Below are 57,671 nucleotides of genomic sequence, written 5' to 3' on the forward strand. Positions count from 1 at the left end.
TGGCGCATCATGTCCATCGGCATGCGCGGCTGGGCTAAGGAGTTCTGACTAATGGGACTTGGTATAATCCCCGGTCCCATCTATCGCGAAGCCGAGCTCGTGGATTCCGTCCGACGCCCGCACCAGCCGTATCGCCTTCTCGCCGTGCTGGGCGATATGGTGGACCAGCGACTTGGACGTCCCGTGCGGCAGATAGGGCTGACCATCCGCCATGAACCTGCCGGCGGATACAAAATCCGCCATCGTCGGGGTCGGGTCGTCAAAATGTTCGGGCGGAAGTTGGGTCGCGAGGGTGCTGGCCAAGTCGAGCATGCGCCCGCATCGTTCAATCAGCTCGGCGGGCGGCGGCAGCGGCGGGCGCTCCGCCTCCGCCGCGAGACCGAGCGCCGTGTTGATGTCAGCCTCCTCGGTCGGAACCCAACGCTCTCCGACGCGGAGCGCCGGCAGCGCGCGAAGCCCCGCACCAGCGATCGCTTCCAGGGCTGCGGGCTCGGCCTGGACGTTGACGGCGCGATACGCGACGCCCCTTCTGGTGAGATATCCCTTGAGTCGGGTGCAGTTGGCGCATCCGGGTACCCAGTAGAAGACAATTTCTGGATCAACGTCCGGCATGGTCACCTCGAACTGTCGTACTGCGGCGAGGGTCCGCAGCCGATCCGGCCTGCGAACCGCAATGCTTCCGTCAATCCAGCCGGGGAAACTCGACCAGATAGACCTCGAGGCCATCTTCGCCGCCGATCTGCCCTTCCTCGCCGCGTGGGCTGTAGACCATCGCCGCGCTCGGGCAGACGCGGTCGCCAGCCTTCAGCCCTTTGCCCAGGGTCCAGGCAATCTGCGGTCGGTCAGCGCTCAGATCCAGAGTACCGCCCTTGAAGCAGGCGATCGCGATGCTGACATCGCCGTTCGGGCCGGGCTGATCGAAGAAGCGTCCAAGTTGCTTCAGCTCCACGCCAGGTGCCGCTTGGTAATAATGCGCATTGCCTGGGTGAAGGATGACCGGCGCATCGTAGACCGGCTCCGGGATCTTGAGCGAGGCGCCCTGATTCACCATCTGATAGCGTTCGTCATACAGCGCATCGACCGCATCGCGCGTCCTGGTCTCGCCGCTGACGGGATCCTGTTCGATGAAAAGGCCGTGTTCAATCCGGCCCCGCGCCTTGAGCCGCGCGAGCGCTTCAGCTCTCCGCGAGGTCCAGTACTCGCCACGCTGGTGCTCGCCATTGAACCCGTATTGACAGGTGATCGTGGTAAGCCCCCTCTCCCGCCGCTGCGGCCCATAATAGGCCCCCTTCGGGAAGTAGCCCAAATCGCCCTCGTGGATATAGAGATCCGGGGTGACGTCGAGTTCCCCCCTTTCGACGAATTTGATCTGCTGGAACGTGTGCCTGTGGCGCGGGCTCACAAAGGCATCATCGCCTTCGTCGTTATGAACCGTCCGCCCGATCCAGAAGTTGAAACCGTCAGGCTCATCCTCCTCAAACATCACGCGAAAATCGCGATTGGCGCCGCCGTCCCGGACCTGCATGCCGTTATTCGCGTCTTTCGACTTGATTTCATCAACGATGGCGATCTGCATCCGAGCCTCCTGTGGATTTTATGTCTCAGCATGGAACTCAACAGGTAGCCTGTCAAGATCGGAGATGGGCATTCGATGCCGAATTGCCCGGGCAATATGCCATCCCGACACGTCGTGCGGCCGGACAACACCGATAAGCTGGTTTCAAGCAGCGGTTCGGCACACCCTTCCGTCGATCGAAAACCAGAGGATAATCAGCGTATCAGGCGTGGTGGCCGGCCGCCTTCGAATCTGGAGAAGGCAGGCCCGGCGATCCGAACAATCGCCCGGGATTGTCCACCAGGATCGCCTGCAACAGAGCGCGATCAGGGATCAGCTCTGCCATGGCATCGAGCTGCGCACCGGTCTCCGGGACCTTGTCAGGGTCGAAGAGCGCAACATTCGGCCAATCGGATCCCCAGATGACGCGATCAGGGGCAGCTGAACAACAAGCCTGCACGAGCGGGATCATGTCGCGATAGGGAGAAGACTCCGCACTCAGGCGATAGAGGCCTGACAGCTTTATCCAGCAATTCTCATTGCGCGCGAGCGCGATCACCGCCGCATTGTCGGGATGCGCTATACCGCCGCCTGGCAAGCACGTGCCCAGATGGTCGAGCACGAATGGCAAATCGAGGCGGCGCAGATCGTCCGCGGTGGCACGCAAACGGCCTGCCGTCAGACCAAGGTCGAGGTGCCAACCGAGACGGCGGCAAATTTCTGCGATCGGCGAAAGGCTTTCAGCGGAAACGCCGCCCGCAAAATGCTCGTTCAGACGAATGCCGCGGACACCGAGGGCGTGAAGTTCCTCGAGTTCCTCTTCCGGTTCGTCACCTGCGATCGAAGCGACGCCGCGCAGGCGGTCGGGATAGCGACGCAAAGCCGCCTTCAAAATGCGATTGTCCGAGCCGTGGACGCTGATCTGTACGACGACGCCGTAATCCACCCCGACAGTATCCAGCATGGCGATGAACGCGTCCACGGTCGCGACCGGTGGGGTATAGCTGCGGTTCTCCAGGAACGGCGCGTCAATCCCACCGCCGATGAGATGCACGTGCGTGTCCCATGCGTGCCTCGGGACGCGAAACCGCGTCGGCGGACAGGGCTTACGCGGCGGCAGACACACCGGCGCCAACGAAGCGGCGCCGCCGCTCAAATCACTTCCCGCAACGGGAGGCTGGCAAATGGGGATCGCAGCCCGGATGAGCGCAGCCAGCGCAATTCAAGTCCAGCCGCCAGGCGCTGCAAAACTTCCGCACAAATTTGGTACGGTCGCTTCCGGTCCGTTGTCATCCTTCGCCCTTTCAGTATCAAGCCTGCGGAGCGACGAACGCGTTCAGAATTTGGATGATCTCGGAATCCGGCCCGGCCCGGTGGGCCGCGGCGATGCTGCGGAAAAGCGCCCCCGCACCGGACAGCATTTCCGCGGCACCCTCTTCCGGTTCCAGGAAGCGCGAGATCTCCAACATCTCGTCGTCCCAGCGATATGCCTTCGCATACATGGAGGGCAGCATTTTGGCGAGGAAGTCATAGAGCGATGGCAACGTCTCGCGGACCTCGGTCAGGAAGAGAGTCGCCGCACCGCCGCGCGCGGCGCCGATCGCCATCGCGGCGCCGAGGGCCTGGAAGCCTTTGGTGATTCCCGCGAAAGCCATCTTCAGCGCCGATGCGTCTCCGAGATCAGAGGAGACCAGGCGAGCATCCAGTCCAAGACCCTTCAACGTCTCAGCGGTGCCGGCGCCGTCGCCCGAGAGGTAGAGCTTGGGGCTGTAGCCGGGCCTTGGCGGGATCCCGATGATCGAGCCGTCCAGAATAGGAAGCTTGTGCGGCACGAACGCCCCGGCAATCTCTTTCAAGGTTTGCGGCGCGATCGCATTGCAGTCGACATAGACGGGTGGCCGCTCGAGCGGCGCGATCAGAGCCGCAAAGCGGGTGGCAGTCGCAACCGCCGCGGCGGGAGGCACGATTGATAGAATAATCTCGGCTTGCTGAACGAGCTCGGCGTCGTTGACCATCTCGACCCCGGCTTCGTGCGCGCGCTCGGCGCTGGCGCCGCTACGCCCGTCCAGCGACGTGACGACTCGCGCGCCCTGCTCGACCAGCCGTTTGGCCACTCCGGAACCCATTTCGCCCATGGCGATGACAGCGATGGTGACCAACTCGGCAGCTCCCCTGTTCGCTCCCTGCGGGAGGCAATGTTCCATATATATAAACTATTCATTCACATCTACGCAAGCATGCTCGATCGTTGCAAAGCCCTGATCTGGTTTCATGGATCGACAACCTTGCCTGGAGCCTCGCTTCAGATAAGCAAGGCGCCGCCATCGACCGGCACAGTCAACCCCGTCAGATATGAGCCGGCGTCCGAGGCAAGGAACGCCACAACTTCACCGATGTCGTCCGCGCTCGCTATGCGGCGGAGCGGGAGCTTCTGCATGAAGGCGGCCCTTGCGTCCGCCCGCGCTTGGGGCGCGTGATGCGAACCGCCGAACGGAGTATCGACCGCGCCGGGGCAGATCACGTTGACGCGGATTCCGGACGGCCCAAGGTCTCGTGCCATAGTCTGTGCCATCATGACGAGCGCTGACTTCGTGATCGCGTAGAGCGGCGAGCGGCCTGCATAACGCAGCCCGCCGGCCGATGACATCAGGCTTACAGAGGCCCTCGGCGCGCGTGACCGTAACAGGGGCAAGGCTTCAACAACCGTGAAGTAATGCACCTTGACGTTCAGATCGAATGCCTCGTCGTAGGACGCCTCGTCGACCTCGAGTCCGTCAGGTCCATGGGATCCAAGGGTATTGAACAGGACGTTGAGACCGCCAAAGGTGGATTCGACGAACTGGAACAGGGCGGCGCGTTCGGTTGCGGAGCGTGCATCCAGCCCGCGCGCGATGACGCAAAGGCCTTGCTCGACCAGTGTCCGTGCTTCGCGCTGGGCCGCGGCTTCATCCCGATCAGCGATGATCACTTGAGCGCCGCGCCCGGCAAGGATGCGGGCCGCCGCATGGCCCATTCCGGACGCTCCGCCGATCACGAGCGCCACCTGTCCCTCGAAGTCCATCCTCATACCCTCTATTGTTTGTCGACCTGATCGGATGTCTGGGATCAAGGGACGCCCGCCGGGGACGCGACGCGGCTTGCACCGTCGAGCGCGTTGATTTCCGCCGGTGCCAGTGAGAGCTCAACGGCGCCAACCAGTTCGTCGAGCTGCTGGGTTGTGTCGACCGCCGCAATGGCGGCGGTCACGCCCGGCTGTGCGACCACCCAGGCGATCGCGACGGCCGCGACGGTCGTGCGATGCACGTCAGCGACCATCTCCAGGGCACGCACGATCCCGTGCCCGCGCTCATTCATGTTGGGCCGCAGGAAATCGGCATAGACTTTCCCGTCGATATCGGCCTGGGACCGATATTTGCCGGTCAGAAATCCCTTGGCCAGAACGCCATAGCAGAGCACGCCGATCTGCTCGCGCACGCACAGCGTCTGCAGGTCGCCCTCGAACTCGCTTCGCGCCACCAGGCTGTAGCGTGGCTGCATGGTATCGAACCGAACCAGAGAGCGTTCGCGGCTGACCTCGTGAGCGTTTGCCAGGCGATCGGGGGTGAAATGCGAGGCCCCGACAGCGCGCACCTTGCCCGTGCGGATCAGCCGATCGAGCGCCTCCAGGGTTTCGTCGAGCGGCGTGTTCGTGTCGTCGCCGTGCGCCTGGTAAAGATCGATATAATCCGTCCGCAGCCGCGCGAGCGACCCCTCGACCGAGCGGACGATGTGATCTGCAGAGAGAAGCCAAGGTCCATTGGCCGGCGTCGGCGCGCTGCCGACCTTGGTCGCGATCACCACCCGGTCCCGGCCGCCGCGCTGACTGAGCCATTCGCCAATGACGGTTTCCGATTCCCCGCCGACATTGCCGGGCGCCCAGGATGAGTAGACATCGGCGGTGTCGATGGCGTTGAGGCCGGCATCTACGAACCGATCGAGCACGGCGAATGACGCCTCACGATCGGCCGTCCAGCCGAATACATTGCCGCCCAGCATCAACGGCGCGATCGCAATGTCCGATCGTCCCAAGGGTCGGCGGATCATCTTCGGTCCTTCCTCTCAAATGCACGCACCCTTGGATCTCCTCTGCGTTGCGACAATGGCTAGCGCGCGACTGTCGGCCGCGCCCGCGACCTCCCGCCATGCGCACCGTCGTCATGAGCGTTTGCTGGCGCCGCACGCCCCCAGGAAGCACCCCCGCGTCGCAAGGAGTTCTCGCATGACTGGAGCAAGGGCCACTGCTGAGAGGATGGAGACAACATGAAGCTTCATAAATAATGACAGGCCACCTGACAAGCTTGTCTGCCGTTTCATCGACAAATATCCCGGAAGCGCCGAAGCGGGACAGGCTGCCGCCTTCATCTGCGCCTCGTGCGATACCGGATAGCGACTGCCGTCGCGGCGAATCCGGCAGCGGCGCCGACGCCCAGCGCCCAGCGCGGACCGAATGTGTCGGCAACCCAGCCTGCGATCGGGGCGCCGATCGGCGTCCCGCCAACACCGATCGCCAGACGCAGCGCCATGACCCGCCCCCGCATGACCGGAGGGGTCGACAATTGCATCAGGCTGCTCGTGGCATTGGAGAAAGTGAGCGACGAAATGCCGATGAGGACGAGCGCCGCGCCGAACAACCAGGCGTTTGGCGTGATCGCCGCGAGCACGAAACCGATCCCGAACGTTGCCGCCGCCAAGGGAATAAGTCGGAAATTCGGCTTTTTCCGGCGCGCGGCGATGAGCGCGCCGCCGATCGTTCCGAGCGCCATTACCGAGTAGAGGAGGCCGTACAGAGACGCGCCGCCATGAAAGATTCTGGTCGCCATGGTCGAGATGAAAATCGGAAAATTGAGGCCGAATGTGCCGATGAGCGCGATCATCCACAGGATGGCGCCGATATCCGGGCGAGACCGGACGTAGCGCAGCCCTTCCACTAGACTACCCCGGGCGCGACCGGCCCGGACGCTCGGATGAAGTTCGCTCTTGCGCAAGAAGAATAGCGAACCAAGCACGGCAATGAACGATGCCCCGTTGATCAGGATCGCCCACCCTGAACCAACTGCGGCGATAACGATGCCTGCCACGGACGGGCCAACCAAAAGCGCGGAGTTCATGGACGTCGAATTCAGCGCCACAGCGTTGGCGAGATGTTCTTCCCCGACCAGATCGGAGACGAAGGTCTGGCGCGCAGGCCCGTCGATCGCGGTGACGCACCCCGACAGGAAGGCAAGGATGTAGACCTGCCAGAGATGGACAAGCCCGGTGACGACGAGCAAGCCCAGCGCGAGCGAGAGCATGCCCATCGCTGCCTGCGTCACCATGAGGAGCCGACGCCGGTCGAATCGGTCAGCCGCGTAGCCGGCCCAGGGCAGCAACAGCAATTGGGGGCCAAATTGCAGGCCCATCACGACGCCGACGGCCGTCGCGCTATGGTGGGTGAGCTGGGTCAGGACCAGCCAGTCCTGGGCCGTGCGCTGCATCCACGTGCCTATGTTTGAGATCAGCCCGCCGCCGAACCAAAGGCGGTAATTATATTTTCTCAAGGAGCGGAACGTGCCGGAGCCTGGGCTGTCTGGAACCGACCGGCGGATTTCTGCCGTGACCGGTTCGGGAGACAGAGATTGGCCAGGGCTCGTGTTCATGCACCTGCTTTATATATAATCAGGTAAACTGGCCAGTTATTCTTGTGATATCGATGGGGATCATAAACCCGGCGAGGGTGCCGGACGAGATCGGCGCGACCTCGCTCGATCCGGCAGCGCGGCGTCCCGCCGACGGCGAGCCTGCTAAAGGCTCAGTTCTCCGGTGCTATTGTCACTGCGAGTCCATCGATCGTACGGTCGAACGGAAGCTGGCAGGAAAGGCGGGACCTGTTGGTGCGATGATCCGAACCATCCAGCAGATCATTCTCATCCTCGCTCATCGGCGGGAGCCTGTCGACGAAAGACGGATCGACATAGACATGGCACGTGGCGCAAGAACAGCAGCCACCGCAAAGGGCCAGCAGCTGATCGAAGCCCGCGGCGCGGATTACCTCCATCACGCTCAGCCCGTCTTCGCCATCGACGCTCGTCACATGTCCTTCGCACGTCTCGACGATCAATTTCGGCATTCGTTCCTCCGGATGATGGGTGCGACCAGCGAACCGGTGCGCGGCGCGGCCACGTCAGACTGACGCTGCCGTGCGGTGGCGTGGGTCCATGGATCGGGTCGGGCTGAGAGCATCACAGGCGTGACGGTATCACCACCTGCATGTTGTCGAATCCATGCACGAAGGAGGAGTGGGTACGCACCGGGTCGCCGATCAGTTTGATCTCCGGGAAGCGCTTGAAGATCTCTTCCCAGATGATGGTCAGCTGCATCTCCGCGACGCGATTGCCGACGCAGTGATGCACGCCGGTGCCGAACGCCAGATGGTTGCGTGCCCGCTTGCGGTCGATGATGAAGTCGTTCGGATTCTCGATGACCGCGTCGTCACGGTTGGCCGAGATGTACCACATGACCACCCGTTCGCCCTGCCGGATGGTCTTGCCGCCGAGCTCGATATCACGAGTTGTCACGCGACTCATGTAGGAGATGGGCGTGTGCCAGCGAAGTGTCTCGGAGACCATCGATAGGATGAGGTCCGGATTGGCCCGCAGCTTGGCATATTGGTCCGGATGCCGGTTGAGCGCGTAGATGCTTCCGGAGATTGTGTTGCGGGTGGTGTCATTGCCGCCGATAAGCAGCAGGCCCACGGTGCTGCGATATTGCTGGCGCGACATTTCGCGCGTCGCGGGATTGTGGGCAAGCATCGAGATGAGATCGCCGGCGGGCTCGCTGTCGATCCGCTCGTCCCAGAGCTTCTGGAAAGCAGTCACGCACTCTACCAGCGCCTGGTCCCGTTGTTCCCAGCTCTTCACCGGACCATAGCCGGGTTGGTTGATGATCATGTCCGTCCAGTACGGAAGCTTGCGGCGTTCCTCGAACGGGAAGTCGAAGAGCGTCGCGAGCGTCATCGTCGTCAGCTCCTTTGAGACCAGATCGACCCAGTCGAAGGGTTCGCCGATCGGCAGAGAGTCGAGAATGGCACTGGCACGCTCTCGCACCAGCGATGCCATCTTGGCGATGTTGGGCGGCGCCATTGCCGGGCTGACCGCCTTGCGGTGCACGCGGTGCTCGGGTTCGTCCATGCCGATGAAGCTGTTATCGGTCGCGGCCTCGCCACGCGCGACGGGTCGGCCAGCGGCTTGCGCCATTTTCATCTGCTCTTGCTCGGCGGCCAAATTGGGAAGGCCAATTCCCCGGGCCGAAGAGAAGACCTTGTTGTTGGTATCGACTGCCGTGACATCGGCCCAGCGAGTGACCGACCAATAGGGTCCGAACTCGCTCTCGGGCGTAAAATGAACCGGATCTTCTCGACGCAGCCGTTCAAAAACCGGCCAGATGGTGTCCGCGGTAAAGCGGTCGACGCGCCCCGGATTGAGCTCGACAAGCGGGATCGCCTGGACGTCTTCGATTTCGACGGTCGAATTGGCCATGACGCTCTCGCCCATCACATTCTCCTTGGTTTCATCGTGCCCGCATGCGCGAGCGCAGTCCGTTTGGTGCGACCGGGGACAGCAGCTTGAAATCAGCCTCTAGCCGGGAGCGACCTGATGGTCGGCGAGCCGCTCGAGCGCCTGGACCATCGCCGAGTGATCGCAGTCTCCGAGACCGATCGCCTGACAGGCGTTGAAGAGCGCCTGCGCGGTTGCGGTATTCGGCAGCGCCAGGCCCAGCTCGCGTGCGCCCGAAAGGGCGAGGTCCAAATCCTTCTGGTGCAGGGCGACGCGGAATCCCGGATCGAACTTGCGCTCGATCATGCGGGCGCCGTGGACCTCGAGCACCCGGGAAGCCGCAAAACCGTTGAGCAAGGCTTCGCGGACCAGGGCGGGGTCTGCACCCGCCTTGGAGGCGAACAATAGACCCTCCGCCACGGCTTCGATCGTCAGCGCGACGATGATCTGATTTGCGACCTTCGCCGTCTGGCCCGCACCCGCATCGCCGATGCGCGTGATGCTGCGGCCCATCAGCGAGAGAAGCGGCGTTACCTTCGCAAAAGCGGTTTCATCGCCGCCGACCATGATTGTAAGCGAAGCGGCCCTCGCGCCGACCTCCCCACCTGAAACCGGCGCATCCAGATAGTCACAGCCCAATGCGGCGATCTTCGCGGCAAAGCACTTGGTCGACAGCGGACTGATGGAGCTCATATCGATGACGGTCTTGCCCGGGGAGAGACCGGCAGCGACCCCGTCCGGACCAAAGAGCACTGCCTCGACGTCAGGTGTATCCGGAAGCATGAGAATGATGACGTCGGCATTGCGCGCCACCACGCTCGCGGTTTCCAGAACCGTCGCGCCGGTCGAGACAAGCTCTGCCGGAGGCGGCGACGATCGCTGGATGATCAGAAGGTCATGCCCGCCTGCCTGAAGATGACCTGCCATGGGGCGCCCCATGACGCCAAGACCGATGAAGCCGATTTTCATATACACATGTCCTCGGACCCCGAAGATCCTGGTTCGATCAGTTCATCACATCGCACGGCGCGGTATCCACCGCTCTGCGGTCAGCGCGCGCACACCTGGCCGCCACAGCGACGGTAGGCGCGCCCCGCCCGTGACGATCCCGCATGTCGACGATTCCCGGACCAACCGCGCTTCGGCGCTGGCCCAGGAGAAAGTCGCGTCCGTGAAACCATCCGCCTGCCGCTGCCCGGTGGCAGGCAGCGATGAAACCGCCGCCCGCGCCGGCCGAGGTGGCCTGGCTGGCAACCTCGATCAGGCGCCACTTGCCAGGAGCGCGAGCACGTCATCCGTGGTCCCCGTCTCGGCGATGCGTGGAAACACCTTCGTGATGCTCGCCATATGAGTTTCCGGGTTTCCGTCGGTCATCGCATCGGTCGGAAGGGTGACGTTGTAGCCGAGCTCATAAGCCTGACGCGCTGTGGAATCGACGCCACTGCTCGTGGCGACACCGGTGATGACAACCTGCGTGACACCGAGGTCATCAAGTTGATGCTTCAGCCCGGTGTTGGCGAAGGCCCCAGGGGTCTTCTTCACGATCAGGATGTCAGTCGCTTCGTGGCTGAGTTCCGGCATCAGATCGGTAAATCCTGCCGGCAGTTGAGCCAGTCCGCGAGGGGGCGCATCGGTCCGCCCTGGCGCTGTTCCCGCGACTGTGACCAGAACCACCGGAAGACCCTTTTCACGAAAAGCCACAGCCAGCCGATTGGTGTTCTCGATCACCGGCGTCAACGCCTGGGAGCCGGGGAACATGCCCGCGATACCCTTCTGCAAATCGATGACGATCAGGGCCGATTTTGGATCGATTGCGGTAACAGGCAAGGTGAAACTCCTTCACGTAGAATCAAGCGATGTATGCCGTGGTGCGCCTTGCATCCGAAGATCCCGGCACGGCACAACCCGACAGGTAACCTTATAATTATCGACAGATCACCTGACAAGGCTTTCTGTCTTCCTAACCATGATCATTCCCGACCTTCCAAGGCGGCGAGCTTCACGAGTCACCCAGAGGCTTTCGCAACGACGGTTTCCAGGCGCTTGATGGATGCCGCATGCCAATTCCCGGTTGACGCTTGAGCGCGGCAAGCGGCCCCTATTGACCAGTATGAGCCGTCACGCGAGATGCCGGCGTTGCTGACGAGAATGTCGATAGGGCCGAGTGCTGCCTCGACCTGCGCAGCGCCCGCGACGCAGCCGTCATAATCCGTGACCGACCAGCGGAAGGTTGGAATGCCGGTCTCGGCAGCGAAGCTGGCGCTGCGCGCACCCTCCGCCGGATAGGTCGCGGCGACGGCGATCCGTCGGCCTTGAGCGCGCGACAGGTCGCCGCGCCGATGCCAGTGGTGCCGCCGGTGACGAGCGCGACGCGGCGCGCGAGCCGGGTGGCCATGATCGGTTTTCTGGGGTGTCAGGCCATGGTGTTGATGGACTTGCGGAACTGGGCGAGCGCGATGGCGTAGAACACCGCGCCGATGGCGATGATCGCGAGCAGCTGGGGCCAGACCACGCCGAGGTCGGCGCCGCGATAGAGGATGCCCTGCGCGAGCTTGACGAAATGCGTCGTCGGCGCGGCCAGCATCACGTCCTGCACGATCACTGGCATGCTCTCGCGCGGCGTGCTGCCGCCCGAAAGCAACTGGAGCGGAACGATCGTCAGGATCACGAGCAGGCCGAACTGCGGCATCGACCGCGCGAAGGTGCCGAGGAAGATGCCCATCGACGTCGTTGCGAACAGATGCGCGGCGGTACCAACGAGGAACAGCGCGATCGAGCCCTGGATCGGTACCCGCATCGCCCCCTCGACGACGAAAATGAGCGACAGCCAGGTCGCAACCAGCACCACCGACCCCATCGACCAGACCTTGGCCGCCATGATTTCGAACGGCGTCACGGGCATCACCAGCAGATGCTCGACAGTGCCGTGCTCGCGCTCGCGGATCAGCGCGGCGCCGGTCAGGATGATCGAGAGCAGGGTGACGTGGTTGATGATCTGCATCACCGCACCGAACCACAACGCGGTCAGGTTCGGATTGAAGCGGGAACGCACCACGAGGTCGATCGGCAGCGCAGCGCCCGGCTGGTCGCGGCCGACGAAGCGGCTCACTTCGCTGCTGACGATCCGCTGGATATAGCCATTACCCGAAAAGGCCTGCGCCATGCGCGTCGCATCGACGTCGAGCTGGATCGCCGGGTTGCGGCCGGCGAGCAGATCGCGCTGGAAATTGGGCGGGATGTCCAGGACGAAGGTGAAGGTCCCCTGATCCATTGCCGAGTCGATCTGCTTCTGCGAGATCAACGCGGGCGGCATGAAATAGGGCGGGTAGAAGGCGCTGGTGATCCGCTGTGAAAGCGATGACTGATCCTCGTCGACGATCGCGATCGGCGCCTTGTTGAGCGTTTCCGGAACGCCGCTGGCGGCGACATAGACCGAAGCGGTGAAGGCCCAGAGGATCAGCACCACCATCATCCGGTCGCGCCACAGGCTCCGCAGTTCCTTGATGCCAAGCCGGAAGATGTTGGCGACGCGCATCGCTCAATGCTCCTGCTTGCGCACCAGCGCGATCGCCGCGGCGGTGAGCACCGGTGCCGCGATCGCGAGCGCGAGGAAGGCCTGGGGCAGGTCCGCGAAACCCAGCCCCTTGGAGAAAACGCCGCGGCAGATCGTGACGAAATGGCTTGCCGGAAAGATCTCGCCGATCAGCTTGCTCGTCCCTTCCAGCGACGAGACCGGTGTCAGCATGCCCGAGAACTGGATCGCGGGGATCATCGTGCCGATCGCGGTGCCGAAGATCGCGGCGATCTGGCTGCGCGTAAAGCTCGAGAAGATGAGCCCGATCGCCGTCGCGCTCATGACGTAGAGCAGCGCCGCGGCGGAGAGCGCGAGCAAGCTGCCCTTGACCGGCACGCCGAAGATGGTGACGGCCATCCCCAGCAGCAGCGCGAAATTGAACATACCGATCGCGATATAGGGGAGCTGCTTGCCGACCAGGAATTCGGACCGCGTGACCGGCGTGACGTAAAGGTTGACGATCGAGCCCAGCTCCTTCTCGCGAACCACGCTCAAGGCTGTCAGCATTGCCGGAATGAACAGCAGCAGCATCGGGATCACGGCGGGAACGATCGCCACGAGGCTCGCGACATCGGGGTTGTAGCGATAACGGGTCTCGATGTTGACCGGGCCAAGCGCCGGCCGCACGCCCAATTGCTCCATCGAGAATTGCGAGAGCCATGTGACATGCATCGCCTGGACATAGGAGAGCACCGTCTCCGCCCGGCTCGGCATCGCGCCGTCGACCCACATCCCGATCGCGACCGGCGTGCCGCGGCGGATGTCGCGCGCGAAATGCGGCGGAATCTCGATGACGACGCTCAGCTCGCCGTCGCGCATGCGCCGATCGAGCTCGGCATAGCTGTGCACCGGCGCCCGCTCGACGAAGTAGCGCGAGCCGGCGAGATTGAGCTCATAATTGCGGCTGGTGCTGCTACCATCGCGGTCGAGCACGGCGAAGGGCAGATTCTGGACGTCGAGGCTGATGCCATAGCCGATGATCAGCATCAGCAGGATGCTGCCGACGAGCGCGAGCGTGGCCCGTACCGGATCGCGGCGCAGCTCCAGTGCTTCGCGCCGCGTGTAGCTCAGCAGGCGTTGCACGCTGAAGCGGCTCGGCACCCCGGGCGGCGGATCGGGCGGGATCGGGCCCGGTTCGGCCGCGTCGGCCAGCTTCGTCGGCTCGACCTTGCGGCCCCCCTCGGCGAGCGCCAGACGCAGATCGCCCCGCGGCGCTTCGTCGCCTTCGAGCTTGCGGAGCAAGCGGATAAACGCGTCTTCCAGGTTCGCCGCACCGGCGTCCGCCACTACCTTCCCCGGCGTATCCATCGCCAGCACCTTGCCGGCATGCATCAGCGCGATGCGATCGCAGCGCTCGGCCTCGTTCATGAAATGGGTCGAGATGAAGATGGTGACGCCATCGTTGCGTGCGAGGTCGACCATCATCTGCCAGAAGGTGTCGCGCGCGATCGGGTCGACGCCCGAGGTCGGCTCGTCGAGGATCAATATCTCGGGCGCGTGGATGATCGACACGGCGAGACTGAGCCGCTGGCGCTGGCCCAGTGGCAGGCTCTCGGGATAGGCGTCCATCAGCCCGGCGAGATCGAACCGATCCGCCATCCCGGCAACACGCGCGGCAAGCTGGTCCGCTGGCACCTGGAAGAGCTCAGCGTGCAGCTCGAGATTCTGCCGCACTGTCAGCTCGGTGTAGAGCGAGAAGCTCTGCGACATATATCCGACGCGCTTGCGGGTCGCGATGTCGTTGGAGTCGACCGGGCGGCCGAGCAGCAGCGCCTCGCCTTCGCTGGCGGGGAGCAGCCCCGTCAGCATCTTCATCGTCGTCGTCTTGCCGCAGCCGTTCGAGCCGATGAAGCCGAAGATCTCGCCGCGCTCGATGCGGAAATCGACATGGTCGACCGCAGTGAAGGCGCCGAAACGCTTGGTCAGACCGCGCGCCTCGATCACCGGCGTGCCGTCGGTCGTGGCCACCCGCGGCGGGACGGTGACCATGTGGTGCTCCAGTCGCCGCGCTTCGGGCAGTAGCGCGATGAATGCCTCTTCGAGTGTCGCGGCACCGGCGCGCGCGCGCAACTCCTGCGCTGTGCCGGTCGCCAGCACGCGGCCGCCGTCCATCGCCACGAGCCAGTCGAACCGCTCGGCCTCCTCCATATAGGCCGTCGCGACCAGCACGCTCATGCCCGGCCGACCGGCGCGGATGCGGTCGATCAACTCCCAGAACTGCACGCGCGACAGCGGATCGACGCCGGTGGTCGGCTCATCGAGCAGCAGCAGATCGGGATCATGGATCAGTGCGCAGCACAGGCCGAGCTTCTGCTTCATGCCGCCCGAGAGCTTACCCGCGGGCCGGTCGCGGAACGGCGTGAGACCGGTCGCGTCCATCAGCTCGTCGATCCGCCGCACGCGCTCGGCCTCAGCCTGGCCGAACAGCCGGGCGAAGAAATCGATATTCTCGAATATCGAGAGTGTGGCGTAGAGGTTCTTGCCCAGTCCCTGTGGCATATAGGCTACGCGCGGACAGACGCGACGGCGATGCGCCGCGTCGGCCATGTCGCCACCGAGCACTTCCACGGTGCCGTCCTGGATCGCGCGGGCGCCCGCGACCAGCGCGAACAGGCTCGACTTGCCGACACCGTCCGGCCCGATCAGCGCGACCGCCTGCCCCTGCGGCAGCTCGAGATCGACGCCTTCGAGCGCGATCGTGCCACCATAGTCCAGCCCGACGCCGGAGAGGTGGATCGCGGAATCGCTCACGGCTTGAGCGCGAGCTTGGCCGGCCACGGCTTGGAGGCATCGATGCGGACATACGCCATGCCCGGCATGCCCGACTTCACTTGCGCGGAGAGCTGTGCCAACAGCTTCGGCGGGATCGAAGCGCGCACGCGGAACATCAGCTTCTGGCGCTCGTCCCTGGTCTCGACCGTCTTGGGCGTGAACTGCGCGACATCGGCCACGAACGAGATGCGCGCGCGGATCACGCGGCCGGGCATGGCGTCGAGCACGATGCGCGCCTCGTCGCCCATGCCGACGCGGCCCACTGCCTGTTCAGGCAGGAAGAAGGTCATGTAGACGTCGCTCAGGTCGATCATGTTGAGCACCTTGCCCCCCGCAGCGACGACTTCGCCCGGCTCGGCGATGCGATACTGGATGCGGCCCGAGCGCGGCGCGCGCAGCACGGCGTCGGCGATATCGGCGTCGATGCGGTGGATCGCCGCCTGCCCGGCCTCGACATTGGCGCGCGCGCCGGCGACTTGCGCACGGGCAGTCGCCACCGCCGCGTCGATCGCGCCGACCTGCGCGCGCGCGGCTTCGACGCCCGACTCTGCGCTCCGCAGGCGCGAACGATCGTCTTCCTGCTCCTGCCGCGGCGTGGCGCCCTCGGAAGCTAGCGTGGTCGACCTGGCAAGATGTTCGCCCGCCGAGCTCAGGTCCGCCTCGCGCTGACGTTGCTGCGCGAGCGTTGCGATGCGTTGGCTAAGCGCCTGTGTGACCTGCGCCTCCGCCGACTGCACCGATGTCAGCGCCGCCTGCAGCTGGGCCACGGCTTGCGCGCGCTGCGCCAGGAGCGAGTCGACGTCGATCGTCGCGAGAATTTGGCCGGCCCGCACGACATCGCCCTCGTCGACCAGCACCGTGCGGATGCGCCCCGGCGCCTTCGCGGCGATATCGATTTCAGTCGCCTCGACTCGGCCGTTGCCGTCGGCGACGGCGTCGCCTAGCCCGTCGTGGTTCAACAGCCGCCAGCCGACATAGCTGGCCATCAGCACGGCGATCACGATCGCGCCGCGCACGGCCCATTTCTTCCAGTCGTTCATGGATGTTGCCCCTGGCTTGGCGTTTCGGAAAAGCCCCCGCCGAGCGCTGCGTAGAGCGCGACGCCGCTCGTCAACCAGGCGCGCCGCAGCTGCACCAGTGTCTGACGGGCCGAGAACAGGTCGCGCTCGGCATCGAGCACGTCGAGATAGGCGGAGCGACCAGCCTCATAGCGGATCTGCGCAAGATGCGACCGCTCGGCGAGCGCAGCGATCGACTGGTTCGCCGTGTCGATCTGCGCGGCAAGCCATCGGCGTTGCGCCAGTGCGTCGGCCACGTCGCGGAACGCGCCCTGGATGGTCTTCTCGTAGTTGGCGACCATCTCGTCGCGTTGCGCCTCGGATGCCCGGAGATTCGCGTGCAGCTTGCCGCCGGTGAAGATCGGCAGCGACACGCTGGGGCGGAACAGCCAGAGGCCGGTGCCCGCGGCGAACAAATGACCAAGGTCGTCGGTGGTGGATCCTATCCCCGCGGTCAGGCTGATGTTGGGGAAAAAGGCCGCGCGGGCGGCGCCGATATCGGCCTCCGCACCGCGCAGCTGGTGCTCGGCGGCGGCGATGTCCGGCCGATAGACGAGCAGTTCCGAAGGCAGACCGGCGGGGATCGGCTGATCGAGCCCGATCTGGGCGAGCGAGCGCGTCATCGCGCCCTCCCCTACCGGTTCGCCGACCAGCACCGCCAGCGCGTCGAGATTCTGCGCGCGCGCCAACTCGATCGACTGCGCTGCGCCCAGCGCCTGGGTACGCAGCGTCTCGGCCTGAGTCACTTCGACCTTCGAGCCCGAGCCGACCTCGAAGCGCCGCGTGAGCAGACGCAACGACGCCTCGCGATTGGCGAGCGTGTCGCGGGCCAGCGCCAGGCGCTCGGCATATTCGCGATCGGTGAGATAGCCAGTGACCACTTGGGCAACCAGGCTGGTGGCAACGCCGCGCCGCGCCGCTTCGCTCGCCAGATAGTGCTGGAGCGCAACGGCGCGCAGGTTGCGCAGCTGGCCGAAGAGGTCGATCTCCCAGCTTGTCTGGAGCAATCCGTCGTAGCTTGTCAGCGTGTCCTTGCCCAGCAGCTGCGAAAACTGGTCGGGCACACCGATCTTGGCCATGCTGGCCGAGCCGCTGAGCTGGGGCAGTAGATCGCCGCCACGCAGGCGCAGCGTCGCACGCGCCTGCTCGATGCGCGCGGCGGCGGCACGCAGGTCGCGATTGTTGTCGAGCGCACGCGCAATCAGCGCCTGCAGTTCGGGCTCGGCGAAGAATGCCTGCCAGCCCAGCCGTGCGGCGGACGGTGCATCAACCGCCTCGGCCGCCGGCGGGTAGCGCGCCGGAGTCGGTAGTTCGGGATGCAGCGGACGCGGCGCAAGCGAGCAACCGCTCGCGAGCGCGAATGACGCGACGATCCAGATTCGGATATTTTTCTGGTTTGCCAATTCTTTGGTTCCGCACGTGGCGAGAGAGAGGTAAATTACCGCAGTGCAGCATAGGAAGAGATTGGGGATGTTACGTACTGGGCTGCGTTCAATCTGAAACCTCTTTGCGCGTACCAGCCCGTCCGTTGGAAGGTCCGCGATCGCGCCGCTCGGCTCCGCCGAAGTCCCGAGCCTTGCCGCAGCACAGCGCATCGTCGAACCGCCAAGGAAACCGAACGGCTTGCCCGCCATGTCCTGGTAATGGGTGGTCAGGCACTCTGCGCCAGGATCGCGAGAACGTCATCCGTCGTCCCGGTTTCGGCGATACGCGGAAAGGCCTTCGTGACGCTCGCATTGTGAGCCTCCGGATTCCCGTCGGTCATCGCATCGGTCGGAAGCGTGACGTTGTAGCCAAGCTCATATGCCTGCCGTGCCGTCGAATCGACGCCGCTGCTGGTGGCAACACCGGTGATCACGACCTGTGTCACGCCCAGATCGTCAAGCTTGTGCTTCAATCCGGTATTGGCAAAGGCTCCGGGGGTCTTCTTCACGATCAGGATGTCGGTCGCGTCATGGCTCAGCTCGGACAAGAGATCGGTAAAGCCGGGCGGCAGCTCCTTCAGCCCCCGCGGCGGCGCGTCGGTCCGCCCCGGCGCCGTTCCGGCAACCACGACCATCACGACGGGCAGTCCCTTCTCCCGAAACGCCTGCACAAGCCGGTTCGTATTTCCCACCACCGCCTGCAACACCTCGGCACCGGGGAACATGCCAGCGATACCCTTCTGCAAGTCTATGACAATAAGGGCCGAGTTGGGGTCGATTACGGTAACAGCCAAGGTGAAATCCTTCCAACGGAATCAGGCGTTGCTCGCCGTCATGGGCCTTCATCCGGTGATGATCCGGAACGGGCGAGACCACACCCCGCCGTTTAAATATTGACAGATCACCTGACAAGGCTTTCTGTCTTCCTGCGTTCAAGCATAATGGCGCGCAAGCCCGGGCAACGAGCAAAGAAACTCCATCAAATGAATTCCGACGAACTGACCGCAAATATCGATGCGTTTATGGTGACGGAAGCGCTGCCAACGTCCTTCCGCGCCGCGATCGAACATATCTATGCGCCGCTGGCGGACCGCATCGCAGCTCATGTGCGTCAGGGGAGCGGGCCCCGCGTCGTGGGACTGTGCGGGCCTCAGGGGAGCGGCAAGTCGACCGGCGCCGAGGCGATACGCCTATTGCTGCAGGCCGTAGGCTTGCGGGTCGCGATCCTTTCGCTGGACGATCTCTATCTTACCCGCGCGGAGCGAACCCGCTTGGCATCGACGACGCATCCTCTGCTCGCCACCCGCGGCCCGCCGGGCTCTCATGATCTGGCGCTCGGAAACGAACTTATGGATCGGCTCCTGACCGGGCCAAGTACCGCCCTGCCCTCATTCGACAAGGCGACGGATGATCGACGGTCCCTGGAGCAGGGCAAGGTTATCGACGGCCGTGCCGATATCGTCCTGTTCGAGGGTTGGTGCGTGGGCGCGAGACCGGAATTGCCCGAGGCGCTCGCGGAGCCGATCAATGATCTGGAGCGCGATCTGGACCCGGACGGAATCTGGCGCGGGTTCGTCAACGCGGAACTGGCGCGGTATCAGTCGCTGTTTTCGCGCATCGATTTCCTGATCTTCCTGAAGCCACCCGGTTTCGAGGTGGTGGCTGGCTGGCGCCGCGAGCAGGAAGCCAAGCTACGGGATCGAAGCAGGGAAGAACGGCACGATCTGCGCGTCATGACGGACGATGAAGTGACCCGCTTCGTCCAATATTATGAACGCCTCACGCGTCATATCATCCGGGAAATGCCGGACCGCGCCGACGCTGTGGTCGAGCTGGGCACCGAACGCGACCTACGGCGCCTCGTCTTTGCGCAGGTGCGCTCCGCGCTATAACCGCCATTCGGCGGAGGCCCACCCCATGTCGATGAAGAGTTCGCCTTCCTGCATGCGCATAGATCATTCATATCTTTGAAAGAGTCGTGGGCGATATGGCATTGGCGTGAAGGAGATTTCGCCCGGGTGGTGGCTAGCCCTGTCTTGATGCCCGGCCTGATCGGGCCGGTGCTGGGGTTTGCCGCGCTGGGCCTGATGCGGCGGCGCCTCTCCCGCGAGCGACGGCTCAAGCTGGCGCGTCAATGGGGCCTGCTCGGCCTTTCCCTTTCGATCACCGCGCTCGCCTTCTGCCTTGCACGACCACTGCCTCTCATTTGGCTGTGGTCCGTGCCCGCGACAGCAGCCGGCGCCCTGCTTGGAGGCGTGCGAGCCCGCACGATCATTCTGTCGCTGGACGACACGGGACGAGTGATGCAGCGGCTGCCGGCAAACGCCTTCGGGTTGCTCCTCCTCATCCTGTCGATCCGCCCGGTCGTGCGGTGGATGTTCACCCAGGAGATTGGCGCAAACGTCGCGCATTCCGATCTCGTGGTGCTCGCTTTCGCCTTGGGCACCGTCGCGGGCGGCCGGATCGAATTGACGGCCCGCGCTTTGCGCTTGCGTCGGCAGGTCGCGCCGGCCTCATATCGAATGTCCGATGCGTGAAACCCGACGTGCCCGGTTTCGGCGTCGCGCTCAGGTCACCGAAGTTCCGCTTCCGGCATCCTCGAGCGAGGCGGGGACCGGGATATGCTCCGCCCGCAGGCGGGTCACCAGCCAGCCAGGGCCGAGCCGCTCGATCAGCTGGAAAGGCCCCTGTTGCCATCCATATCCCTCGCGCATCGCTTGATCGATGTGGTCGGGCGTATCGGCGATCTCCGGGATCAGCGAGGCCGCGTAGGCAAGTGTCCGACTCATGACCACCGACATGAAGCGGCCACCCGCGCTTTCGTGGCTCATCAAGAGACGCAGGTCTCCCTCTGTCGCGGCAAGTGCGGGCGACGAGGCAGGACGGCGCGCACGATATGTTCGATCGCGAAGGTCGAGCACCTGCAACGTTCCTTCGTGATCCTTGCGGAAGAAGCCCGCGCCCGCCTTTCTGCCGACGCGCCCTTCCGCGATCATCGCCGTGATCAACGGCGGTTCCGCCGGATAAGCCTGCAAGGGATCATCATCCGCCAAGGCTGATCGCAGGCTGCGCGACGCGGTCGGCACAAGGTCGATGCCGACCAGATCGAGCAGGCCGAAGATTCCGGCAGCGGACCCGAACGCATATCCGATAAGGGCGTCGGCTTCCTCGACATCGAGGTTTTGCGCAATCGCCGCATCGAGCGCCACTGCGGTCCAGAAATTACCGATCCGATTGGCGATGAAGCCCGGCGTGTCACGGCACGGCACCACGCACCGTCCAAGACTTTCCTCTGAAAATGCGGTGACCAGGGCTGTAGCCTCTAGGCGCGTCTGCGGTCCCGCAACCAGTTCAAGGAGCTTCATCGTGCGCGGAGGATTGAAGAAATGCGCGATCAGGTAATCCCGAGCATCGAGCGGGTCCATGCCCCCGACGAGTTGCGAAAGACGAATGGTCGATGTGTTCGAGGAGACGATCGACCCGCGCTTCCTGACTGCGTTGAGCGCGGTGAAGATTTGATGCTTGGTGTCGAGACTCTCGGCCGCGGCCTCAACGATCCAGTCTGCGTCTGCGACCATATCGAGATCGGTTATGCTCGATCCCGTCCGGATGCGATCGGCAAAGGCAGGATCCGTGAAGCCGCCTGCCTTGATCTGACGGGAAACCGCAGCCGCCGACAGTGCCGGATCGATGTCCAGAAGTGCGACACAAAGCCCGGCGTTCGCGAACAACGCTGCGATTCCCGCGCCCATCACGCCGGCGCCGATCACCGCGGTTTTTCTGATCTCATGCACGGCGTTTACCTCGGCGCCGTACCGCATTTTGATCAGGCTGCCGCCACCGGCGAAGGGCGCAGTCGACGCGGTGCGGACGCTCATTTTTCCAAGCCGTCCTAATCACCCGAAAATTGTGGCACGCGGCGTTCCCCCATCGCCCGCACACCTTCCTTGAAGTCCGCCGTGCGGAAATGGACGTCCTGCTCGCGCAACTCATGCTCGATCGCATTCGCGACATCATCGGCAAGGCCGCGCCGCAGCGTGCGGCGTGTCGATGTCACGGCAAGTGGAGCCGACAGGGCAATCTGCCCGGCCAGCTTCAGGCCGGCATTCCGAAGGTCGGATTCTTCGGCGAGCACGTCCACCAGGCCCATCATATGTGCTTCTATGCCCGTGAAGCGCTGGCCCGTGTAGAAGAGCATGGCGGCCCGTTGTACGCCCACCACGCGGGGCAAGGTCACCGACAGTCCGAAACCGGGATGGATGCCCAGCCGGTTGAAGTTGGCAGCGAAGCGAGTCTCGGCGCTTGCTACGCGGAAGTCGGCCGTGAGAGCCAGGCCCAGGCCTCCACCGATCGCGCCGCCCTGGACGACCGCGACGACCGGCTTGTTGACCCGAAACAGGCGCAACGCTTCCGTATAGATCGGGCTCGCATCAATGGCGGAGCCATCGCCGACCGCCGGTGCAAAATTCGCCCCGGCGCAGAAGTTTTTCCCCTCCGCGCACAAAACGATGCAGCGGATCGCCTTGTCAGCGTCGAAATCGTCGAAAGCGTCTGCAATCTCCCTGAGCAGGTCGACGTCGAAGAAGTTGTTGGGAGGCCTGCAGATCTCGACGATAGCGATCGCACCCCGCCGCTCGATCCGGATATCGCTCACGACAGGCTCTGGACCGCAATGACGGCTTGATCGCCAAGCAACCGGCGCTGAACTTTGCCGACCCCGGTGTCGCGCGGGATGACGTCGATCCGAATGATTTTGGTCGGATGCATGTAACGCGGCAAGTCCGCGAAGACCGCGCGAACCTCATCGACGTTTACATCCTCAGAAACCGTATAGATGACGGCTTCGTGACCGCGGCTCTGCGAGTCCAGCCGCCAAAGGGCGAACTCCTTCAGGGATGGGGCGCGCCTGAGCCGATCCTCGACGAAATCGATCGGGACATATTCCGCGTTGACGCGAATCGATTCGCTCATCCGCTCGATGAAGATAAGATTTCCGTATGCGTCCAGCCTGCCCCGGTCTCCCGTATGGAACCACCCGTCTTCGTCCAGGGCGGAAACGACCGCGCCTGACTTATAGTAGCCGGAGAACAGGACTTGCGGCGCTTTTCCGCGCACCAGGATCTCGCCGCCGTCAGCCAGATGCCACTCTATGTCGTACCGCGATTGGCCCGCCAGATGAGACGCTCCCTCCGGCGGCGGGTCGCTGTCGTCGGGACGAAACTTCCAGCTGTGGCAATAGCCTCCGGCTTCGGTGGAGCCATAGCCGCCGACACCGAGCGGCACCCCGAATTGTTGAAGAAAGCCGGGCTCGCAGGCGAAGCCGACCCGAACCCGGTGGCCGATCGCCTCCTCGGCTGTCGTTTTCGCCTTTAACAGGCTGACTGGAGGACCGTGCAGAATCAAGGCCGTCACGCCGTGCTGCTTCACCATGGGCCAGAATTCCGGTGCGGAGAATTTTTCGGTCGAGAGGAACCCCGCCCTCCCCGTAAGCGCACCGACGACGCCGTTGCCGATCGGGTTGATGTGAAAGAGGGGCAATGGATTGAAGACGACATCATGCCGGGTAAAGGACATCGTATCCGCGAAATAGCGCCCCAGCCGTAGGAAATAGCCATGGCTCAAGGCACAGAATTTCGGGTTGCCCGACGTGCCCGACGTATGGAGATAGGCGGCAATCTCGTCGCGGGAACAGTCGGCACCCGACCCCGATCCGGCAGCGTTGCGAATGCCTTCGTTCAGCGTCGCAATCTCGCCCAGCCACGCCCTGGAGGCATCGATTTGACACATTGGGCGATGGATGACGGTGCCGGGGCTCCTGGATACCCAGACGAGCGCCTTTGGCGCAATATCGTCCAGCATGGTTTCCAGGAATTCGTCCGGATAGCCCGGGTTGATCTGCGCCGTCTGAATTCCGAGCAATTGGGCGGCCATCCAGGTGATGATGTAGCTCGCACAGTTCGTCCCGATGATCGCCACGACGTCGCCGCGTTGCAGTCCGTTGTGCCGCAGGCTGTCGGCGACCAGAGTGGCACGCTCCAGGACCCGGTCAAGCCGGTCGTTCTCCTGAAAAGTGCCAAAGGGCGCCGAGGGACTTTCCAACGCCGCAGTAGCGATGAGTTGCACCAGATTGATCATCACAACCCTCGCAGGTCAGGACTCTTGAGCAGCTGCTGCGCGACATAGTTGCGCAACACTTCAAGCGACCCTCCGCCGATGCGGAGCGTCTTTATGTCGAACAGGATCTGGCCGTAAGGCTGCTCGTGATAGAGGCCATGGCCGCCAACAAGCGCGAAGACGTCGTTGATCACCTTTTCCGCGGCATCGATCGCGACCTTCTTTGCAAGTGTGGCCTCGAACGCGTGTTCCTTGCCCGCGGCCACAAGGTTCGCCGCGCGATCCCGCACCAGCGACGCTGAGTAGAGGAGCCCGTAGGAATCGGCCAGGATCCACTGGATGCCCTGAAAATCGGTCACATGGTTGGTTCCCACCTGCCGTTCGCGGGCATAAGCAGTAGCGTCCGCCAGCGCGCGCTGCGCGGCGCCGAGCAGTTCGGACGCATTGCCCAGCCGGCTGACGTTGAATGTGCTCAGGAAGGTGGCGAAACCCTTGCCCGGTTCTCCCAACACGGCGGAGCCAGGTATGCGGACGTCTTCGAAATACATGTCGGCGGTTGGCATCAGCCGCCCGCCGAGTGGATTGCTGTGTTCGCGACGAATCCCGGGAAGATGGGTGTCGACGAGAAACGCGGTCAATCCTTCCTCGGCCATCGCGTAAACAAGGCTGACGTCCGACTCCTTGCCCAGATTGATATGGATCTTCTCGGCATTGATGATCCAGTCGTCACCATCGCGCCGGCCGGTCGCCTTGAGCTGCTTGAGCGACGACGCGGCACCCCGCTCGGAGATCGATTCAGAGAAAACGAGCGTACCAGCCACAAGGCCCGGCAGATATTTCTGCTTCTGCTCGTCGGTGCCCCAATCCACCAGCCAACGTTGACCTTGAATCTGGATCTGCGACGAGACGAGATTGTACCGCGCCATCGCCTCCGTCGTGAGGCAGTATTCCGGTGCGTCCCCCCCATAGCCGCCAAAGGCCGTCGGGGTCACGACCCCAAGCAGGCCCCGTCGCCCCATCTCCCGGAACGCTTCCTTTGGAAATAGGCCGCGCCGTTCGCATTCGACGATTTCGTCACGGTAGCTCAGCGAAATTTCCTTGACGGACTGGACTGCCGCCGCACCCCAGAGCGGATCCTTGAGCATCAGGTCGATATTCATACTCTCTCCACGATCAGCCCAGACAGGGTCGGCATTCCCGACGAGCCCGTTTCTTCTTTGGGTTCGCCTCGACTAGCGGCCCTTGGCGCCGGGTAGCGCACGGCTATGTGCGCGATCTTGCCTGCTCACGCGACGATCTCGGGCGCTGCCGGCTCAGCAAGCTTCGGCTTTGTCGGTACGACTTCCGTGATATCCTGGCGGAAGGTCAGCAAGGCCGGCCGACCCGAATTGGCTGCCCGCTCGAAAGCGGCGGCGAAATCCTCTGTCGCCTCGACCCGCTCGGCATAGGCACCATAGGCCTCAGCCAGGGCTACGAAATCGGGGCTGACCAAGTCCGTCGCGACAACCCGGCCCGGGAAATATTTTTCCTGATGATGCCGAATGGAGCCGTAGCTCGAATTGTCAATCACGACGACGATGAGGTTGAGGTTGAACATCACGGCAGTCGCAAGTTCTTGCGACGCCATCATGAAGCATCCATCCCCGGCAAAGCAGACGGCGGGCCGATCAGGGTACACGACTTTGGCCGCTATGGCCGCCGGCAGGCCGTACCCCATCGCACCGGTGGTCGGAGCGAGCTGGCTTCCATAATCGCGAAACTGGTAAAATCGGTGCACGAAAGCCGTGTACAAGCCGGCGCCGTTACTGATGACCGCATTGGACGGCAACCGATCGCTCAGTTCCTTGATGATTCGCGCCACGTCGATCCTGGGGTGGCCCGAAGTCGGCGGAACCGAGAAGTGCTCGTAAGCCGCTCGTCCGCCCGTGACCCATGTTCCGCGGTCGATCCCGCCGCGCGGCACCAGACGAGCAACGGCGCTGGAGAATTCCCGGGCCGTCGCGTTGATCAGCAGATCTGCCTCGTACAGAGCACCGAGCTCCTCGGCACCGGGGTGGACATGGATCAGCGTCTGGGCCGGCCTGGGGATTTGGAACGTCGTATAAGAAGCACTGGTAGCGTCGCCGAGCCGCTCGCCCACCACCAGCAGAAGATCGGAACTGCCGACCAGCTCGATGAGCTTCTTGTCCGGAGCGATGCCCAGATCGCCGACATAGTTGGGATGACTGTTGTCGAAGAGATCCTGACGTCGGAACCCTGTGGCAACCGGGAGTCCAAAGACTTCCGCAAAGGAACGGATATCGGCAACCGATTCAGCCGACCATCCGCTGCCGCCAAGCACGAGAATCGGGCGTTCCGCAGCCTCGACAAGAGACTGCAATTGCTCCAGCGACTCCGTGCTGGGTGCGGCACCTGCCAGCTTGTAGTGCGCAGGCGTCGCTGGCGCACAGAGCTGGTTCTGCATGTCCTCGGGAATCGACACGACGACCGGACCGGGCTTGCCGTTGACCGCGGTGTGGAAGGCCCTGCTGATCAGTTCGGGAATGCGGTTCGGGTCAGCTATCTCGGTGACCCATTTCGCCGTATGATCGAAGAGGCCGTGATAATCCATTTCCTGAAACGCATCGCGGCCGAGTTGGTCGCGACCGACCTGGCCGATGAACAGGATCAACGGCGTCGCGTCGTGATGCGCGGTGTGCACTGCTATTGACGCGTGACAGCTCCCCGGCCCGCGCGTCACGAAGCAAATCCCCGGCTTGCCGGTCAGCTTTCCATAGGCTTCCGCCATCTGGCCGACGCTGGCCTCGTGCCTGCCCACAATGATGCGGATTCGATCCTGTACGTCGTGCAACGCATCGAGGACGGTGAGGTAGCTTTCACCCGGCACGCAAAAGATAGTGTCCACGCCATGTGCGAGCAGACAGTCGACGAGCACCCTGCCCCCCGACCGTTGGGCAACAGCAGCGCCTTCACGATGAGCCGTGTGCAGCATTCATCTCTCCGAGTGGCCGGCCACGCCGGCGGCTTCGCGTCAGCATCGCTGCTCGCAGAGCGGACTCGTATAGAGCCACTCCCGGAGGGTCAACACACTTCTGCTATGTGCATGCAGAATTTACGGATATGAATTTCTTGTGTCTTTCTTCAGGGCATTGTCGGCGGGATCGCGCCGTTGCCAGAACGAGAAAGCGGTGAGACATCTGCTCGAAGCCCTGTTCGCCAGTCGTTTTCGGCAGCCCGCCTCAGTCTCGCGCGGCAATACATCTATCCTGCATCGCCATCGCCTCGGTTTGCCTGCACGGATCCTTTGGGCACCTCTTTGCGCGCAGCTGCCTGGCGCCGCTACATATCCGCCATCGGCCGACGACCAGGCCGGTGAAACAGGATCATTGATCAGTCCCCAGCGGGGGCCGGCGATTTTCCTGGGTGTTGCGCCCAGGAGACGGCGTGTTCCATATTGCGCGAGAAGCGATGGATTGATCGGAAGTGAGCTGCTGTCGACACCAGGTTACCCGGCTCCTATTGTTTGGATGTTGTCGTCACACTCTCGATAAATTCCTGCACCGACTTGCTAAGCTTCACCAGTTCGCAATCAATCTCTTCGAACTCGCATTTCATCCCGCCGATTTCGGAAAAACCATGCTCGGTCTGGTGGCGAATTTCGCCCACCAGTCCCGACATGGCAGCGGCAGCCACCGCAGTTTCATCGACCGCGGCAGCGATTGTCGCGACCGCGCCGACTTGACCCCCGACGGTCTCGCCCAGCCGCTGCGTGGAGGCTCCAATCGCTTCGATCGCATCGAACGTCGCCGTATTCGATGTAACGGCCTTGCTCGTCGCAGATTGAATCGCGCTGATTTTCTTGGCGATTTCGTCTGTCGCACGGGCTGTCTGGCTGGCGAGCGATTTTACTTCTTGCGCCACGACAGCAAATCCGCGCCCGCCTTCTCCGGCGCGGGCAGCTTCGATGGTCGCATTCAGCGCGAGCGTATTGGTTTGTGCGGCGATGTCACGGATCAGGGTGACGATCGACGCGATCGCGTCGGTGTGGCTTGAAAGGTCGTCCGACAGGTTCGCCGAGAGACGGGCTTGTGTCACCGCCTGCTGCGCGGCTTGGCTGGCCGTCTCGATTTCCGATCGCACCACCTCGATCGTGTTGAGAAGGCCGGCCGCAGTTTGCGCTGCCTCGCGCATCGCATTGGCTGACTGATCCGCGGCAGCTGCGACTTCTGACGTCCTGGCCAGAGTATGCTCCGCGGAACGCGACACTTCCGACACACGACCGGTAATCCCGTGGGAACGCTTCGACGTTTCGTCGACGGCGGCGGCAATCCGCTCGCGAAAGGCCGCGAGCAGTTCTGCCCGCGTCCCGTCGCGCCGCCTCTGCTCCTTGATGGAAACCGCGGCCGCCATGATATCCGCTTCAAGCAAGGAAAGGCGAGACAAGGCTTCCAGGGCTTGCAGCATGACAAGGACGTCGTCAGCCAGTGCGCGCGCGATGATCGCGCGTGCGCAGCGGTCCGCATCGGCAATGCCTGCCAGCAGTTTGCTCAACGAAATACCGTGCTCATCGGCGGACCGCGCCAACTGCCAGGTCATGTCGACCCATTCCCGGTCGAGCGGATTGCTGTACATTGCCGCAAGACAGCCCGCGGTCGCCTGGACCAGCTTCTCGGTCACGTCAGAGGTCCAGCGGTCTGTTGCCCGGTCCGGGGCGCAGTGATCCCAAAAGGACCTTGCGACTTCGTATTCCCGCCCGGACAGATGTGGTGCGCAGAGAGCCACCATCGACGCCAAAGACCTGGCGCGGTCGAAGTCGCTGAGGCGCTGGGCAAAGTTCGTGTCCAGCTCACCTTCCGAACGTCCGGTCATTTTGCTCTGAATGATATCCATTTCGGCACCTCCCCAAACGAAGGGGATCTAGTGCCCCTCTCATCGATCGAAACGAGTGGTTACAACGCGCAATACCCCTCATGATTCCTTGCAGCTTCCCCCAACCAGCGCCGGGATCCGCTCATCCGGCTTCAGCATTTGCGTCCGATTTCAGCGAATTCGACGGATGTCATTGTCAGGCGACCGCAGCTTTCAGCGCCTGGCCCGAAGCGATCCGATGCCGTGTCAGCATTGGAAGCAAAGCGGTCATGCAGACCGCCCCAGTGCAGAGTGCGGCAATCATGAAGGCAAAGCCGGTGGCAAAGCTGCCACTGGCCGTGACCATGAACCCGATGATCGCCGGAGCACTCGCTCCACCGACCTGTCCGACCGTCGTATAGATACCGAAATAGGCGGCACGATATTGCTCTGGAGCGAGGTCGATAACGACGGCCCCCTTCAGCGCGAGCGCGCTGAACATGAAAAAGGAGGTCAGGGAGAGCCCCAACACCGCTATGGAAAGAGCTGCGGCATTATAGGCAAGAAACAACGATATGCCGGCGGCGAGGAAGCATATGATCACCATTTGCCCGCGCCGAAGGTGGAGCAGCTCCGTGCTGCCGAGCGAGCCGCCGATAAGCAACCCAAAGAATCCGGCCATATAGGGGATACCTCCAAGCATGCCTGCGTGTTTCAGGTCGATATGGCGCTCCATCGCCAAATATGTGGGCATCCAGCCGTTGAAGCCCCACTGAGCGATATCAGACGAAAGATTGGACAGGCATATCAGCCAGAGGCTGGGTCGCTTCAGGACTTGTCGAAAGCGAGGCCGATCTCCAACCGCCGCCTCGAGCTCGTTGGGATTATCCCGATCGGCGCGCTCACCAGCTCGTGGAACCAATATATATGCCACGACAGACGCGAGCAGCGCGGGCACCGCCATGAACACGAACATCGTCTGCCAGCTATATCTGGTGACGAGGGTTCCCACGAGCAGGCCCGCCAAGGCTGGTCCGATCGCCAACGCCGACATGCAAACCGCGAGGATGACAGCACGTTGCTTTGCAGCAAAATTGTCGCCGACTGCTTTGTACAGCGACGATGAAAAGGCTCCTTCGGAAAGTCCGAAGCAAAAGCGCACGACCAAAAAGGCTGCGATGGTCGAGACCAATCCCGTAACACCGGTAAAAAGAGCCCAGAACAGCGGCCCGACGACCAGCATTGGTCGAACCCCTATTCGATCGGTCAGCAATCCACCCGGGACCAGCGCGAGCGCGTACCCAAAGCCGAACGAAGACAAAACGATGCCGAACTGGGCGGGAGTCAGCGACAGGGATGCCATGATCGAGGGTCCGGCGAAACTCATCGCGACGCGGTCGAGATAATTGACCAGCGAAACGAACCACAGCGCCGCGACTATGCGAACCTTTGTATTCATCGCGATCCCCCAGCAGCCAGCACCTTCCTTAAGTTCCCCAGTTTTCGCCCTGCATGTCTGTCTCGATTTCTGATCGCGGAGGCCGGATCGCCCATTTGTCCAATATCGCCTACCCAAGCACCGGGCTGTCGGCAACATATTTTTATGTATATGTATTCTTGATTTATATACATAATTCAAGTCATCGGCGCACGGTTCTCCCAGGACTATCCGGAGCCGCGCAGTGGGACAGGCCATCAATTGGCAAGCGGAGTGGCAACGCGATTGCGAAGCCGGTAGCGGGTCGGTCTCGGACGACTGATCATCGCGAGCGGGATGCCCGACTGGTCAGTGGAACCACGCGCCTTATCCCGGCCCGATCTTCCGCGAAGGCCCTTGCGCTTCGCTGAGAATCACAATACCTATGAATCATAAATAAAATGGGCGGCAGCGATCGCGGGGAAAGAGGTGCTGGTGAATGCAATTCCACCAAGCGTGGCGAGGCAATTTTCGGCGGGCATATCGTCCACGGAGTTCAGTCATTCCGACTACAGCGTCGCGCGCGCCGGAGATGACCTGATTATAACTGCGCGGACGCCGAACCACTCCCCGCAAACCCGATCGCGACCCCGCTGATCGAAGCGCAGTCGCGCCTGCCGCAGAACATCTGAAGAGCCAAAGTATAATTGAAAGTCGGCCGAATCGACACCCGAACTCTCTTCTCTCGTTTTTCTAGTTAAGGATATTAACATGGCTGGTGAAGTCCCATCACTTACTCCTGGCAGACCAGATATTGCTGCAGATCGCGATCGTTTATGGGACGTCATTTCCAATGGCGGGATCGCGATCGTTCCGACCAATCTCGGCTACGGTTTGTCCGCCTGCACCGTCGAGTCAGTCAACCGGATCAACGAGGCGAAGGGCCGGGGCGCACACAAGCGCAACGGGATGCTGATGGGGTTCGCCATCGAACCCGAGCTGCATATTCTGGATTCCCACCAGCGCGACATCGTTGATTGCGTCACGAGGGATTATAACCTGCCGCTCGGCGTGATCGCACCCTACAGAGCCGATCATCCCATCCTGCAGAATATTGATCCCGCCATTCTGAAGACGTGTACCGCCAGAGGAACGATGTCGACCGCGCTAAACACCGGCGGCCCCTTCAACGAGCATATCGCCCGCTTGAGCCTGGAACATCTTCGTCCTGTTTTCGGCTCATCGGCTAATTTGACGGGACAGGGTGGAAAAGTCAGGGTCGAGGACATTGAACCTGAGATCATCGCAATTGCGGATCTGGTTCTGGACTATGGTCTTGCCCCTCTTCACCATTACAAGATCGCATCCACACAGATTAATTTCGCGACCATGAAGGTCAACCGATACGGCGCGTTTTACGACGTTATCAGCGACATCATGAAGCGGCACTTCGACTGGGATCTCCCGGTTGATCCCGGCCGGGAGGTGAGCCCGCACGGGCTGGTAAACGAGTTCGAGCTGCGAGGGGTCGACTGAGGTCGGCTGAGCCAATCAGGGTGTCCAACGATCCGTCGAAAATGTTCATCGGGCTGGAGAAACGCGCGTGAATGCCAAGACCCAGCTCATCGCTTCCCTGTGGCTGCTCAATTTCATCAACGCGCTCGATCGCGTGGCAATGGGCTTCGCGGGACCGGCGATCATGAAATCGCTCGCCTTGTCGCCATCGGCCTTTGGAATCATCCTGTCGTCTTTCGGGGTGGGATATTTTCTGGCGCAAGCGCCCAGCGGCTTTCTCGCCGACCGTTGGGGCGTACGACCGCTCCTCATCGGGGGCCCCATTCTCTGGGCCCTGTTCACTGGCATGACGGGACTGGTTTCGACACTTGCCAGCTTCGTCGTGGTGCGCTTTTTCTTCGGCATATCGGAAGGGCTGACGGGAGCTTCGACCTATAAGGCCGTGGGCGACGCCTTCGAGGCCAAAGAGCGCGCTCGAACTCTGGCCATCTGTACCACGGCCCTTGCCGTCGCGCCTGCCGTGGCCGGGCCGTTGATGGGTCTGCTTGTCACCAGCTGGGGATGGCAAGTCGCGTTTTTCGTGCTGGCGATGCCTTCGCTCATCACGGCTTACGTGATGTATCGCACCGTGACCGCGCGGGCAGCGGTGCCGCAAGCGGACATGAACGCCACGCCCATGCGGCCGCCCCTGTGGCAGACTCTGAAGCAACCCAAGGTTCTCCTGCTCGCGGCAGCGACCTTTGCCTGGAATATTCCGTATTGGGGATTTTCAAGCTGGATGCCGACCTATCTGGTTCAAGGCCGGCATCTGGATCTCAAATCGGCTGGCTTTATCAGCGGTGTTCCATATCTCTTCGCCTTCGCGGGCATGATATTCGGAGGCTGGCTCGGGTCGCGCTTTCACCGTTATTGTACGCGTATCGTAACCGGCGCGTTCATCATCGCGGGAGGCTTTTTGATCTTTGCCTATCGGGCAGATACCGTGCTGCTCGCCGTGGTCGGGCTGTCGGGCGCGGCATTTTGCCTGTTCGGCGCGACAGGTCCAATTGGCAAGGTCGGACTTGATCTCGCACCCGAACACCAACGAGGCGCCTTTATCGGCCTGATTGTCATGGTCGGGCAGGTGGGAGCGATATGCGCGCCGGCCGCCATCGGTTTCCTGGTGGACTGGACTCACAATTTCGCGGCCGGTTTCGGCTTCATGATCGTGGCGCTGTGGGCGGCGGCGGCGTCCTACGCCGTACTCGAACATATGGTGAAATCTGCGCCGACGTCGAAGACGGTGTGAAGACTGGCTCAAGGCGAGATTCTGCCGCCTGAACAACACCAGGAAAGCGTGCCTGAGCGAACCGCAAAGCAAACCAGGTCGCTCATCACCTTGTCTGTCATGGAAGGAAGACGGAATTGGAAAAGCGTCGGATTGGAACATCCAGTTTGGAAATCGCTCCCCTCATGCTTGGGGGCAACGTGTTTGGCTGGACCGCTGACAGGGAGGCGTCGTTCGCCATTCTCGATGCCTTTTTGGACGCCGGTTATAACGCGATCGATACCGCTGACGTATATTCCTGCTGGGCACCCGGCAATGTCGGCGGCGAATCCGAGACGGTGATCGGTGAGTGGCTGCATAGTCGGCGAGCCAGATCGCAGGTCGTCATCGCAACAAAGATCGGTGGCGTCTTTCCCGACTGGAGCAAGGGTAATCTGTCGAGGACGCATATCATCCAGGGCGTCGAGGCGTCCCTGAACCGGCTCCAGACTGACTATATTGATCTGTACCAGTCGCACGTCGATGATCCGGTCACGCCGCTCGACGAGACGCTCGAAGCCTTTGACAGGCTGATCGGGGCCGGAAAGATCCGCACGATCGGCGCTTCCTATTATTCGCCGGCACGGCTCGGCGACGCCATCGGAACGAGCGCTCGACAAAACCTTCCGCGCTACGAATGCATGCAGACCAAATATAACCTGATGGATCGCAACGAATTCGAGGGTTCGCTCAGGGACGCGTGCGTCGATCTCGGCGTTGGCGTGACCTGCATGACATCGCTTGCGAAGGGCTTCCTTACCGGAAAATATCGGTCGGCCGACGAAATCGCGAAGAGCGCATGGGCATCCAACCTGCAACGATACGCAACCGAGCGTGGCGCGCGGGTGCTGGCCGCGCTGCATGACGTCGCGGGTCCCCGTCAAGCGGGTTTGGGCGAGGTGGCACTGGCGTGGCTTATGGCGCAGCCTGGCGTAACCGCAGCGATCGTCGCGGTCGATGACGTCGCCCAGTTGCGGGAGATCATCGGTGCGGGAAGCCTGCAGCTCAGCGCGGACGAACTCGCCCTGTTGACCGACGCAGGCGCACCTTAGCCGCGACGATTGTGCCGATGCACCGGTCGCTTCGGTGGCTGGGTGCTCGCGCCGGTGGACCGGTAGGGTTTCGCGGCGAGGGCGCTCCGCGGACGCTGGACGCCCGCTTTTGGCGAATAACCGGGAGAACGGCATTGCAAATCCGCGATGCGCTCAGCATCGAGGACCAGGGCATTGATTGCCAGAAGGGAATTGCATGCATCGCGAGGACGTACTGACATTCAGAAAGCAGCTGAAATCCCTTTGGTACCGCGCGCGGCGAGAGGAGCCTGTCTTTGAGGGACTACCGTCCTCCGCGGTGCAATTGCTGGTCGCGGTTGCGCGATCGGCTCAGCCGCCGAAACCCAGCGAGCTCGCTGCGGAACTGCATGTGACAGACTCCAACGTTGCCGCTTCTCTAAGGCTGTTGGAGAGCCGACACTTCATCAATCTCGCGCGGAGAACGGAAGATCGGCGTAGCTCCTCGGTTCAGATAACCGAACAAGGCAGTGCGTTGGTGGAGACCGTCGGGCAGCAATATACGGAATGGTTACATTCGGCGATCAACGAACTCTTCACCGAGGAGGAACAGCAAATCCTCTCTAAAGCAGGCCATCTCATGGAAGTATTGGCAAAGTCCCAAAGCTCCTTGTGATCGGCTTTCCTGTTATTTAGCGGCCATTCGCGATGGGTCCAACTTGATGTCGATGAGCAAGGGACGGCGGCGATTGTTGATCGCGTCCACGGCCACGGCGAAATCCTCCTGCGTTCTGACAGTGACACCTTCACCTCCGAGAGACTTGGCCACCGACGCGAAATCAGGCCAATCGAATGCAATCAGCCCGGAATCCATTTGTCGGTCCTGATATTTCTCCTCGAACTTGGAGATTTCGGCGCCGTAGGCGCTGTCGTTGCAGACGATCGTGATCAGATCCAAATTGTATCTGACAGCCGTATTGAACTCGGCAACGCCGCCGTGGATGAAGCCGCCGTCCCCTGTGACCAGGACGATGGGACGTCCGGGCGCGGCCAGCGCTGCACCAACGGCGTGCGGGAAACCCAGGCCGATCGACCCGACATTTCCCGAAGGCAGGAAAGACTGCGGGTCCGGGACGCTGATCAACGTCCAGGCATGCAGCATGAAGCGGCCCCTGTCCGTCACGACGATCCGATCGGACGGGAGCACCGAATCCAGCCACAACAAGGCGCCCCGCACGTCCACCGTCCCGTTGTCATAATCCGTGCGGGGCGCCTGCGGTGCGTATGAGGCGATTTCGTGTCTGAGACCGTCACTGTACCAGCCAGAGGCTGGAATCTCGGCCTCGTCCAACCAGTGCACGATGATGTCTGCCGTCCCTGCCGGGTCGCCCACCAGACCCGCGTCAGGCGGGAAGCTCTTGCCGATTTCCGAAGGCTCCAGATTGATCTGGACGATCCTTTTTCCTTTGCGAAAGGCGCCCTGCGACGTGGTCCATGACGTGAGGCTCGCCCCGAACGCTATGATGCAGTCGCTCTCCATGAGGGTCTCGACAGCGATCGGCGTGCTAAGGGTGCCGCATATTCCCAGATTATAGTCCTCGCCTCGAAACAGATCCTTGCCCTTGAGGGTAGTCGCCAGCGGTGCCTCGATCCGCTTGGCCAGCCTGACGATGGCAGCCTTGGCCTCGGGCGCGGCAGCCCCCCGCCCCGCAAGGACAACGGGCCGCCTGGCGGCGGCTATGATACCGACGGCGTTGTCGACGTCGTCACTGCTCGTGATCGTCGCGCGACTTTCCGGGACGTAGACACGGACCGGACGATACTCCACCTCGAGAAAGTCGAATTCATAAGGTACGTTGAGCGCGATCGGCCGTCGCTCCACCATCGCCCGCCGCATCGCCCTGGCGACATCCTCAGTGGCGGTCCGGGGCGACCGGAGCTGCTCGAACCCCGCGCCGGTCGAGACCACGATGTCGCGTTGCGGCACATTCTGGTTGTGCTCACGCTCTTCCACGGCGGTGTCGCCGCACACCAGGACCATCGGAATGGAACCCTTGACCCCTTCAACAAGGGCGGTGACGGTATTGGTAAGCGCAGGACCATGCGTGACGCTGCAAATTCCGACCTTTCCGGATATCAACGCATAGCCAAGCGCCATCATCGCGCTGCCCGCTTCGTGCGCGGCGGCGATGAAGGTGCCGCGGCAGTCATGAACGAAGCTGTCGACCATGAACATATTGGCGTCGCCGCAGAGCCCGAAAATGGTGTCCACGCCGTTTTCGACAAGCGCGCGAGCAATCGCCTGATGCACTTTCATCGGTTTGCCGGTGAAATCGGACATTATGCGTTCCCCGATATTTTTGAGGTACTCGTCAACGAGCCTTCGATAATGCTCATCAAATCACGCCTTCGCGCCGGTAGGCCGCGAGATCGTCCGGCGATATGCCAAGCCAATCACCATAGATTTCTTCGTTCTGGGCACCCAGATCACCGATCGCCACATAGGGCACTTTGTCGGCACCGTGGATCCGGATCGGACTATTGGGCATGACGACCTGACCAAGCCGCGGATGTTCGACCCATTCAAGCATGCCACGGTTGTGCATATGGGGGTCTTTCACCACCTCGCAGACCTCGCGAACCGCCGCTGACGGGACCTTCAGCGCCTTTGTGGCCTCGAAGATTTCCGCCCGGGTCAACTGGGCGGCCCAGTCCTGCACCATGCTGTCGACCTCATCCATCCGGGCAGCGCGGGCGGCGTGGCTTTCGTAACATGGGTTACCTTTCAGGTCCTCCCGCCCCATCACGGTCAACAGGTTCTGCCAATGACCCTCGACCACGCAGATGATCGCCACATAGCCGTCCGAGGCCCGGTAAACATTGTAGGGCGCAAGCGAGAGGCCGCTATGCCGGTTGCCCGTCCGCAGGGTCTCGGTGTCGCCGAGTTCGTACTGGAGACCCAGGCTCGAGGCGAGCGTCGGATAAACCGTTTCCTGCATCGCGATTTCGACGAGGCGGCCCTTGCCCGTTCGGGTGCGCTCCAAAAGTGCGGTGACGACGGCGGCGTAAAGGTGAATCCCGCCCATGAAATCGACAACCGCAGGCCCCGCCTTGACCGGCGGATTTTCCGGGAACCCGGTGCACGCCATCATGCCTGAACTGGCCTGGATCGTGAGATCCATGGCAAGGTTGTCGCGATCAGGACCGTCCAGGCCGTACCCCGTTGCGGAGGCGTAGATCAGCGCGGGGTTGACCTCATGCAGTACTGGCCAGCCCACACCCAGCCGGTCCATCACGCCGGGCGCAAAGTTCTCAAGCAGGACGTCGGCATCGCTGATCATGCGCTTGAGCAGCGCCCGCCCCGCTTCCGACTTGAGGTTGAGCGTCACACTCTTCTTGTTGGCATTCAGCATCTCGAAGGGAACCGTGGCTCCCTTGTTGACCATCCGGCGCTGACGCGAAGGCTCGCCTGTGACGGGCTCCACCTTGATGACCTCCGCACCGGCCTTGGCCATCAGGAAGGTCGCATACGGACCTTGGTAGATCTGACCGAAATCGATCACGCGAATACCGGCGAGCGGCTTGTTCTCAAGTTCATGCGATGTCTGTGCTGACGCCATCTCAAATCCTATCAATGCGACCCGCGCTCACGCCGGCACGAACCGTGGTACCGCGACGCCGTCTTCCTGCTCGATGCGCAGCGAAAGTCTCTGCTCGATCTGCAGGGCCTCCGGATCCTGCGCGCCGACGATATTGGTGATCATTCGTGGCCCCTCATCGAGCTCCACGATCGCCGCCGTATAAGGCACGCGCCCCTGGAACGCGGCGTCGGGCGCGCGGTGGTAGACGACCCAGCTGATCAGACGGGCCCCGCCTGATGCCCGTTCCCATTGGGGCCCGGGCGACAGGCAATTCGGACATTCTTCCCGTGCCGGGAGGAACGCGTTGCCGCAGCGCGTACACCGCATAAAAACGAGCTGCCCCTCCCCTGTCGCATCCCAGAAAGGCTTCCACAGCGGACTGTCGTCGGGCGCCGGAAACCCCGGGATTTCGGCAGCGTCGGTCACAGCCGCTCACCCAGGATCAAGGTGCTGTGGGTTTGCATGATGCCGCCCTGATTGCTGATGATGCAGTTCCGCGCCCGCTTGGCCTGGAGATTGGCTTCACCACGCATCTGGCGGACCCCCTCGATGACGAGTTGCATCCCGGGCATGCCCGTTTCGGAAAGCAGGCCGCCGGCGGTGTTCATCGGCAGGTCGCCGTCGATCTCCAGCCTGCCATCGGCTGAAAAAGGCCCGCCCTCGCCCTTTTTGCAGAAGCCATAATCTTCGAGGGTCATGATCGGCACGATCGTGAAGCAATCATAGAGCTGAGCGATATCGATATCCCTCGGCGACAGGCCGGCCATTGCGAAGGCGGTCTGTCCCGACACCACGGCCTGCGTAGTGGTGAGATCCGGCCGCAGATACGGCTCCCATGCCGTTTGCCCCTGTCCAAAGCCAAGAACGGGAACCGGGCGAGGCACCTTCAGTTCCCGCGCGCGCGCTGCGCTCATGACGATGAGCGCTGCGCCGCCGTCACTTACCAGGCAGGCATCCTCGCGCCGGAAGGGCGCCACCATCGGCTTCGACGCACGATATTCATCAAGCGTCAGCGGCTTTCGAAGCTGCGCGGCCGGATTGACGCTGCCATGGCGCCGGCATGCCACGGCGACGGCGCCCAGATGATCGGTCCTTGTACCATATTGCTCGATGTGACGCCGTGCGATCATGCCATATTGGCCGAGGGTGCCGGAAAAACCGAAGACCGCATCGTTACCCTTCGCCTGGCCATATGCGCGGCGACTGCCGGTTTTCGGGTTATCCGCAAAGCAGAGAAGCGCGATGTCGCAGAGCCCCGCCTCGATGGACAAGGCCGCATAGGTGATCATCGCGATATTCGCGGCCCCGCCCTGGTTCCAGTTCGGGTTCAGCTTCGGCTGGAGGCCGAGTGCTTCGGATACGCTAACCTGGAACATCATTTCGGGATTGGACGTCGGCGGCTTTACGAGGACGGCGTCGATCAACGCCTTTTCGATACCGGCGTCGTAGAGCGCAGCGGCCGCGGCCTCCACGATCATGGAGACGGTCGAGCGGCCGGGCAACGCGCCGAACTGCGTGGCCCCCACGCCGGCGATAACGATCTTTTCGCTGAGCGGGTGACGCGCCATCACTTGCCCTTGAACTGCGGCTTGCGCTTCTCCGAAAAGGCCGCCGCACCTTCGGCCGCATCTTCGGTGAAAGTGAGCATCCGCGCCGACAGCATTTCCATTCGAATGCCGGACGCCAGCGGCAGATCGCGGCTCCGGATGGCCAATTCCTTCGTTGCCTGGACGGAGAGTGGCGCATTTTCGGCGATGCGTCGGGCATAGGCCATCGCGGCCGGCAGCACGTCAGCCGCCGTCGGGACGATTTGATTGATCAGGCCCCAACGCTCCGCTTGCGCGGCCGTGATCGTATCGCCCGTCAGCAGCAACTCCATCGCGATCGCGTAGGGCAATTGCTGGATCAGACGCTGCGTTCCGCCGTTCGCGGCAAGCACACCCCGCTTCACTTCGGCCAGGTTGAAGGTCGCGTCTGCGCAAGCGACGCGAATATCGGTAGCCAGCATCAACGTGACGCCGCCGCCAAGCGCGAAGCCGTTGATGGCGGCGATGACCGGCTTCCACACCTCGATACCGCGGTTGAGGAGCATGTCGTTCTGCGTTTTCCAGATATCGGCCATGGGGACCTTGGCGCGCAGGAAGGTCTTGATGTCCGCCCCGACAGTGAAGGCCTTTTCGCCCGCTCCCGTGACGATCGCCACCCTGACATCGTCGTCGTCCCGGACCCGTATCCATGCGGCGGTCAGGCCCGCATAATGCTCCGCATCCATCGCGTTCAGCTTGTCGGGCCGGTTGATCGTTATGACGGCGATGCCGTGCTCGTCCAAATCGAAATCAATCGACATGGTCAGCCTCTCCCGCCAAGCATGTGCCTGGCAAGGACCATGCGGTGCACTTCCGACGGCCCCTCGCCGATGCGCTTGATCCGCAATTCGCGGTACCAGCGTTCCAGCGGCATTTCCTGCGAGACGCCGAGCCCGCCGAACATCTGGATGCAGCGATCCACCACGCGCCCTGCGGTCTCGGTCGCGGTCACCTTGGCGATCGAGGACTCGACCTTGAAGTCCCGCCCAAGGTCACCGAGCCACGCGGCCTGATAGACAAGTAGCCGCGCTGCACGCAGTTCCATCTCGCTGTCCGCGAGCATCCACTGGATCGCCTGTTTGTCCGCCAAGCGCGATCCGAACGCCTCGCGCTGGCGGACCCATTCGACGGCCAGCTCAAGCGCCGCCTGAGCCGTGCCGAGCGTGTTCGCGGCATAGGGTATGCGGCCCTCGACCAGCCATTTTTCCGCCGCCTGAAAGCCCTGCCCCTCCTCGCCGATAAGCGCGGACGCAGGAATTTCCACATCCTCGAAGTGGAGCTCGTAGGGAGAATAGGACCGGATCACCTTGACCTCGCGGTAAGTCAGACCCTTCAGCTTCCCGTCGATCGCAAAGCAGCTGATGCCCCCGCGGCTACCGAGCTCGCCGGTGCGCGCAAACAATATGCCCCAGTCGCGATTGGCCGCATCCGTTATCCAGAGCTTCTCCCCGTTGACGATATAGTGATCGCCCCGGCGCACCGCCCGGCACCGGATCGAGCGTGCCGGATCGGACCCGCCCGATGGTTCGCTGATCGCCACGAAAGCCCCGCGCGTCCCTTCGACCGCAGGCTTTGCGTAGCGCTCGATCAGTTCGGGGCTGCCCATCCAGATGACGTTGGGCGGATCATCGCCAAAGGCGCCAAGGCCCCAGATATAGCAGCCCATCCGGCATCGCGCCGATTCCTCGGCAACGACCGCCTGCCCAAGCAGATTCAGGCCCGCACCACCATGTTCAGCTGGGGTGCGGACGCACCACAGCCCGAGATCGCGCGCCTTTTTCTGCAACGGCAACAGCAGATGCTCGGGAACCTTGTAAGAGTCGTACGGCAGTTGATCCTCGACGGCCTTGACGTCCGTGTCCATGAAGCGCCGTACAGTCTCTTTGAGCTGCCGGTATTCATCAGGGAGTTGCCAGGCTCCAAAGTCGGTCTGCATTTCGGTCTCCTGCCAATCTCTATTCTGCCGCCGGCGAAGCCGGCCGGCTTGCCACCCTGGTCCGAACAACCTCGTCGCGGCTGGCTGCGGTGCCCCGCCGCCAAACGAGGCATCGGTGTGTGATTTTCCGCTAGACTGCTATTTTCGCGTCGTTCGCCGTCGCGGTGCCGTCGGGCTCGGGATCAAGGTAGCGGGGATGCTTGGGTGGCACGAAAAGCGATAATACCGCCGCACCGCCGGCGCCGGATTTCAGCACAGGATAATCCTCATCGTCCGTAAGGTAGAGGGATTCCCACTGCCTCAGCTCTTGCCCGGCGTGGATCAGGCTACCCTGAGCAACGAAGAGAAAGCGTCCCTGCGAGGCGCCGCCGTCGATTTCCTCCAAAGTCGCATTTGGAGGACAGGTACTTAGTACGACCGCAAGGCCGTCGCTGGCGATCGGTATCAGATCGTCGTGCACGATGTCGCGCTGCCCAGCGAGATCCTCGATGGTCGGAACCCTGACCGGACCGACTTCCGCGCCGCGCTTGGGGCCCTTGCGCATCTTGCCCTTGGCGCCTTTCACGGGAATACCGCCCCGCTCGAAAACGGGCCTAAGAGTGAAGTACTTCAAGCCCTCCGAGCCGGCAACTAGGGGACCGTAACCCGTAAACGCGCCGGCATAATGAACAGTGAGCGGAACGATATCGTGGCTACCGATCTTCCCGGTTCCCTCGACGAACAGTTGGAACTGGTTCTGCAGGTGAAAATGGGCGGCAAGCACGGTATTTTCGAGTTGCTCGATCAGGAACACGGTGGGCGAAAGCGCTGGGTCCTCGCTGGTCGCCATCCATTGAGACTTGAAATAGGAGAAGCCGGGAATCTCGAGAAAGCTACGCGTGGCCTCAGCAAGCGATCGCGATCCAACTGCCACCATAAAATCCTCCCGGTCTTTTCATCGTGCCCGCGGCCACACCCTTCGTCCGGCCAGAGTCTGTCCGGTGTCCGTGCCGCAAACGGGCGCCTCAGAGGCGATCTCCGACGCGCCTTTACTTATGAAATATAGGTATCGCGATTCTGGGCAGAGCGCAAGGCGCTTCGCTGGCGGGATGCCTGAAGATGGAAGCGCCCAAGGCTTTTTCGGATAGGTCCGGCGGCAGCTTCGCCGGATAAACCCACTGAAATATTCCAGATATAGAGGCGTCCGCACTTGTGGTCCTTGCGCTCCGGACAAGGCACGCGTGCCGGTCCTTCGCAAAGTGTCGGCCAAAGCCCCATATTTGGAGAGACATTCCGGGTTCGCCATCGCGGAAGGATCGATCACTTGCCCCAGCGACGCGTTTTCGAACAGACGCTTGAGCGGGAGTTCCTGCTCTTTCGAAGTCAGCGTCCGCGGTACGGCGGACACTGCTACCCGGATTCCGAGATCAGGCTGCGACGGTAATGACTTCATACAGCCAAGGCGCTCCAGGTTATCCGCATACCGTGATCAAATCCTTGACCTCGTGAACCGAAACGCCGCCATCGGTCGCCCGGCAAACCCGACGTCCAAATGCGCCGCACCCGTCGACACAGCGCAATTCTTTAGAAGCAGAACCCTGCGCCGCGTGCGGCGCAGGGTTCTGATTTCAACAGCTTCAGAACGTCTTGCGGGCCTGGATCCCGAACGTTCTTGGATCACCGAGCGAGCCAAGATTGATCGGCCCCGCCAGCGCGATATTCTGGTAATAGATTTTGTCTGTCAGGTTCTTGGCGAAAACCGCAACATCAAGACCCTGCGAAGCAACGTGCCAGCTGATCCTGGCGTCGAGCAGGCCATAGGCTTTTTGCGTAACGCTGGGCAGGCTGGCTGCAGTGCCGGCAAAAACGATATCGTCTGTCCACGCATAGTTTGCATTCATTCTGATCGAGCCGTCTGACAGCGGAACCGTATAGGTACCGCCAACCGCAGCAGTCCACTTTGGCGCCGCAAACGGCGTCCCGCTCAAGTCGGTGATGTTGCCGGCCGTGTCGCGGGCAACATAGGTGTTGTATTTTGCGTGAATATAACCGGTGCTGCCCGTAATCGTCAGGTTCCTCGTGGGAGCGGCAGTTACTTCGAGTTCGCCGCCGTAAATGGTCGCCGACGCGGCATTGTGGATGATAGATATGAGGAGGTTGTTCGTAAACTCGCGGGTCGATGCCTGGATGTTCGTGTAATCCAGATAATAGGCGCTGCCGTTGATCCTGACGCGACGGTCGAACAGGTCGGACTTGAATCCGACCTCGTAACTCGTGACCGTTTCCGGCAGATACGGGGTAAACGCGGCATCCAAGGCAGCCTGAGTCTTGAAGACACTCGTGCCCGGCGGCGTGAACCCTCCAGCCTTATAGCCTCTGCTGACCGATGCGTAGACCATGGTATGCTCTACGGGACGCCAGTCAGTACTGGCCAGCCAAGTCACCTTGCTGTTTGTCGTCGATGCAGTGTAAAGGCAATTCGGAAAGACCGGGCCGCCCAATGCGGGAGTAAGTTGGGCACAGACCGCTGCCCCCCCGGGGAGAGGCGGCAAAGCCAGCGATGGGTCAATCCGATTTCTCGACAGAATTTCCTTGAAGTCCCTCGTGTATCTGGCTCCGCCAGTCACCCGCCATGTCGGCGTAATATTGTACACCGCCTGAGCGTACGCAGCTTTGCTGCTATTAACGACTCCGCTGTCCACGATGGCTGCCCGCCCGGGGTTCACGTAATCGTACACATCTGAAGTTTGGTTGTCGAAGCCGGTTTCACGACTGTAATAAAGTCCTGCCTGCCAATCCAAACCTTTGCCATCGATCGAAGATAGCTGCAGTTCCTCCGAGAAAGCGTGGAGACGGGAGGTTTCCCGCTGGTTCAGCAAGTCGAACGGCGTCCCATCCAGATCGTAGAATGCAGAACGGCTTAGATACCGATAGGCGGTGATCGACTTCGCCGTGACAGAGCCGATATCGACCGCGAGGTTTCCCGAAACGCTCCATGTGTCCAGATTGTCGAAAGCGCGAACCGGGGGCTTACCGAAGCCGAGCCTTGGATTAGCCTGCTGCGCGTCAAAATAGGTGCGAAACGCGCCATAGGCGGTCGCAAGGTTCGCGGGCGTCACGCTCAACCCCAGTTGAGCGTCAATCGCCGCCAATGCCGCGACATTTGCGGGTTGCGACAAGGCTTCGTACGTCACCACAGCATGCCCCTCTCCGTCGCGATTTCGCGCGTAATCGGCAGAAAGCAAAAGGTGGACGTTGGGCGCGGGGTCTGCTCGGACCAGAATCCGGCCGTAACCGCTATGGTCACCGCTCGATCGGTAACCGTCAGCTTCGCGATAATAACCTTCGCGGGAATTAATCTGACCTACAACGCGGATCGCCAGCTTGTCGTCGATCAGAGGCGCGTTCACGACCGCCAGGCCAAGCATTTTATTATACGAACCGTATTGCAGGTCCACGTAGCCGCCCCATTGATATTCGGGGTGCGCGGTGGTGACGTTGATCGCGCCACCGGTCGTATTCTTACCGAACAACGTGCCTTGAGGCCCCTTGAGCACTTCGATCTGAGCCAAGTCGATCAAGGACGAGGTCAGTCCATAGGTGTGAGGATATGCTACCCCGTCGATATACAAGCCGACCGCCCGTTCGCCCGTTAAGCGGTTATCGACCTCGATCTGGCCACGGATCGTGAGGCGCGCCTTCCCCGTTGACTGACTGCTGGAGACATAAAGGCCCGGCGTCACCTTCTGAATGTCCAGAATATCCCGGACGTTCAGATCGGTTAGCCGCTGCGACGTCACGGTCGTGATCGCGATCGGCACTGACTGTTGGCTTTCAGAGGATCGGCGGGCCGTAACGAGGATATCCTCGATACCACCCGGCTGGCTCGACTGCGCCTCGGAAGCAGAGGCCGACGAGCCTGCGGCTTGAGCCAATGCCGCCACGGGCGTCGTGGCCAGACCTATGGCCGTCGACAACAAAGCGCGACGCATCATGCGATTAGGAAAACTCTTCAATCCACCCTCCCTCTGATCGTGTGGTGAGTCGGTTCTCCCGATCTCATTTCATTACATCTTCAGCTAACGGAACGGCCCGGACATCACAAGATATTTTATACATCGGCATACGTAATTCATATATGTGCATTATAACCTGTCACAGAGATCGTCAGCTAAGCGGTGTTTGGAATCGACACCGACAGATCCGCGCGAGCGATCGCCAGGGGTGGGCACGATCCATGGTGCGGCTCTCGCGCGTCGGCCAACCCGATGGTCCCGGCGGCTATGCCCCGTTCGAGCCGACGCAGGCGCGGTACGCGGCGCCCGCACAAATATTACCCGGTAATCCTCAACCGAGCTTGCTCGCCCTGGGCGCCTTCGCAAATGTGACCGCTGGCAGCCGGTAAGTCGGCGCCACCATCAAGATTACCATTGTTGCCAATCCGCCGGTCAGCGAGCTCGCCCCCAGCCGGGATCTTGCGATGCTTCAATCAAGCGTACCAGTGAAGCTGCTCGCCTTCAGCGAGATGGCCGAGCAGCCGTGTCTCGCTATCTCCATTGCGGTATACAGTATGGAAGATTTCGATTCCCGCGCGTTCCGTACTTTTTTCCGTCGCCTCGATGCCGACGCGGTGGATCGTGCGCGTCTGGCTCAGGCGCGTCAGCATTGTATCGAAGGCCTCCTGCGCGGCGGGGGGCCATTGATACAGGCACCAAGAATGGAGAATGCAAACCGGCCCGTCGATCGATGCAAACGCGTTCGGAAGGGTTTGCATCGCGTCTCCGGTCACGACCTCCAGGGGAACACTGGCGCGATATTCGAGCGAGCGACGCATTCCTTCGAACTCGTCGACCCGATCGGCCACGATACAGCCGAGAATCCAGTTTCGCTCATCGGCATTGGCGACGTTTACGGGATCTAGATCGAAACCGATCCGCCGTTTGATCGGGGGAAATTGAGTCGGCAATGCGGGACGATCACCGACGAAGTTGAAAGAGGAAACCGTAGTGCTGGCATCGGCAGGCCCCAAGCTCGCGCCATTCCCGAATTCGTAGCGATAATGGTCGAACAGGAGCAATATCCCTGCGCTGCAGCCGACCTCGAACAGAGTGAAAGGCTCGCCGATTGCCTTGGCCACTTCGTTTAGCGCGAGCAGCACCCGCGCTGCACGATCCGTTGCCGTCGTTTGCAACGTGCGATGGTGTAAGATATCGATGATTTCACTGCGATATTTCCGGCAGAACTCTTTCATGACCGGGCCGACGTCATCCGCCGGCAGTGGCGTTTGCGCAATGCTGGGACAGTAGCGGGCCAGCGGTTCGTGCGGGTTCTGCAAAAGCAGATAGTGAACGGCCGACAGCATCAGCCGGCCAGAAAGTTGGCCCTCCGCCGCCTCCTCGGAAATCTCGTACAATTCCTCGTCTTCCGCAATGGCGAGCGACATCGCGGCATAAAAGGGCGCGGTGTCGCGACGCCGCGCATTCCAGCGGAGCAAACCCTCGCGACCACGCATGAGCGGAAAAACTGCGGGAGCGTGATCGACCATAACTCCATCTCCATCGTGGCGCGCTGTCCTGTGTTAGCGCAGCTTGCGGCTCAATATGCACGGATATTCATATGTGTGCAATAATAGTTCAGATTTGTGTTTAGCTGGCATCCGCAACGCTTCGCCCCGCGGACGCCGCGGTACGGGTCACCGATCGACGTCGCGCCGCAGGCCCGGCGGCTCAGCCTTGGCCGGAATACCGATCGCGGCGAGAGCCTCTGGCAGACCGGGACATTGACGTTCTGAGATCGCCTGTCGTGGCGAAATCACCCTGAGGCTTGCAGGTTTGCACCCTGACGGGCCGCGCTTGCGCGCTGTGAGACGGCTTCATTCACGAATCGCCAAGGCGCTTGATCAGCGCGATCGCCGAAATGAGGCGGCCTTGTTCGTCGGGAGCAAGCTTCTTCATCGCCGACAGCAACCAGTCGCGCCTTGCAAGCTTGTCCGCTCGCCGGACGGCACTGCCCTTCTGGGTCAGTCGAAACTGCACTTGACGGCCGTCGGTGGGATCACGCTCTCGCGAAACGAGTCCTTCAACTTCCAGGCTGGCCAGAATCGTGCCCATCGATTGTGGCTTCATCGATTCGGCGCGTGCCAGATCCGCCGTTGTCATTGAACCGTGGTGGTGCAGCCGCACGAGCGCGGCCATTTGAGAGATATTAAGTTCGCTGGTCTCGGCTTCAGCTCGAAGCCGGCGGCGCAATTGGCCAATCGCCAGGGAGAGATCGATCACCGCCTGTTCCAAGGATACGGCGTTGTCGGACTGATCGCTCATTCCCGAAGGCTATAGGTTGAAAGAAACACTTGCAAGATAGCCTGTTAAAAGCGATCGCCGCTTCGCGCGAACCGCAGGGGCATGAACCGGTGGCTTAAGCGAGGTCCGCGATGTCTTGCCGACCTGCGGGATCATGCGCTGCGCGAAGCGGAAGCCGCAAGGCCGCGAGGAATAACATCATCTGGATTCCCCCCAAGAACAGAAACGTCTGCGCGAACGCATGGCCAGCGCGGTCACCTGCTGTGAGGCCCACTCGCCAATCCAGGAATATTGCGCACGCAGTCGTCAGAAACGGGCCTCCCAGACGCTGGACGACGTTCAACGTCGTAGACGCCATCGGCATGTCCTCCCGCTTGATAGACGAATAGGCAGCAGAGACTGACGGTATCCCGATCATGCTCATGCCGACGCCGCGCAGGAAGAGCGTCGGGACAAGGATGGCAAGGTCAAAACCGGAACAGGCCAGATATACTAACGGCCCGCACGTCAGCGCCGACAGGAGAGCGCCCCCGGCGGAAACAGACCGTATCCCCAGCCGATCCGTCAGATTACCGAGCCATGGGTAGCTGCACATCATTCCTGCGCCCAGCGGGATCAGCATCAACCCCGTTTTGCTCGGCGATAATCCACAGGATCGAACCAAAAAGAATGGGATCAACATTTGCCCGGCAAATACCACGCCGTTGGACAGGAATTGCGTAACGACGGCTGCGGAAAAGTCCTTCTTCCTGAACAGTTCGAGATTGATCAGCGCGTTTTCGGCCTTGCGCCGTGCGTTCGCGACGAACGCGGCGAAAAGGCATAGGGATGACGCAAATCCGATGCGCGCCCCCACCGCGCCGAGCCGGTCGACGGAATGCAGGAAGAGGACAAGCCCGGGCGAGAGAAGGGCGAAGCCGAGAAAGTCGAATCGCTTGAGCCGTCGCTCATCGCTGTCATCCGGCAGAAAGACCGCCGCGCAGGCGATCGCGAGGACGCCGAAGGGAATATTGATCAGAAATAACCAGCGCCAGGAGGCGTGTTCCAAAATGAAACCGGCGATCACCGGCCCGAGGATCGGCGCCAGCAGAACAGGCATGGCAGCATAGCCCATGACACGGGCCATCTGATCTCCGGCCGCGCGCGCCATCATCATCTGGGTCATCGGCGCGAGCAACCCGCCGCTAATTCCCTGGACGACCCGAAAGCCGATCAAGGACGATGCCGACCAGGCGAGGCCGCACATTGCTGACGAAGCGGCAAACGCCGAAAAACACAGTAAGTAGAGAAGTTTGGCGCCGATCCTGTCAACCAGCCAACCGCTCAGCGGCAACGCCAGCGCCATGGCAAGAAGGTAGCCACTGCTGATCCACTGGATCGTGGAGAGATCGCTATGCAGTTCGCGCGCCAGGCTGGACAGCGAGACGTTGACGATGGTGGAGTCGAGTAGCGTCAGGAACGATCCGGACATCGCGACGAACGTCACCCGCCAAACCATCGGGTCAAGGCGGGTGGTCCGACGTCCGGATTCATATGGCATTTGCTGTCCTCACGCCGGGGCCATCAGGCGACCAAACCCGTCTATGGGACAAATCTAATCAGGTAAACTGTTGAATCGTCACGACCGCATCCCTGAAGTTCGGCCCTGATTGGACTGCGAACCACTCCTGCGCGCACCTGCCGCATGGCGGCGGCCGGTAAACGCTATTCGATCGCATTCCTGGCCGAAGCACTCATGGCAGTGACGACGCCGCGGCGGCGCCACTGACGGGCATGGTGCGGGACTCGGGCTATTCAGCCGCCACGTTCAGCCTGCTCCCCCAGGGATCGCGCCGCCCGTCGACCTCGCCGCCATAAGGATGCGTGCTCGATTTCAGGATTGCGCTCAAGGTCGGCAAGCCGAGGTAGAGCAGGTCGGTCGTCTCGCTCGCACTGAACGTCGCCTGCTCGCCGTCCTCCAGATATGTGGAAGTCCATTTCGCAAACGGCTCATTCTCGACCGTCCCCGTTCCCGACAGCACGAAGTAGACGCCGCGACCCGGAGCTATGAATGTCGCACCCGGCTCCAGCTTGTAGCGGGCCGCTCGATATTTATTGCTGGAGAAGGTTCCCATGTGCTTTTCAGCTACGCCGGGCATTCCATCGATCGGCATCCACGCGACGGCATTGCTGTTGATCATGACAGGGTGCAGATACTCCGGCTCCGGATATTCGACCGGCCGCCCGCGGATCAGCTCGAACACAGCCTCATTGGCGTCCTGGACTGACGGACCGTCCACTCCCGGATTACGGTAGTACAGTCCATTCTCGAGATAACCCTCGTTCCTTTTTTTCAGCAATGCGAGACCGGCCGCGATGTCCTTGCGATCCATGTATCCCGATCCGCTGACGGAGCCGAATTGCAACACGAGCGTAGAACCAAAATTCTTGCCGGTAGGGCCATAATATGTGCCGTCAACCGATAGGTTCAGGACGCCGGCGGTCTGAATTTCTCCCATGCTATAGTCCGCCTCACCCTCAATCTGATAGCGGTACTGCGAGAAATCATGCCGATGGCGTGGCGTCGCCATTCCGCCCTCGGGGATGATGCTGAGATTGAGGCGAAAATTATCGAGGAGATACGGATCCCGACCCAAGTTGTCGCTCGTAAAAATATTGTATTGTACATAACCCGTTCCGCCGCGTGGGTTGTTGCTTTTTTCCACGGGAACATCTTCAATCCGTAAAATCTTCATTTTACTTCTCCATCTTAATCAAGATAACAATAAATTATCAATTTATCACACGATACATCGGCCTATTTAGCCGAGCCTCGGAAATTCGAAGACGAACACCTCAAGGCCATCTTTGCCGCCGATCTGGTTCTCTTCGCCAAGCGGGCTGTAGAGTGTCGTAACGGCGGGACAGATACGTCCCCCCACTTCAAGACCGGGAGCCATGGCCCAGACGACCTGGGGCCGATCCGCCCGCAAGGAATAGTCACCGCCGGAAAGGCGCGCCATCGAGATGGTTATGTCGCCGTTGGGACCGGGCTGGTCGTAGAACTTGCCAAGATGCTTGAGTTCGACGCCCGGTGCTGCATCCCAGTAGGTGAACCTGTCAGGATACATGATCTCCGGCGACCGGTATCGTGGGGCCGGAATCGGCAACGGCGTGCCCTTGAGCAGGCGATGACGCTCGTCATAGGCAGCGTCGGCCGCATCGCGAACCGTCACCTTGCCCGAAGCGGGATCGGTTTCATAATAGAGCCCGGCTTCGATTTTTCCTTTGGCCTTCAGCCGCGCGAAGGTCTCGGCGCGGGCATTTTCCCAATAGGGGCCGCGCTGATGTTCGCCATTGAAGCCGAACTGCATACCGATGTTCGTACATGTGGTTTCACGCTTCTGCGGGCCGTAATAGGCGCCCCGCGGCACGTAGATGAGCTCCCCCTCGTGGAGAAAATCGTCCGGCCCGATGTTGATCTCGCCCTTGATGACGTACCGGATCTGCTGAAAAGTGTGATTGTGACGGGGCGTCTGGAAACCGTCTTCCCCTGTGTCATGGTGGACGACGTGCGTGCACCAGAAATTGAAACCGTCCGGGGCGTCATCCTCCAGCAGGCGCCGAAACTCCACATTGGCGGCGGTCTTGCGAAACTGAAGGCCCTCATTTGGGTCCTTGGGCGTGATTTCTTCAACGATTCCCAGTTGCATAACCTGCTCCTTCCATATGGTTTTCGACGCTCTTGAAGGAAAGAAACCAGCTGTCCGCCTTCAAGCCATATTGACAGTTTACCTGTTGGTATCAGCGAGCATTTGATTTTTGTCAAAACTCGCCAGATTGCGTGAAATGTCCAAACCGATCTGGAGCGGATGACACGCCAGCGGCGGGCAGCTTTGGCCGGAAGACATCCGCTGCAAGGCCCAGGGTTCAATCACGGCATCCGGGCGCATGCCCTCGCCGCTTTGGAGCCAGGCCAGGATCGGTCATTCGCAGCCGCTCGGCCGTTGTCCTTGCAGATCACAAGAATCTGTCCGGACTCGCGGCCCCCGGGCGCCGGCAGGGTTGTAGTGGTCAGGGCAGGACACATTGCATCGACGCGAAGCCGCAATGTAACGTCAGATCAACGCAAGCTTGGGAATCCACGCGGGAACGGGCGACCACATGCCGGCAGGCCCACCGCTTGAAGGGCGGGCTCAGCATGGTTTCCGTCCGAGAGGATCATTCCGACATCAGACCGCGGTTGAAATTTCGCGCTCACGCACGAGAACGGCCTCGGCGGCTAACCCGGCTGTCCTCAGTGACAAGCAGGTCCGGATAGGGGATCATGCGGGCTAACACCCGCTGCCTGGCCGGTGGCCGTGCGCTGCCCGGAGCGCAGGCCATAAGCGCCCTGCCCCTCGCGAGAAATGCCATAGCGGTTCGCCACGACCTCGGCCGTAGACGGCGGGCGCCATCGTCGACGATGATCTGCTTGGCCGCAGTAGCGATTGCCATCAGACCCGACGCGCATTGCCGGTCCATCGTCATTCCAGCGACAGCGACAGGCAGGCCGGCGCGCAGCGCTGCCGTGCGTCCGATCATGCGCTGTCCGCCCTGCGGCAGCGCCGAACCAAGGAGGGCATCATCGACCTCGGCTCCGTCGATCCCGGCGCGCTCGACCGCCGCCCTGATGGCATGTGCGGCAAGCGTCGGCGGCAAGGTGATATTGAATGCGCCGCGACAGGCCCGACCGATCGGCGTGCGGGCAGTGGAAACGATGACGGCATCGCGCGTGATTGAACTCCTTTAAACAGGGCTGGCTTGTCGGCGAACTGAGAGGTTCGGATGGCGGTCAGAGCCGGCTTCGTGACACGGCCAATTTCGAGGGATGCGGAACTGCCCCGCCGGTTCTTGGCCGGGTCGCCCTTCCGAACGTCGAACAGCTCGCCGACGGCAATCGCTCGTAGGACAGGGACCCAACCTGTTCATGAGAGACCTCATAGGAGCCGACCGAGCGCCGCGAACCGCGCGAGATGATGATCCTCGTCGCCAAGCTGATGACCGATCATGGTCAGCCGCTTGGCATAGTGCGACAGCGGGAGCTCCCAGGTCATGCCGATTCCGCCGTGAAGCTGGATCGCCTCCTCGGCGACGAGCGTACCAACTCGTCCGATCGTATATTTGGCCGCCGAGACAGCGCGCTCGCGCTTGATTCGGGGTTCGTCGAGGGCCGCTGCCGCATTGATCGCGGCCGACCGCGCCTGCTCGATCTCGAGCGCGATCGTCGCCATCCGGTGCTGGAGCGCCTGGAACTTCCCGATCGGAACACCGAACTGCTTTCGGGTACGCAGATAGTCGAGCGTGGCCGCCTTGATCACGTCCATGATACCGACGGCTTCCCAGCTGAGCGCGACGATGCCGGCGGCGACCGCATCCTCGATCAGCGGATAGCCGTCCCCGGCGACCAGGATCGCGGGCGCCCCCGCCAACGTCAGCTCGCCGCCCCGGCCGCCATCGATCATCGGATAGCCGCGGACGGCCGCGCCCGTCGCTCCGGCCCTGACCAGGAACAGGTCGATGCCCCCCTCCTCGCCGGGCGATCCCGCGACGCGCGCCGAGATGAGGATGTGGCTCGCCGCCTCGATCTGCGGCACGACCGCCTTGGCGCCGGTGAGCGCCTGGTCTTCGCCGGCCTGCGTGGCGATGTCGGCAAGGTCGTAGTGGCTTTGAGCTTCCTCGTGCGCGAAGGCCAATATGGTGGTGCCGGTGATCGCGTCGCTGAGGATCGCCTCCTGGCCTCCGGCCTTGGCAAGCACACGGCCGGCCATCAGCGTGCCGAGAAAGGGCTCGACGACGAGCGCCTTGCCGAGCTGCTCGAACACGGCGGCGATGTCGAAACCTGTGCCGCCGAATCCGCCGGCAGCCTCGTCGAACAAAGCACCAACGATGCCGAGCTCGGCTAGCGCCGTCCAATGCTCGGCGGACCATCCGGCTTGCGAGGCGCTGATCCCGTGGCGAATGTCCATCGGATAGCGTTGCTGCAGATAGCGGCCGAGCGTGTCGCCGAGCATCTGCCGGTCGTCATTATGGTTGAAATCCATGGTCAGAGCTCCAGCATCGCTTTGGTGATGATTTCGCGCTGGATCTCGTTCGAGCCACCGAAGATCGAGAGCTTGCGGTTATTGAAATAGTCGACCGTGACCGGCGCGGCATAATCTGGGCCGACAGGCTGACCATTATAGCCTTCATCAAGCGCCTCCGAGACGAACGGCTGCGCGTACGGCCCGAGCGCGCGGCGGGTTAGGCTGGTGATTTCCTGCCGGATCTCGGTGCCGCGAATCTTGAGCATCGCGCCGAGTTCGAGAGAGGCAGCGCCACCGTCGGACGCGGATAGCACGCGCAAATTAGTGGTCTTCATATTCTCGAGGTCGATCTCGAGACGGGCAAGGCGCGCGGCGAACAGCGGGCCCTCCGCCAGAGGCCTGCCGAATTTGCGCTGCGTCTTCGCAACATGGCGGAGATGATTGAACGCCGCCATCGATGCGCCGACGCCGGCGATATTGGTTCGTTCGTAGGTCAGCAGATATTTGGCATAGGTCCAGCCCTTGTTTTCTTCACCGACAAGATTCTCGACCGGAACGCGAACGTCGGTGAAGAACACTTCGTTCACCTCATGCTCACCCTCGAGCAGGATGATCGGCCGCACCTCGACGCCGGGCGTATTCATATCGACCAGCAGGAAGGAAATGCCCTCCTGCTTCTTGCCCTCAGTCGAGGTGCGCACCAGGCAGAAGATCATGTCGGCATGCTGGCCAAGCGTGGTCCAGGTCTTCTGACCGTTTAGGACATAATGGTCGCCCTCCCGCACCGCCCGCGTCTTGAGGCTCGCAAGATCGGATCCGGCACCCGGCTCGGAATAACCCTGGCACCACCAATTGCTACCGTCGAGGATGCGCGGCAGCCAGTGCGATTTCTGCTCTGGCGAACCATATTTGATCAGCACTGGACCAAGCATCGAGAGGCCAAACGGAATGATACGCGGCGCGTGCGCCAGTGCAGTCTCGACATCGAAGATATAGGCTTGGGCAACGCTCCAGCCCGGGCCGCCATATTCTGTCGGCCAATGGGTCGCCAGCCAGCCGCGGTCGTGCAGGATCGCGTGCCACTCCTCATGGTCCTGCTTGGTCAGTCGCTTGCCAGTACGAACCTTTTCCGAGATCCGACCGGGCAATTTCTCGCGCAGGAAGCTGCGCACCTCGGCGCGGAACTCTTCCTCCTCAGGGGTGAAGTCGAGATTCATCAGATGAGCCTTTCGAGAATTGGCGCCAAGCGGCTGATAAGGTTTGTGGCCAGGAGGCGCGCGACCGGCACGAAACTGGCTGCATCGGACCGTGGACAGTCGACGCGGCGTTCCTCACACCGAAAGGCGCCATGCAGCAGTGAGTCTCTGGCGCCCTGCTTATCGTGAGATCGATAAGACAGGATGTGCGAGCGCACCGAACGGCGGCGAGCGCCATGTGCCCGCATATGAACCGTTCTCCGACGCGCGCCGGCGCTGATCCATACGCCCCATGGATCTTTTCGGAACGACAGGCCGGCCATGCCTAGGCGACCGCCTCGTTCGGTTCGGCGAAACGTGCGCGGAGTTCCTTCTTGTCGATCTTGCCGACGCTCGTGCGGGGAAGCTGGTCCACGATGTAGAACCGGTCGAGCTTCGCGTAGCGCGTGATCGCACCACTCGCGATCGCGCGTTCGACGGGCCCGTTGATCATGTCGAGCGTGGGGGTGACGCCCGGCATCGCAACAACAACAGCCAGCGGTCGCTCGCCCCATTTGGGATCGGGCACCGCAATGACCGATGCCTCGGCAATTCCCTCAGCAGTCGCCACCAGTTCCTCGAGATGAATCGAATCGATCCACTCGCCACCCGTTTTGATTACGTCTTTGAGGCGGTCGCGGATCCGGATTTGACCACTCGGATCTATCGTCGCGATGTCCTGCGTGTGCAGCCACCCACCGCGCCACAGCATGTCGGAGGCGCTCACATTTCCTGTATAGCACGCCGTAAGCCAGGGCGCCCGCAGCACGAGTTCGCCCCGCGCGACGCCGTCCTGCGGAACGTCCTTCAAGTCTTCGTCAACGATCCGGACGCTGACCAGCGGCGCCGAAATGCCCGTTGCCGTCAGGGTCGACACGATAGCGTCTTCTTCGAGCTCTCCGGGATCGCGCCGAGCGGCTTTTGAAATGATGGGACCGGTTTCCGACATGCCATAGCCCGCCGCGACGTCCATGCCGAGCCGGCGCCCCTCGGCGCACAACGCCTTGGTGAGTGCGCTGCCGCCGATGGTCATTTTCCAGCCGGTCATGTCGGCCCCGCTCTGCTTTGCAGCCTGTATCACCATCTCGAGGACGGTCGGCACGCAATGCGAATAAGTGACCTGGTGTTCACTGCGCAGCTGGCAGATCATCGCCGGTTCATAACGCCCGGGATAGACCTGCTTCACGCCCAACATCGTCGCCACATAAGGCAAACCCCATGCGTGAACATGAAACATGGGCGTAAGCGGCATATAGACATCGTCGACGCCCAGTCCCGGCGCTGCCAGCGAGGCCCCGGCTGGTGCGGCGGAGGCGAGCGTGTGGAGAACGAGCTGGCGGTGGGTGAAACAGACACCCTTGGGGTTGCCGGTCGTTCCGCTCGTATAGAATGTAGTGGCGACCGCATTCTCGTCGAAATCCTCAAACGGGTAGTCGGCCGATGCGGCGGCCGAGAGCGCCTCATATTCGCCGCTGGCCCAAGACGGCATATTGCCGACCGTCCCGTCCATGATTGCGATCACCGCCTTGACGTCCGGCACGATCGGCAGGATCGCGTCGACGATCGGGAAGAAGTCGCGATGAACGAGCAGAATCTCGGCCTTCGCATGCTGCAGCGTGTAGGCTATCTGCGGGGCGGGCAGCCGCACGTTCACGGTCTGCAGCACCGCACCCATCATCGGCACCGCGAAATAGGCTTCGAGATAGCGGTGGCTGTCCCAGTCCATCACCGCGACCGTCATGCCTTGCTCGGCTCCCGCCGCACGTAGCAAGCTGGCAAGGCGACCGATGCGTCCGACGAATTCGCGGTAGCTGTAGCTTGCCTGGTCGCGATAGACGATTCGCTGATCGGCCGCCTTCACCAGAACGCCGTCGAGCAGGTGTCCAATGGTCAGCGGCGGCACGTACGTCTCGGCAACGGGCTCCGCAAAGCGCAATGGCATGATCGTGTCCCTCTTTCTCTATCTTTGTTGCGGGGGTTGACGCTCGAGCGGTCTAGCTTCGGCCGCGCGGCGGGTGAGCTGCGGTGACGGGCCGAAGTCATCGCCCAATCGGTCGCGGTACCGTCGCAGGGCTTCGACAATTGAGTTCAGCCCGATTTGTCGGCCGAGAATATCGGGCCGCCTTTTGACTGACGGGTCGTCGATCACGATCTCTGGAATATCGTCGTGAAGGCGGGTCTCGATCATACTCGCCTCATGTCAGAAAGTCGTCTCGCCCAGCACACGCGGCCGGGAGAAGGGATGGGAGGTGGAGAGGCCGCCATCCACGATCAATGCATGGCCGTTGACGTAGCTGGCTTCGTCAGACGCGAGGAAGGCGATCGTATTCGCGATCTCGCCGGGCTCGCCGCCTCGACGCAGGGGATTGAGCTGCCCGATCACGGCCTCGCGGCCCTTGGCACGCGCAGCATCGTAAAGCCCTTGCGTCATGCCTGTTTCGATCAGACCCGGGCAGACCGCGTTGACGCGGATGCCCGTTCCCGTGAGTTGCTGAGCCGATGTCTGCACCAGATTGATCACGCCGGCTTTAGACGCCGAATAGGCCGGACCGCCCGCCCCGGCGCGCAGGCCCGCGACCGATGCGGTGCAGATAATCGCGCCGGAGCGTCCGGCGTCCAACATCGCCTTGGCGCCATGCCTGATCGCCAGGAACGGGCCGATCAGGTTGACGCGCAGCACCTTTTCCCAGTCCTCGGCGCTCTGTTCAAACAGGCCGGCCATGCCGCCGCTGATGCCCGCATTGGTGCAGAGGATGTCGAGCCCGCCATGACGATCGAGGGCGGTGG

At 62.1% G+C, this 57,671-nt stretch carries 47 protein-coding genes and 1 pseudogene (1 of these 48 running past the window's edge); 6 read left to right on the top strand and 42 right to left on the bottom strand.

What is annotated here, in order from left to right:
• Positions 1-48: 48 nt before the first annotated feature.
• From ABD050_RS25170 to ABD050_RS25245, 16 genes are all read right to left on the bottom strand, one after another.
• Positions 49-612: a glutaredoxin family protein gene (locus ABD050_RS25170; protein ID WP_343892297.1), complete on the bottom strand. Its 564-nt coding sequence runs from the start codon at positions 610-612 to the stop codon at positions 49-51.
• A gap of 70 nt (positions 613-682) precedes the next feature.
• Positions 683-1,576, bottom strand: coding sequence for a hypothetical protein (locus tag ABD050_RS25175; protein ID WP_343892298.1), 894 nt, complete (start codon positions 1,574-1,576; stop codon positions 683-685).
• Between the two features lie 202 nt (positions 1,577-1,778).
• Positions 1,779-2,609 carry an amidohydrolase family protein gene (locus ABD050_RS25180; RefSeq protein ID WP_343892299.1) on the bottom strand — a complete coding sequence of 277 codons (831 nt, stop codon included), beginning with the start codon at positions 2,607-2,609 and terminating at the stop codon, positions 1,779-1,781.
• A gap of 256 nt (positions 2,610-2,865) precedes the next feature.
• Positions 2,866-3,714 carry an NAD(P)-dependent oxidoreductase gene (locus ABD050_RS25185; RefSeq protein WP_343892300.1) on the bottom strand — a complete coding sequence of 283 codons (849 nt, stop codon included), beginning with the start codon at positions 3,712-3,714 and terminating at the stop codon, positions 2,866-2,868.
• A 143-nt stretch (positions 3,715-3,857) separates the two neighbouring features.
• Positions 3,858-4,616: an SDR family NAD(P)-dependent oxidoreductase gene (locus tag ABD050_RS25190; RefSeq protein WP_343892301.1), complete on the bottom strand. Its 759-nt coding sequence runs from the start codon at positions 4,614-4,616 to the stop codon at positions 3,858-3,860.
• A gap of 44 nt (positions 4,617-4,660) precedes the next feature.
• On the bottom strand, positions 4,661-5,638 hold the full coding sequence (locus ABD050_RS25195) for an aldo/keto reductase (RefSeq protein WP_343892302.1): 978 nt from the start codon (positions 5,636-5,638) through the stop codon (positions 4,661-4,663).
• 314 nt (positions 5,639-5,952) lie between these two features.
• Entirely contained in the window at positions 5,953-7,230 is a 1,278-nt protein-coding gene (locus tag ABD050_RS25200; RefSeq protein WP_343892303.1) for an MFS transporter, read from the bottom strand.
• Between the two features lie 152 nt (positions 7,231-7,382).
• Positions 7,383-7,700 (bottom strand): 2Fe-2S iron-sulfur cluster-binding protein, encoded by a 318-nt coding sequence (locus tag ABD050_RS25205; protein ID WP_343892304.1) that lies wholly within the window; start codon positions 7,698-7,700, stop codon positions 7,383-7,385.
• 112 nt (positions 7,701-7,812) lie between these two features.
• Positions 7,813-9,123 carry a cytochrome P450 gene (locus ABD050_RS25210; protein WP_343892305.1) on the bottom strand — a complete coding sequence of 437 codons (1,311 nt, stop codon included), beginning with the start codon at positions 9,121-9,123 and terminating at the stop codon, positions 7,813-7,815.
• An 84-nt stretch (positions 9,124-9,207) separates the two neighbouring features.
• Entirely contained in the window at positions 9,208-10,095 is an 888-nt protein-coding gene (locus ABD050_RS25215) for a 2-hydroxy-3-oxopropionate reductase (RefSeq protein ID WP_343892306.1), read from the bottom strand.
• Between the two features lie 291 nt (positions 10,096-10,386).
• Positions 10,387-10,953, bottom strand: a complete 567-nt coding sequence (locus tag ABD050_RS25220) for a cysteine hydrolase family protein (RefSeq protein ID WP_343892307.1) — start codon at positions 10,951-10,953, stop codon at positions 10,387-10,389.
• Positions 10,954-11,539: 586 nt separating this feature from the next.
• Entirely contained in the window at positions 11,540-12,661 is a 1,122-nt protein-coding gene (locus ABD050_RS25225; protein ID WP_343892308.1) for an ABC transporter permease, read from the bottom strand.
• Between the two features lie 3 nt (positions 12,662-12,664).
• The gene (gene rbbA / locus ABD050_RS25230) at positions 12,665-15,451 is read right to left on the bottom strand and encodes a ribosome-associated ATPase/putative transporter RbbA (protein ID WP_343892309.1); all 2,787 of its coding nucleotides are present in this window, start codon (positions 15,449-15,451) and stop codon (positions 12,665-12,667) included.
• Positions 15,448-16,512, bottom strand: coding sequence for an HlyD family secretion protein (locus ABD050_RS25235; RefSeq protein WP_343892310.1), 1,065 nt, complete (start codon positions 16,510-16,512; stop codon positions 15,448-15,450). Before ABD050_RS25235 ends, rbbA begins: the two co-directional genes overlap by 4 nt.
• Positions 16,509-17,933, bottom strand: coding sequence for an efflux transporter outer membrane subunit (locus ABD050_RS25240; RefSeq protein WP_343892311.1), 1,425 nt, complete (start codon positions 17,931-17,933; stop codon positions 16,509-16,511). The genes ABD050_RS25235 and ABD050_RS25240 overlap by 4 nt, the downstream gene beginning before the upstream one ends.
• 248 nt (positions 17,934-18,181) lie before the next feature.
• A complete protein-coding gene (locus tag ABD050_RS25245; protein ID WP_343892312.1) occupies positions 18,182-18,748 on the bottom strand; it encodes a cysteine hydrolase family protein in 567 nt (188 codons plus the stop codon).
• Between the two features lie 147 nt (positions 18,749-18,895).
• Here ABD050_RS25245 and ABD050_RS25250 point away from each other — a divergent pair, with 147 nt between their 5' ends.
• Together ABD050_RS25250 and ABD050_RS25255 are read left to right on the top strand one after the other, a co-directional pair.
• Complete coding sequence (locus ABD050_RS25250; RefSeq protein ID WP_343892313.1) at positions 18,896-19,846, top strand: kinase; 951 nt, start codon at positions 18,896-18,898, stop codon at positions 19,844-19,846.
• Between the two features lie 147 nt (positions 19,847-19,993).
• Complete coding sequence (locus ABD050_RS25255) at positions 19,994-20,491, top strand: hypothetical protein (RefSeq protein ID WP_343892314.1); 498 nt, start codon at positions 19,994-19,996, stop codon at positions 20,489-20,491.
• A 30-nt stretch (positions 20,492-20,521) separates the two neighbouring features.
• Here ABD050_RS25255 and ABD050_RS25260 read toward each other — a convergent pair whose 3' ends face one another.
• The 7 genes from ABD050_RS25260 to ABD050_RS25290 all read right to left on the bottom strand — a co-directional run bounded on the left by ABD050_RS25260 (position 20,522) and on the right by ABD050_RS25290 (position 30,375).
• Complete coding sequence (locus tag ABD050_RS25260; protein ID WP_343892315.1) at positions 20,522-21,832, bottom strand: 3-hydroxyacyl-CoA dehydrogenase family protein; 1,311 nt, start codon at positions 21,830-21,832, stop codon at positions 20,522-20,524.
• 14 nt (positions 21,833-21,846) lie between these two features.
• Positions 21,847-22,608: an enoyl-CoA hydratase/isomerase family protein gene (locus ABD050_RS25265; protein ID WP_343892316.1), complete on the bottom strand. Its 762-nt coding sequence runs from the start codon at positions 22,606-22,608 to the stop codon at positions 21,847-21,849.
• Positions 22,605-24,089, bottom strand: a complete 1,485-nt coding sequence (locus ABD050_RS25270; protein ID WP_343892317.1) for a class I adenylate-forming enzyme family protein — start codon at positions 24,087-24,089, stop codon at positions 22,605-22,607. Before ABD050_RS25270 ends, ABD050_RS25265 begins: the two co-directional genes overlap by 4 nt.
• A complete protein-coding gene (locus ABD050_RS25275; RefSeq protein WP_343892318.1) occupies positions 24,089-25,228 on the bottom strand; it encodes an acyl-CoA dehydrogenase family protein in 1,140 nt (379 codons plus the stop codon). The genes ABD050_RS25270 and ABD050_RS25275 overlap by 1 nt, the downstream gene beginning before the upstream one ends.
• 125 nt (positions 25,229-25,353) lie before the next feature.
• Positions 25,354-27,060, bottom strand: a complete 1,707-nt coding sequence (locus ABD050_RS25280) for a thiamine pyrophosphate-binding protein (protein WP_343892319.1) — start codon at positions 27,058-27,060, stop codon at positions 25,354-25,356.
• Between the two features lie 524 nt (positions 27,061-27,584).
• A complete protein-coding gene (locus tag ABD050_RS25285) occupies positions 27,585-28,958 on the bottom strand; it encodes a methyl-accepting chemotaxis protein (protein WP_343892320.1) in 1,374 nt (457 codons plus the stop codon).
• Positions 28,959-29,133: 175 nt separating this feature from the next.
• On the bottom strand, positions 29,134-30,375 hold the full coding sequence (locus ABD050_RS25290; RefSeq protein ID WP_343892321.1) for an MFS transporter: 1,242 nt from the start codon (positions 30,373-30,375) through the stop codon (positions 29,134-29,136).
• 729 nt (positions 30,376-31,104) lie between these two features.
• Between ABD050_RS25290 and ABD050_RS25295 the strand changes: the two genes are divergently transcribed.
• From ABD050_RS25295 to ABD050_RS25310, 4 genes are all read left to right on the top strand, one after another.
• Complete coding sequence (locus tag ABD050_RS25295) at positions 31,105-31,869, top strand: Sua5/YciO/YrdC/YwlC family protein (protein ID WP_343892322.1); 765 nt, start codon at positions 31,105-31,107, stop codon at positions 31,867-31,869.
• A gap of 67 nt (positions 31,870-31,936) precedes the next feature.
• On the top strand, positions 31,937-33,136 hold the full coding sequence (locus tag ABD050_RS25300; protein ID WP_343892323.1) for an MFS transporter: 1,200 nt from the start codon (positions 31,937-31,939) through the stop codon (positions 33,134-33,136).
• A 164-nt stretch (positions 33,137-33,300) separates the two neighbouring features.
• On the top strand, positions 33,301-34,206 hold the full coding sequence (locus ABD050_RS25305) for an aldo/keto reductase (RefSeq protein ID WP_343892324.1): 906 nt from the start codon (positions 33,301-33,303) through the stop codon (positions 34,204-34,206).
• Between the two features lie 196 nt (positions 34,207-34,402).
• The gene (locus ABD050_RS25310) at positions 34,403-34,840 is read left to right on the top strand and encodes a MarR family winged helix-turn-helix transcriptional regulator (protein WP_343892325.1); all 438 of its coding nucleotides are present in this window, start codon (positions 34,403-34,405) and stop codon (positions 34,838-34,840) included.
• Positions 34,841-34,852: 12 nt separating this feature from the next.
• Here ABD050_RS25310 and ABD050_RS25315 read toward each other — a convergent pair whose 3' ends face one another.
• From ABD050_RS25315 to ABD050_RS25405, 19 genes and pseudogenes are all read right to left on the bottom strand, one after another.
• Positions 34,853-36,505, bottom strand: coding sequence for a thiamine pyrophosphate-binding protein (locus ABD050_RS25315; RefSeq protein WP_343892327.1), 1,653 nt, complete (start codon positions 36,503-36,505; stop codon positions 34,853-34,855).
• 55 nt (positions 36,506-36,560) lie between these two features.
• Positions 36,561-37,784 (bottom strand): CaiB/BaiF CoA transferase family protein, encoded by a 1,224-nt coding sequence (locus tag ABD050_RS25320; RefSeq protein WP_343892328.1) that lies wholly within the window; start codon positions 37,782-37,784, stop codon positions 36,561-36,563.
• A gap of 27 nt (positions 37,785-37,811) precedes the next feature.
• On the bottom strand, positions 37,812-38,231 hold the full coding sequence (locus ABD050_RS25325) for a Zn-ribbon domain-containing OB-fold protein (RefSeq protein WP_343892329.1): 420 nt from the start codon (positions 38,229-38,231) through the stop codon (positions 37,812-37,814).
• Complete coding sequence (locus tag ABD050_RS25330) at positions 38,228-39,373, bottom strand: thiolase family protein (RefSeq protein WP_343892330.1); 1,146 nt, start codon at positions 39,371-39,373, stop codon at positions 38,228-38,230. Before ABD050_RS25330 ends, ABD050_RS25325 begins: the two co-directional genes overlap by 4 nt.
• Positions 39,373-40,152 carry an enoyl-CoA hydratase/isomerase family protein gene (locus tag ABD050_RS25335; protein ID WP_343892331.1) on the bottom strand — a complete coding sequence of 260 codons (780 nt, stop codon included), beginning with the start codon at positions 40,150-40,152 and terminating at the stop codon, positions 39,373-39,375. Before ABD050_RS25335 ends, ABD050_RS25330 begins: the two co-directional genes overlap by 1 nt.
• Before the next feature lie 2 nt (positions 40,153-40,154).
• Positions 40,155-41,327, bottom strand: a complete 1,173-nt coding sequence (locus ABD050_RS25340; protein WP_343892332.1) for an acyl-CoA dehydrogenase family protein — start codon at positions 41,325-41,327, stop codon at positions 40,155-40,157.
• Positions 41,328-41,457: 130 nt separating this feature from the next.
• Complete coding sequence (locus tag ABD050_RS25345) at positions 41,458-42,243, bottom strand: hypothetical protein (protein ID WP_343892333.1); 786 nt, start codon at positions 42,241-42,243, stop codon at positions 41,458-41,460.
• A gap of 700 nt (positions 42,244-42,943) precedes the next feature.
• Positions 42,944-45,322: a TonB-dependent receptor gene (locus ABD050_RS25350; protein WP_343892334.1), complete on the bottom strand. Its 2,379-nt coding sequence runs from the start codon at positions 45,320-45,322 to the stop codon at positions 42,944-42,946.
• A gap of 473 nt (positions 45,323-45,795) precedes the next feature.
• Positions 45,796-46,851, bottom strand: a complete 1,056-nt coding sequence (locus ABD050_RS25355; RefSeq protein ID WP_343892335.1) for a DUF2332 domain-containing protein — start codon at positions 46,849-46,851, stop codon at positions 45,796-45,798.
• A gap of 331 nt (positions 46,852-47,182) precedes the next feature.
• A complete protein-coding gene (locus ABD050_RS25360) occupies positions 47,183-47,626 on the bottom strand; it encodes a MarR family winged helix-turn-helix transcriptional regulator (RefSeq protein ID WP_343892336.1) in 444 nt (147 codons plus the stop codon).
• Positions 47,627-47,720: 94 nt separating this feature from the next.
• Positions 47,721-49,091: a DHA2 family efflux MFS transporter permease subunit gene (locus ABD050_RS25365; protein WP_343892337.1), complete on the bottom strand. Its 1,371-nt coding sequence runs from the start codon at positions 49,089-49,091 to the stop codon at positions 47,721-47,723.
• 304 nt (positions 49,092-49,395) lie between these two features.
• Positions 49,396-50,340 (bottom strand): hypothetical protein, encoded by a 945-nt coding sequence (locus ABD050_RS25370; protein ID WP_343892338.1) that lies wholly within the window; start codon positions 50,338-50,340, stop codon positions 49,396-49,398.
• 66 nt (positions 50,341-50,406) lie between these two features.
• Positions 50,407-51,297 carry a cupin domain-containing protein gene (locus tag ABD050_RS25375; protein ID WP_343892339.1) on the bottom strand — a complete coding sequence of 297 codons (891 nt, stop codon included), beginning with the start codon at positions 51,295-51,297 and terminating at the stop codon, positions 50,407-50,409.
• 626 nt (positions 51,298-51,923) lie between these two features.
• Positions 51,924-52,363 (bottom strand): annotated as a pseudogene (locus ABD050_RS25380) (thiolase family protein); the annotation flags it as partial.
• Positions 52,364-52,563: 200 nt separating this feature from the next.
• A complete protein-coding gene (locus ABD050_RS25385) occupies positions 52,564-53,667 on the bottom strand; it encodes an acyl-CoA dehydrogenase family protein (RefSeq protein WP_343892340.1) in 1,104 nt (367 codons plus the stop codon).
• A 2-nt stretch (positions 53,668-53,669) separates the two neighbouring features.
• Positions 53,670-54,866, bottom strand: a complete 1,197-nt coding sequence (locus tag ABD050_RS25390) for an acyl-CoA dehydrogenase family protein (RefSeq protein ID WP_343892341.1) — start codon at positions 54,864-54,866, stop codon at positions 53,670-53,672.
• 304 nt (positions 54,867-55,170) lie between these two features.
• Positions 55,171-56,826 (bottom strand): long-chain-fatty-acid--CoA ligase, encoded by a 1,656-nt coding sequence (locus ABD050_RS25395; RefSeq protein WP_343892342.1) that lies wholly within the window; start codon positions 56,824-56,826, stop codon positions 55,171-55,173.
• 18 nt (positions 56,827-56,844) lie between these two features.
• Positions 56,845-57,072 carry a hypothetical protein gene (locus tag ABD050_RS25400; protein ID WP_343892343.1) on the bottom strand — a complete coding sequence of 76 codons (228 nt, stop codon included), beginning with the start codon at positions 57,070-57,072 and terminating at the stop codon, positions 56,845-56,847.
• 12 nt (positions 57,073-57,084) lie between these two features.
• Positions 57,085-57,671, bottom strand: the 3' portion of a protein-coding gene (locus tag ABD050_RS25405; RefSeq protein WP_343892344.1) for an SDR family NAD(P)-dependent oxidoreductase. 211 nt of this gene lie beyond the right edge of the window; the window shows 587 of its 798 coding nt (coding positions 212-798); its start codon lies beyond the right edge, outside the window; its stop codon occupies positions 57,085-57,087.

The sequence above is a fragment of the Sphingomonas oligophenolica genome (genome assembly GCF_039522915.1).
In the GTDB taxonomy this organism is placed as follows: Bacteria; Pseudomonadota; Alphaproteobacteria; order Sphingomonadales; family Sphingomonadaceae; genus Sphingomonas; species Sphingomonas oligophenolica.

Excerpts from the sequence above, each read along its gene's own strand:
- ABD050_RS25170 (WP_343892297.1), bottom strand. The coding sequence starts at position 612 with ATGCCGGACGTTGATCCAGAAATTGTCTTCTACTGGGTACCCGGATGC.
- ABD050_RS25175 (WP_343892298.1), bottom strand. The coding sequence starts at position 1,576 with ATGCAGATCGCCATCGTTGATGAAATCAAGTCGAAAGACGCGAATAAC.
- ABD050_RS25190 (WP_343892301.1), bottom strand. The coding sequence starts at position 4,616 with ATGGACTTCGAGGGACAGGTGGCGCTCGTGATCGGCGGAGCGTCCGGA.
- ABD050_RS25195 (WP_343892302.1), bottom strand. The coding sequence starts at position 5,638 with ATGATCCGCCGACCCTTGGGACGATCGGACATTGCGATCGCGCCGTTG.
- ABD050_RS25200 (WP_343892303.1), bottom strand. The coding sequence starts at position 7,230 with ATGAACACGAGCCCTGGCCAATCTCTGTCTCCCGAACCGGTCACGGCA.
- ABD050_RS25205 (WP_343892304.1), bottom strand. The coding sequence starts at position 7,700 with ATGCCGAAATTGATCGTCGAGACGTGCGAAGGACATGTGACGAGCGTC.
- ABD050_RS25210 (WP_343892305.1), bottom strand. The coding sequence starts at position 9,123 with ATGGGCGAGAGCGTCATGGCCAATTCGACCGTCGAAATCGAAGACGTC.
- ABD050_RS25215 (WP_343892306.1), bottom strand. The coding sequence starts at position 10,095 with ATGAAAATCGGCTTCATCGGTCTTGGCGTCATGGGGCGCCCCATGGCA.
- ABD050_RS25225 (WP_343892308.1), bottom strand. The coding sequence starts at position 12,661 with ATGCGCGTCGCCAACATCTTCCGGCTTGGCATCAAGGAACTGCGGAGC.
- ABD050_RS25235 (WP_343892310.1), bottom strand. The coding sequence starts at position 16,512 with ATGAACGACTGGAAGAAATGGGCCGTGCGCGGCGCGATCGTGATCGCC.
- ABD050_RS25250 (WP_343892313.1), top strand. The coding sequence starts at position 18,896 with ATGGCGCGCAAGCCCGGGCAACGAGCAAAGAAACTCCATCAAATGAAT.
- ABD050_RS25255 (WP_343892314.1), top strand. The coding sequence starts at position 19,994 with ATGCCCGGCCTGATCGGGCCGGTGCTGGGGTTTGCCGCGCTGGGCCTG.
- ABD050_RS25260 (WP_343892315.1), bottom strand. The coding sequence starts at position 21,832 with ATGAGCGTCCGCACCGCGTCGACTGCGCCCTTCGCCGGTGGCGGCAGC.
- ABD050_RS25270 (WP_343892317.1), bottom strand. The coding sequence starts at position 24,089 with ATGATCAATCTGGTGCAACTCATCGCTACTGCGGCGTTGGAAAGTCCC.
- ABD050_RS25275 (WP_343892318.1), bottom strand. The coding sequence starts at position 25,228 with ATGAATATCGACCTGATGCTCAAGGATCCGCTCTGGGGTGCGGCGGCA.
- ABD050_RS25280 (WP_343892319.1), bottom strand. The coding sequence starts at position 27,060 with ATGCTGCACACGGCTCATCGTGAAGGCGCTGCTGTTGCCCAACGGTCG.
- ABD050_RS25285 (WP_343892320.1), bottom strand. The coding sequence starts at position 28,958 with ATGGATATCATTCAGAGCAAAATGACCGGACGTTCGGAAGGTGAGCTG.
- ABD050_RS25290 (WP_343892321.1), bottom strand. The coding sequence starts at position 30,375 with ATGAATACAAAGGTTCGCATAGTCGCGGCGCTGTGGTTCGTTTCGCTG.
- ABD050_RS25295 (WP_343892322.1), top strand. The coding sequence starts at position 31,105 with ATGGCTGGTGAAGTCCCATCACTTACTCCTGGCAGACCAGATATTGCT.
- ABD050_RS25305 (WP_343892324.1), top strand. The coding sequence starts at position 33,301 with ATGCTTGGGGGCAACGTGTTTGGCTGGACCGCTGACAGGGAGGCGTCG.
- ABD050_RS25310 (WP_343892325.1), top strand. The coding sequence starts at position 34,403 with ATGCATCGCGAGGACGTACTGACATTCAGAAAGCAGCTGAAATCCCTT.
- ABD050_RS25315 (WP_343892327.1), bottom strand. The coding sequence starts at position 36,505 with ATGTCCGATTTCACCGGCAAACCGATGAAAGTGCATCAGGCGATTGCT.
- ABD050_RS25320 (WP_343892328.1), bottom strand. The coding sequence starts at position 37,784 with ATGGCGTCAGCACAGACATCGCATGAACTTGAGAACAAGCCGCTCGCC.
- ABD050_RS25330 (WP_343892330.1), bottom strand. The coding sequence starts at position 39,373 with ATGGCGCGTCACCCGCTCAGCGAAAAGATCGTTATCGCCGGCGTGGGG.
- ABD050_RS25335 (WP_343892331.1), bottom strand. The coding sequence starts at position 40,152 with ATGTCGATTGATTTCGATTTGGACGAGCACGGCATCGCCGTCATAACG.
- ABD050_RS25340 (WP_343892332.1), bottom strand. The coding sequence starts at position 41,327 with ATGCAGACCGACTTTGGAGCCTGGCAACTCCCTGATGAATACCGGCAG.
- ABD050_RS25345 (WP_343892333.1), bottom strand. The coding sequence starts at position 42,243 with ATGGTGGCAGTTGGATCGCGATCGCTTGCTGAGGCCACGCGTAGCTTT.
- ABD050_RS25355 (WP_343892335.1), bottom strand. The coding sequence starts at position 46,851 with ATGGTCGATCACGCTCCCGCAGTTTTTCCGCTCATGCGTGGTCGCGAG.
- ABD050_RS25360 (WP_343892336.1), bottom strand. The coding sequence starts at position 47,626 with ATGAGCGATCAGTCCGACAACGCCGTATCCTTGGAACAGGCGGTGATC.
- ABD050_RS25370 (WP_343892338.1), bottom strand. The coding sequence starts at position 50,340 with ATGAAGATTTTACGGATTGAAGATGTTCCCGTGGAAAAAAGCAACAAC.
- ABD050_RS25375 (WP_343892339.1), bottom strand. The coding sequence starts at position 51,297 with ATGCAACTGGGAATCGTTGAAGAAATCACGCCCAAGGACCCAAATGAG.
- ABD050_RS25385 (WP_343892340.1), bottom strand. The coding sequence starts at position 53,667 with ATGGATTTCAACCATAATGACGACCGGCAGATGCTCGGCGACACGCTC.
- ABD050_RS25390 (WP_343892341.1), bottom strand. The coding sequence starts at position 54,866 with ATGAATCTCGACTTCACCCCTGAGGAGGAAGAGTTCCGCGCCGAGGTG.
- ABD050_RS25395 (WP_343892342.1), bottom strand. The coding sequence starts at position 56,826 with ATGCCATTGCGCTTTGCGGAGCCCGTTGCCGAGACGTACGTGCCGCCG.
- ABD050_RS25400 (WP_343892343.1), bottom strand. The coding sequence starts at position 57,072 with ATGATCGAGACCCGCCTTCACGACGATATTCCAGAGATCGTGATCGAC.